Here is a 56,505-nt window from a genome sequence, read left to right as displayed (position 1 = left end):
ATAAAGGCAGCGACATTCGCAGGCGCTTCGTGTTTTGGAGCGCCGGTGCCATCCACGCCAGAAACTTCGTCTAGATCGGCCAGACCCTGGGTGACAGACTTGAGAGGTTTGCCCTCAAACTCGGATATGTTGCCTGGCCAGAAACTGTCAACCGGATCCGACAGCAACAGCACTTCAATTCCTTTGGCACGAAAGCCCTCCAGATGTGGCGAAGACCTCAGTTGGTCAATACTGGACCCGTTGATGTAATAGATCGATGACTGCCCATCCTTCATGTCCGCTACGTAGTCACCGATGGTACGCGTGGCGGCGTCGACGGCTGTTGTTTGGAACCGCGCCAGCTTGAGCAGTTGCTCACGACGGTCCCAGTCTTCGTAAATCCCTTCCTTTAAAATCGGTCCGAAGAGGTCCCAGAATTTGGCGAAAGTGTCGCTCTCGTTTTCAGCCAGTTTCTCCAAGGCGGCAATGACCCGGTTGGTAACCCCTTTGCGGATTGCCGACAGGACCGGACTTTCCTGGATTGTCTCGCGCGAAATATTAAGAGGCAGGTCAGACGTATCCACAATACCACGCACGAACCTGAGGTATCTTGGCAGCACTTCGGCATCGTCCGTGATAAAGACGCGCTTCACGTAGAGTTTCATTCGCCCCTTACGCTCCGGGTCGAACAGATCAAACGGCTGGGCTCCCGGGACGAACGCCAGAGTGGTATATTCGTGGCGGCCCTCGGCGTGGAAATGGACTGTTGTCAAAGGTGCATCATAGTCCCCGGAGATACCACGATAGAAATCGTCGTAATCCTGTTTGGCAATTTCGCTCCTGGAACGGGTCCAGAGCGCCACACCATCAGAGACTTGCGTCGGTTCAGCGCCATCCTTTTCAATCAGGCGTACGGGAATGGGTACATGCCCGGACTGGTCACGAATGATTTTCTCTACGGGCCACTTGCCGGTATACTTCTTCGCATCCTCCAGTAGGTGCAGGATGACTCGGGTGCCCCTTTCAGGCGCCTGATCAAGATCGACGGCAACCATGTCGTAACTGCCCTTCCCGTCGGACGACCACTTCCAGGCGGCGGCCTCGCCGGCGCGACGGGAAATGACATCGACCCTCTCGGCAACCATGAAGGAGGAATAGAAACCCACCCCAAACTGACCGATCAGTTGCGCCTTGTCCCCGGTTTTGGCGGCTTCGAGCCTTTCCATGAAGGCTTTGGTCCCCGAGCGGGCAATCGTACCGAGGGCATCGATCATTTCGTCGTGGCTCATGCCAATGCCGTTGTCCTCGACAACGACCGTAGAAGCTTGTTCATCGAGTTTAACGAGGATTTCTGGCTGCGTGCCCTCAGGATTGAGCTGCGGCTGCAATATTGATTCATAGCGAAGCTTTTCGCAGGCATCTGCGGCATTCGAAATCAGTTCGCGCAGGAAGACATCCCTGTCCGAGTAGACAGAATGGACCATCATATGCAGAAGGCGACTGACATCGGCTTCAAATGAATGTTTTTCGGGCAGAGCGTCCTGTCCTGTGGTCATTGGTAATCTCCATGTTGCAGAAAACGGCGATCAGATGGTTTTTCATGTTGTGAATTTCAAGCCATGAAATCTGTCTTTACCGAAGATATGAATTCACCTGAAACTTTGGCCGAAGCGCAAGACACCCTACTGCTGGAAGCCTCCTGTTGTCGTGCAAGACGACCTTGTTCCACCAGATCGCAACACTACCGTCGATAGCGTGTCAGTTTCCAGTTGGACCATCTCACAACGATAACCCGCACAAGTGCTGTCCAGCGATGGATCTGGGGTGTGAGGCGTCACTATGTAAGCCAGCGTACATTTGCGCCGGAAGAACAAAGGACGAGGAACTTTCCTGGCGAGGCGGTGTTGGTAGCGGCAGCAGCAATGGAGGATAATATGCCTGCCCTTTCCTGGAATACCCCGGTCGAAGTCAACATGCCCCATAGCGGAAGGCAGACCGTACACGGCCCGTTTGCGGCTTTAATTTTACTTTTGGACGAATGGCCCTCTATCAGTGGTCCAGCCTACGCCATGGCGCGCAGCAGATGTCGCGCCGCCCTTGATGGAAGAGCGACACCGGAAGAGGCTCGCGAGCTGTTTTTGACAGCTGCCGAAGAAGCCAGCGTTCTGCCAGGATCGCAACGTTACGTCGCCTGATTAGGAACACATCACAGCGCCACAGGACTTGTTAGAACCCGCCGAGCGCGTCGCTGTGTTTACTTGCCAGTAACGTGTATTGCACCGGCATTACCGAAGCTCTGCTGTACTGCCGGTATCTGGCTCGCCGCGATGTCGGCCGAAACCTCTATCTCGCCCTCATGCGGTGCGTCGAGCCGATCGACGTCGCCGCGTGAGGAATTTGTTCCATTTGTATTTTGATCGGAGGCCGACTGGATAAATATATCTGGGCGCGAAATGCCCACCTGCTGTACCAGATGCTCGACAGCCAGATCGGCCGCCTCACGTGTCCTGAACCGTGCCCGGATGGTAATGGTGTTTTCGTCTGTCACGATATTTCTCCTGTCTGAATAAAAATCAGTTTGACTAACGCTCGGGACCATCATGTGGAGAGCCGCGAGCGACTGCCGACACCGGTGAGATCGGTTTGACTGGTTCAAAGCCAGTTAATTGCAACAGCGGTAACCGGCGTCCGTCATCCATGTTGCGGTAGGCGCCTTCCCTCAGTCCAGACGCAGGGCTGAGCGCACGGGTATTGTCGCAATTACCACACCATCTATGCGTATCACCTCGAACCTTGCGCCATCGACGACCTCACCTTTCAGGATTTTCTCGGCGAGCATTTCTCTGGCGGCCTGCATGGCCTCGGCTCGGGCCCGGTCATCACTGGCAAGTTCCACACCTTCCTCATCAAGGGATAGCCCGTCGCAATCTCTGACATGGAAGAAATACCTGGGCATTATCATGCTCGCTAATCGTTCAGATTACTAAACCTGCTTAGCGGTAGTTGGTTCCGTAGCGTCGCATCGATGGCGATGCCCTTGCGCGGTCTGGGCGCAATCACATAGCCGACGATCGGCCGACTATGGAACAACATTCCCCAGTGAGTGTCGCGGCCATGCGGGTACAAAACTCGGCGTTGCTCAAATTAAGCGGGCAACGCCGTTCGCACGTTTAATGTTAAATCCACAACGGAAACACCGACCGACAGGAGGCAGATTCGCAGATCGATTATCCGGTACTGATAAATCGTCCCAGTTCCCATCCGTTTGCAACGCTGACGGCAAGATGAGACCGCTCGCAGGTAAAAGCGTCAGAGTTAGGCTTGGTCGCACCGACAGGCCCGCCACCCAGGCCTTAGCCAGAAATGGGGTTCACGACTATCAAGGGATAGAGAGAACTGCCCACACGTTCCGGACATGGGCAAAAAGTTGATACGGGCTTTCACCTCCCTGAAGCGGTAACCCGTTCACGCCGAAGTTCCGGCCCGGGCCGCTATCGTACGGTGACGTACTTTTTTATTGAGTTTGAAACCGTTCGAGCAGATGCGGGTTAAGCGAGTGGTAAATTCATTCCCTCTCAGTAAGGCAACATGTCCCCCTGCTTCGGTCCCATCATTGGCAAAGACAGTACTACATTTCAGCTATGGGCTCCATTTCATGACAGAATAGGTTTAAAGCTCGACAATCGCCACTTGTACGATATGCGCCGCGCTGATGACGGCTGGTTTACAGCTGTCGTCGAAGGTGCGGGGCCCGGCACCCTCTACCAGTTTATTTTGCCCGACGGGATCGCTGTACCCGACCCCGCTTCACGCCACCAGCCGAACGACGTTCATGGACCAAGCGAAGTCGTTGATCTTAGCGCCTATGCATGGAAGCGACAGAAGTGGACCGGTCGTCGGTGGGAAGAGATGGTTCTCTATGAGCTTCACGTTGGGACCTATACAAAAGAAGGAACGTTCAACGGGGTGATCGAACGGCTTGATCACCTCAAGCATCTTGGCGTGACCGCTCTCCAGATCATGCCCATCGCTGATTTTCCTGGCGGTTACAACTGGGGATACGACGGCGTTTTACCCTATGCCCCCGACAGCAGTTACGGACGGCCGCAGGATCTCATGGCGCTGGTTGATGCCGCCCATGAGCGAGGCATCTGTGTTTTCCTCGATGTCGTTTACAATCACTTCGGGCCTGACGGCAATTACATTCCACTTTATGCACCGTTGTTCTCGCAGCGTCACAAAACGACGTGGGGAAACGGCCTCAATTACGACGGGACCGACAGTGGAATGGTCAGGAAGTTCATCGTTGAAAATGCGTTGTACTGGATCAGAGAGTACAATGTCGACGGCCTGAGACTGGACGCGGTTCACGCGATAATCGACGACTCTCAAGAGCACCTTCTGGTGGAAATCGCAAGACGTGTTCGAGAAGCAGTGACCGATCGGCATGTGCATCTCATCGTTGAAAACGAAAACAACGACAGCGCGTTGTTGAAGCGCGACCATGACGGCCATGTTCTCCACTACACCGCCCAGTGGAACGACGACCTCCACCATGTCCTTCACGTCGCGGCCACTCATGAAACATTCGGATATTACGGGGACTACCCTGCTGGTCAAAATGGCCTTGGAAGAGCGCTCGCGGAAGGGTTTGTGTTCCAGGGAGAGATCATGCCCTATCGGGGTGAGGCGCGCGGCAAGCCAACTGCCGACCTTCCGCCCATCGCATTCGTCTCGTTCATCCAAAACCATGATCAGATCGGAAACCGCGCCTTTGGCGATCGGATGATCACCTATACCGATCCGCAGGCCCTCAAAGCCATCACGGCGATATACCTTCTTCTACCACAGATACCGATGTTATTCATGGGGGAAGAATGGGGAGCGTCCACCCCGTTTCCGTTCTTTTGCGATCTCGACGAAGACCTGAACGATATTGTACGCGAGGGCCGACGCAAGGAGCTTTCTTCTCTTCCCGGCTTCGAGGGCGAGGACATCCCAGATCCGACAGCGTTGTCGACATTTCTCTCGGGAAAACTGGATTGGGCAGCTCTTCGAGGTGGCCCTGCTGTCCAGTGGCTCGCATTTTATCAGTCCTTGCTGATGACCCGGCGACAGTGGATCGTTCCTCTTCTCGATCAGGGCATCGAGGGAGTTGGAACAACGCACCAGGACGGCACAACAGTGGTCGTTGAATGGAAGCTGGCGCGTGAAGCGAAGCTCCGTTTGATGGCAAACCTTTCACCAGCTCCCGGCGCGTTCGTCCCAAGGAGCGATAAGGCAGAGACGATTTTCTCCCTTGGTGGCGTTGCAAATGAGCAGCTGCCGCCATGGGGTATTCTATGGAGGATAGAGCATCCATGACACCAATGGTTCCAACAGCAACCTATCGCCTGCAGTTTCGCAATGGCATGACGTTCGCGCGAGCAAGCGCCCTTGTTCCGTATTTAAAGCAGATGGGTATCAGCCATCTATACGCGTCTCCCGTCTTCACGGCTGTACCAGGCTCCACCCACGGCTACGACATCACCGATCCCAACGAAATTGATCCGTCTCTGGGTGGACGCAAGGGATTTGACGGTATGGTCGACGTGCTCAAAAAGCACGATATCGGGCTGATCCTGGATATCGTTCCCAATCACATGGCTGCGTCAATGGAAAATGAGTGGTGGCGTGACGTGGTCCAATTTGGTCGGGAGAGCACATATGCGCAATTTTTCGACGTTGACTGGTCCCGGCCGATCACGCTTCCGTTTCTGTCCGATACGTTTGAAAAAGTCCTCGAAAGTGGTGACCTTACTGTCAAACTGCATCCTGAGACGGCACAGCCCTCGATAGAATATCTCGGTACGTTTTACCCTCTCAATCCTTCGTCCTATGCAGGCGACGACATCTGTATCTCTCCCGACAAGAACCGGCTGCGTCAACTGCATGAGCAACAGCCGTATCGATTGACGTCATGGCGCGATGCGTCGAGCATCCTGTCATATCGGCGATTTTTTGAGGTAACCGGCTTGATCGGAATGCGGGTTGAGGACGAAGCGGTCTTCGAGACAACCCATCGGCTGATCCTGGAGCTCGTGGAAAATAGCGCCGTAGATGGCTTGCGCGTAGATCATGTCGACGGGCTATCGGATCCGTCGGGTTATCTTGAACGACTTCGGGAAAAAACTGGGCCGGACTGCTACATCATTATTGAGAAAATTCTGGCAACGGGTGAGCAGATCCCGCAGACGTGGCCCGTGTCCGGCACGACCGGCTACGAGTTCATCGAAGCCATTTCCAATGTCTTTGTGCCTTCTGATAAAGCTGACTTGATGTCCTCATCCTGTGATGAGGTTGCAGGACATGTATCGGATGCGACCAATGAGCTCGAACTGGCTCGATTACAAATGATTGACGTCAACTTCGAGGGCGAGACAGGCACTCTTTGCGATCTCGCGCAAAACATCAGTATCCGTCAGTCTCGCGGGTTTTCGTCGGAAACGATTAAGGATGCGATAAGGGCCGTTCTTCTCCACTTTCCGGTGTACCGGACATACGGCACTGATCAGGGCTTTGCCTCTCAGGACCTCGAAATACTCGACCTCGTATTGGCCCGTGCCAGATCCATGCCAAACGCGCCGACATCGGATGCTTTGACATTCATCGAGCAGATCCTTTTGACAAAGCTTGGCACGCCCCCGGACCCGGACGTGTCTGAATTCCGCAGACGCTTCCAGCAGCTGACCGGCCCCCTGATGGCCAAGGCGGTTGAAGACACATTGTTTTACCGGCGCAATGCCATTCTTGCCCTCAATGAGGTGGGCGGCGAGCCGCTAGCGAGACCCTACTCGCTACACCGCTTTCATGCCGACATGCAAAAGCGCCTTGTGCGACAACCGGATGGCCTTTCTGGTACATCAACCCATGACACGAAACGCGGCGAGGATGCCCGAGCCAGGCTATACTCCCTTCTTGAGGCACCCGAGACCTGGAAAAGCGCCGTTCAAAGATGGCAGGTGATCAATCAGGAGCATGTCTGGTTCCTGCCAGACGGGCCTGCCCCTGAACCGGCCGTAGAATGGATGTTGTATCAGGCACTCGCCGGTGCATGGCCAGCGGATTTGCAGCCAGAGGATGAAGTTGGGCTTCAAGCTCTTCACGAGCGGTTTTCCGGTTATGTGGAAAAGGCCCTGAGAGAAGCAAAGTTACGGACGAATTGGGGCCAGGTAAACAAGCCCTACGAGGACGCTGTCTTGTCCTATGTGAAAAATCTGCTGTCCGTCGACAACCAGCCGTTTTTGGGGGATTTCGTGGCAACAGTTACACCCTTTGTCCGGGCGGGTCTCGTCAATTCATCGACGCAGGTCGCGATCAAGCTGACCGCGCCTGGAATTCCCGACATCTATCAGGGATGCGAAAGTCTCGACTTCAGCCTGGTTGATCCGGATAACCGACGTCAGCCCGACTTTGAAGCGCTCCAGCACGCGCTATTGTCCGGTCAGCGCATTGATGTCAGTGACGACCAGAACTGGAACAGCGGCCTGGTCAAGCAGTTTGTGACCCGCACCTTACTCGCACTAAGAAAGCGTGCGCCCGGACTTTTCAGAGCCGGGCAATATATCCCGCTGCAGATAACCGGTGAGAATCGGGACGACTATGTCGCCTTTGCTCGCGCGGACAACACCAACATAATCATTATCATAGCGCCCCGGCTGGTGCTTGAAAAAGTCGGCCGCGGACCGTTCGCGAACTCATTCTGTAAAAAAGGCACCTGCACCGTCAGATTGCCGGAAAAACTGTCAAACAGGCATTATCGAAATATCTGGAGCGGCAACCCGGTCGAAGTCGATCAGCGTCTCGACATCGTGTGTATCGATGGCATGCCTTTGATTGCTCTTTGGGCGGGAAGCGACTTGCCTCAGCAGGCCAATAAGATTGGCGAACGAGGGTGAAGCCTGCTTAATTCGTTTCTCCATTCGGATTGACAGCCATCACCGCCAGACGCCGCCCGCGCCAAATGCCGCCTTATGGGCCATCTATGGGGTCCAGGGCGGTCTTATCAGCAATTTGCCCGCATCAAGCGGCTCTGTTGAACCGCTCTGCGGAATGCAGGAGGCGGCGAACGATCCGGCGGGCTTTTTCAAAAACTAAAGCGGAACAGGCCTGATCTCGATAGAGCCCGCGAGCTCAATACGCAGCCACCAGCCAGACTGATGTCGAATTAGCAGGCTCAACCGTTGTCGGTCAGCTTTCACTGAAGGTTTCCCGCTTATGCCACGGTCGTGCGCTCTCGCCATCGTCGCAGCCAGCATTAACCCAGCTTAACCCGGGAGGATTCACCGTCTTCCAGAAACAAAGCCCAGCGGCCTCATCCTCTTCACGCTTTGGTATCGGTCAGGGCAGCACTTTGCTAGAGCTTTCCGGTGGACAGGTCTCGCCCTGAAATGTCGGCCGGAACTCTGACCTCCTGCACTTCATCCTTTAACGGCAACGATACGTTGTCTGGGACAGACACGACCGGTTGGTCGCTCGGCGGGGTACGTGCGGACCTGCCAGTTTTCGGAACTGCGCGGTCTTTAGCAGTCTTTTCTGGCGTGTCCTTGTCGGATCTTTCCGCTATGAACTTTTCTGCCAGGAGCTCGCTTGGATAGACACCTTTGATCAAGCCGCCCTGCATGACAGCCCATCCGTTTTCGTGCGGTCTGATACTATAGCCGACATTGCTCATGACCACGCTCCTCCCTTTTAAGCATCCCTAACCTTGAATACTGGAAACGGTTCCATCGAACGGCCCATTTGCAAGGGTCCGTTCAGGATGACGGAGGGGATGAACCGTTAAACAGTGGCTCTGCACACTACAAAAAGTGATGCAGTGGATTGTCTCTGCGGAACACTCTGAGCTTGTCGCAGTTAGGACTTTTTTGGAGGAATGGCGTGATGATGGTTATCGACACCACTTTTAAACCGGTCTGGCCGGTTCCAGTTCGTATTAAAACAGCAACGGGTTCCAGCGCGCAAGTGAGAGGACCGGAAGATGCGCTACAGTGTTTGGCCCACAGTTGGCCTGCCAAACAGGGAACCGAGTTTGAGTCAGCGTGGCTGAGTTGCATGAGGATGTTGAAAAGACAGGCACGTTGCGATGACGCACGCGAAGCGTTTGTCACCGCCGCGCTCAAAGCAAACGTACTCGTGCTGTGATAGCACCGGACGTAGCTTACGCCGAACCGAAGCTGAGCAATGGTTGTAATTTATTTTGAGATTTCGCCTGGCCTGCTGACTGTCAAGGGCAGTGGAGCACTCCAACATCGAACTAACCACGTCGACGCGAGACCAGCGCCGACATTGGATACACGACGCAACTGCCTTTGTGTAAGGCGAAACGAAAATCGCCGCACAGACCAGACGCGCAAGCCGTGCAAACACGTGTCACCAATCCACATGGTCAACGATCCCGGCCCAAACGGATCCCGGCCCGTGTCGTTCCATCTTGTCTCAATGGACTGCATTCCGGTCGTTGAAATCCGCATCCTGGCCATCAGCCGACGAAACGCTTGGACTTTTCATGCGCACAATGAAACAGGTTTTGAAAATGGGGCACGCCCGGCTGCTTATCAACCGGGCACCCGTCTGGTAACACGGCTTTAAATTTCAGCCCGCACGACCGGCTGGACTGCCTCCTTGCTGACCAGCGAGTCTTTTAGCTTTCGGCCACCCGTTACCCCTTTGGACACGTTTTTCGACTTCGCGCGCATCAGTTTCACGTCAGCACCATCAACCGATGCGCGGGTTCTGGCACGGCGCTCGTATTCCGCCGCGGCCTGTTCCCAGTGCTGGACATCCTTGCCGTGTGCTTGCCCATCTAGTTCCCAAAGAGCATAGGCTCGGGCGCTAATCCAGTCATTTTTGGCGTCAGTCATTGTGTTCAACCTATTCGGATAAAGAGAAAACCGGTGATGCGATTTGGACTGCTGTTTCAGAACAGCGTACCTAACCACCCGTCCCGGAAAATGTTCCCGGTCCCGACGCATTATTTTCGATATTCGTTAGCGATAGCGTGATTTGTGAACTGAGACGTATAAACCCGCATACAGAAGATCCTTTTCCGTCCTCGGGGTCTTGCTGTTGCCCTTGGATCTTTCAGGGTTGGTAAAGTCCCGCATACTGGGGCAAGCAACTGAATATCCCATCAAAACAGGCCGTTTTGACATGATATACGATTGCTGAAACCGCGTCTTGCCATGGCCGACTTGCGGAAAACGCGACAAGAGTCCCCTTTTGCGGCCTACGGGAGAGCCTGTTTTCGTGGGCACAGACAGAGCTCGTTAAAACCAGCCATGACATCAGTCAGCCACACTTAAAATTCATTTTAGTCGAGCAGCTATCGTCACCGGTATTAATTTAGATATTTCTAATATTCTGGCGAACGATACGCGAACTAGGCACGAACATGCCGTAACAGGTTGCTGATGTACCTGTTTCGGCATACCGCCTTTTTACCAGATGATAGGCTAGTGATTTATCACTTTCGACTAAACTCAGATGATCGCGCGTACTGTCCCAGCGAGCGGAACACTTAAAGCCAGTTTTACGGCTAGGAATTTGTGCTGCGACGCGAGTATTTCCAACGCGGTCAGCGACGTCACCAACTCACAAAGTTCCGGTTCAACCACCAAAACGGCAGCTTCCGATGGCCTGAACCAGGCTTTCCTGCGTTGACCGGTTTCATGACATTGCACCGACCCTTTCGTTATGCCCCACAGCGGTACAACCCAAGCCCGTGCCTTGATAACGCGACCTTCCATTTTAACGCATCGACAATTTCCGATATCTCCATTGTACGAAGGGCATTTTGATAAATGATCATCCGTGCCAATGATGCAACATCTTCAGAAATGAGAGCCATGACATGAGATGGCTGCTTATGAAGCTCACTCGGGGTGTCGCGCCGCCAAATGGATCCCAGCGAGAGTACACCGCACTGAACCACCGGCCATTTCAATGGTCGGGATATCGAGCGCAACGATGGGTGTCCGTTCTTCGATTGCCTGGCGCTGGATGGGATCGAGAGACGCCAAAGCCGTTGTCGACATGGCGAGAATCCGTCCCGATTTGCTCTGGAGCTCAAGAGCGTTGCCCGCAAATTTACCGATCTGGTCGTGTCGCAGTTCAATGATATGTCGGCCTGAGCGTTGCAGGCGCGCTGCTATTTCGTTGCATCGCTCGACGTCAGGAATAAGGTCCGTGCCAATCATGGCGATATCCGTGCCGATGCACATCAAAACGTTGGTATGATAGACAGGAACCCCATTGGCATCGAAGGCATCAAACACCATGGGCTCAAAGCCGAACTTCGTTGCAAAGCGTTCAAGGATGACGGGATCCGTGCGGTCTGACCTTACGGCATAGGCAACACGGTCGATATGATCGAGCACCATGGCGCCGGTGCCTTCGAGAAACAGTCCGTCCTGCTCAAGCCCTGAATAATCAATGACTTCCTGGACGCGGTAGGTGGATTTGAGCATCTCGATGATATCGAACCGGCGCTCCAGCCGACGGTTGTTTGCTTTCATCGGATAGATGGCAATATGCCCGCCGGCATGGGTGGAAAACCAGTTGTTGGGAAACACCGAATCTGGTGTCTCTGTCCCCTCGTCCTCAAACAGGTGAACCGTGACGCCGTGGCTGCGCAACGTCTGGGCGGCCATGGTGATTTCCTGCCAGGCTTTCTGGGCAAGGTGCTTTGTATCGGTGCATTGCGCCTGGAAGCTGTTGTCCTTTGCCGTCTGAGCGTTGACGGTAAAATGACGTGGTCGAACCATGACGACGGCTGCCGGTGCCTGTGGAGAATGAAACATCGCGTCACGCCTTCTCAGCGGTGGGATTGAATGGGTGTTGCCCATTGTCTGAGACAGAGGACAGTCCAGCCAGTTTGCAGATTGTCGTCGCGGTCTCATAGGACTTCACGAAGGCACTGATCGGCAGAAACTCGAAGCGGGAATGAAAATTGTGGGCGCCGGTGAAGAAGTTCGGTGTCGGAATGCCGCGTGCCGATAATGCGGCCCCATCGGTGCCGCCGCGCATGGGAATGACGTTGGGTTCAATTCCGACATGTTCGAAAGCTTGAAACAGCAGGGTGGCGGCGCGCGGGTCGCTGGCCAGATGATCCCCGATGTTGGCATAGGTGTCGGTGATGATGGTCTGGATGGTACCCGTGGGGTAATCGGCCTCGATCAGTTCGACAACCTCCGTGATACGGGCCTTGCGCTCTTCAAAGCGTTCCCGGTCGAAATCTCGGATCATCACCTTGAGGCGCGCTTTGCTGTCATTGGCATCGAGGTCCTTGAACCAGAAGTAGCCCTGCCTGCCCTCGGTATGTTCTGGCGTGTCGGCCGGATCGAAATGCGACACGAAATCCATAGCCATCAGCAGCGGATTGACGAGAACACCCTTGGCGGACATCGGATGGGCAGTGACCCCGGTAAAGATGATCTCGGCCGTTGCAGCATTGAAGTTCTCGATGACAACTTCGCCCTGCTCACAGCAATCAATGGTATAGGCGAAGTCGCAAGGGAAGCGGTTGAGGTCGAGTGCCTTGGCACCCCGCAGTCCGATTTCCTCATCGGGAACGAAGGCAATGGCGATATCGCCAAGTGTCTGTTCAGTATCCAGGCGTGCCAGCAAGGTCATGATGGTGGCAATGGCCGCCTTGTTGTCGGCGCCGAGCACACTGGTACCGTCGCTGAAAATGATGTCCTCGCCCGCCCAGCGTTTGATCTCCGGGTGATCACTGACCCTCAACCAGATATCCTGCTCGGGGTTGAGGCAGAGATCGAGACCTTCGAAGCGTTTGATCTGCGGGTGGATGTCGGGAGACAGGCCGACATCGACTGTATCGAGATGGGCGATAAAGCCGATGCAGGGCGCGTCAGGATTGTTGCCACGCCTGACTGCCGTGACGATTGCACTGTTATCAACCACCACATCGCAAAGGCCAAGTTGACGCAGTTCGTCGGCCAGTAGCCGGGCGAGGTCAAGTTGTTCCGGCGTTGATGGCAGGGTGGCTGCCGCCGCATCACTCTGGCTCTCGATGCCGACATAGCGAAAGAACCGCTCAACGAGTTCGTCACGAATGTCCGTTGCAGCCTGTGTTTCTGGTGTCATGTTATCATCCGCATTCTGAGGCATTGCTGTTGACTGTCTACCGCTCAATATCTGCTTGAGGCTGTAGGCCAGGTGCACTTTTTGAGCATCCGCCAATGACGAGAAGGGGCGAAGCGCTGTCGACAATGGCCTTTGATCCCTTTCCCCGCTTCAGTCGTCCGCTGGTTTGCACCATCATGATGTGCGCTGCCTGGTATACCCGGCGTTGATATGCTCTTTTGCGGCGACCACGTCGATATCCCTGGTGTCCAACCGTAGAGAACCTATACCGTCTGACACATCAATCTCTGTTCCCAGCCGGTGCGACTGCTCCTGAAACCTTGTGAGAATACGTGTCGCCCGTTCCCCGGTGGCCAGATAGGGCGCACGGCGCAACGACAGATCCGGGTCCGACATGGTGTCTTCTCCACCAATCACCACCGGATGAAACACGATATCCGTGAGTGTATTGTCATGATCGAAAGCGCAGGACGCAATCACGCTCTCCCACACCTCCGGCGCCTGCCAGTTTGCTGTTGCCGGTACGTGGAAGATGAAGTTGCCCAAGCTGTAGAAGATCGGACGGCCGCGATAAATCTCCAGCGGCTGCAGAACCGGTGCACCATGGCTGAGGAACATCGCGGCACCAGCGTCGATGCATTGACGGGCAACGGATGCCACCCAGTCCGGCACCTGGTACCAGTTGGACGCCCAATGATGATGATGCAGATAGGCAACCACAAGTGCCCCGTCTTCGGCAGCAGCGGTGATGGCCTGCAGGTTTCGTTCGAAATCGGCGATATCGATGCGGACGTTGCGGCCAAAACGACCGGCTCGTTTGAATATTGTCCGGCCGATTGCCAGTTCATCGTGAGGGTCGACGTAAGGCGGGTCATTGGGCTGGCTGTCATTGGCAAGATCCGTCGATGTATAACCGACCCTGTCGCGAATTGCCCTCAGCTGAGCAAAGGCAGTATCATCGACCTCAAGAAGCTGGGTGAGTTTAAGGCGATTGATGCCGGGACGGTCTGGCCGCAACAGTCCGCCATCGGCTGCATACATGATATCCGGTCCAGGCCCGCCATCCATGGCAACCATGGCAACTCGCCGGTTGCCGACGATCCCCTGCCCGGCCCGCGCCGCCTCGGCGTGATTGCGACCGGCGCCTGCATGCAGGAAACCGCGCCGGTCTGCTTCTTGCAGTGTCGACAGCACACCGGACGGTCCAAGATCAAAGGCATGATTGTTGGACAGTGCCAGCGCACCGATGCCGAGATCATTTAGGGCATCGAGCACCGCCGGTTCACTGCACCCGAAATATGACCCTTTGAGCGGCCAGCCACCATGGCTGCCGAGGATGGTGCTTTCGAAGTTGGTGAATGACAGATCGGCCTGCCGCAGGAGTTGTTTGACGGCCTCGAAGCCGGGGCTCTTGATATCACGGATATCGTGTTTGATGAGGGACTGGCCGGTGACAGCCACTGTAAATCGATTGGTCATGGGTTATTACCTGTTGTTGCCAACGAGATGGCATTGGATTGGCTGTGACTATGCCCGAAGATTGACGGGCATCGAGCGACGAGGAGCGCAACGACTGGCGCCGGAAAGACGATGGCAAGCAACGGCGTAAGCCGCCCGCTCTTGACCCGTTACCAATTCCCTTTACCGGTTCCTTGCCCCACTCCCCGGCGTCCCGGGCCTCGGAGTGCAGAGTTGCCGAGCAGGCATGTCGCTCAAGGTTTGTCGTTCAACGCGAAAACCGCCTTGGCCGGGCGTCGATCAAGCTGCGGGTGTAGGGGTTCTGTGAGCTGGAAAACACCGCGTCACAGCTTCCCCTGTCTTCGATCCTGCCGTCTTTAAAAATCATCACCGACTGGCAAAGCTGTTGCACGACGGCCAGATCATGGGAGATGAACAGCATCGAAAGATCACGGGCTTTGACGGTGTCGCGCAAAAGCGTGATGATCTGCGCCTGAACAGAGACGTCGAGTGCCGAGGTCGGCTCGTCGGCGATGATGATACGCGGTTGGGCCAAGAGCGCTCTTGCAATACACACGCGCTGCTTCTGTCCGCCTGAAAGCTGATGCGGAAAACGGCTGAGCAACGAGACGGATAGTCCCAGCCGTTCCATCATCGCTTCGATCTCGTGATGCGCATCCCGGTTTCTGAGACCTGCCCCGAAGCGGATGGCTTCGCGCAAAGTCTCTGCAATGCGCCTGCGTGGATTGAGCGAGACCGCCGGGTCCTGAAAAATCATCTGCACCTGACCGATGAGGCCACTGCGATGGCCAGGCCTGGTTACATCATAGCGTTGCCCGTCCAGCGTGAGTGTGCCTGATGAAGCCGTCTCAAGACCGGCCAGAATACGGCCGATCGTTGACTTGCCACTACCGCTTTCGCCAACAATGCCGGTGATCTCGCCGCGTGGCAGAACGAAGGAGATGTCATCAAGGGCGGGCCGGGAACCGTCCCTGCCCCGTCCGTCAAATGCCAACACGTTGGTGGGCGCAAAGGTTTTGGTGATGCCGGAGACCAGAACAATCGGGTCTCTCATTGCACTGTCGTTTTTACCGATGTCGCTTTGCTCTCTGGCGATTTGATTGCGCAATGGCGGGTCATTGGGTGTCAGGTGCAGGCGTGGCACTGCCGCCAGCAGCTCGCGCGTATAGTCTTCTCTTGGATTGTCGAGGACCCTGTCGGTTCTGTCGAACTCGACCACCTTGCCGTTGCGCATGACCAGCACATGGTCAGTGACCTCGGACACCACACCCATATCGTGGGTGACGAGGATGACCGATACACCGGTCTGTTCGACGATGCTGCGCAGAAGATGCAGGATCTGCTTTTGGACCGTGGCATCGAGTGCAGAGGTCGGTTCATCGGCGATGATGATATCGGGTGAGCCAGCCAGCGCCATGGCGATCACCGCACGCTGTCTTTGTCCGCCCGAGAACTGATGCGGGAAATGCCGGTAACGACGATCAGGTTCGGGGATGCCAACCTGTTCCAGCAGGTCCAGCGACCGCTCATGTGCCTGTCGCGCAGACATCTGCGGATTATGGGCAATCACCGTCTCGAGCAGTTGCGCCCCGACCGACATCAGCGGATCCAGTGAGGCGGTATGATCCTGGAACACCGCCGAGATTTTCTGGCGCCTGCTGGCGTGATGTGAAGTCTCGATGGCATCGATCGCCGACCCGTCAAGCATGATGGTTCCGGAGACCTGCTGCATGCCCGGGGCCATCAGGCCGAGAACGGCATTGCCAATGGAGGATTTGCCAGCCCCGGATTCTCCAATAATGCCCAGGATCTCCCCTCGCCCAAGGGTAAAGCTGACCTCGCTGAGGATGGTGTGTGTTCCACCCGGCGATCGGTGGCGCAGACCAAGGTTTTTGACCTCGAGCAGCGGTGCTGATTGCGTTGTTCGTGCATGCGTTGCAGGCATATGATTGGACAGGGCTGGTGTCATCGCAGATTACTCCCGGGATCAAGGCGAAGACGGACGTGTTCACCGGTAAAATTGATGGTGGCGATCAGGCAAAACAGTGCAAGTCCCGGAAACAGGCTGATCCAGTACTGGCCAGTCAGAAGATACTGGAAGCCGTTGGCAACTGCCGAACCAAGCGACGGTTTGTCCAGCGGCACACCCAGACCGAGGAATGACAGCGTGGCTTCAAGGGCCACGGCATGCCCGACTTCAATGGGGATGAGGCTGATGGCCGGTGCAATGCTGTTGGGCAAAAGGTGGCGGAAGATCACCCGGCGGGTTGGCAGCCGCATCAGCCGGGCGGCGTCCATATAGGGCTTTTGTGTCTCGCTGAGTGCCACACCGCGCACCAGCCGTGCATAGGCGGCCCATTGGGCAATCACCAGCGCAAGGATGATACGGTCAACACCCGGTCCGAGCGCCACGATGGCAATCAGTGCCACCAGAATGGTCGGCAGGCTGAGCTGCAGGTCAACAATGCGCATGATGACGACATCGATCCACCCCTTGAAGTACGCAGCTGTCACACCGGCCGTCAGCCCGATGATGGCGGCAAGGGCCGCACTGGTGAACGACACGACCAGGCTGATCTGCAGCGGGTCATAGGGGTTTTGCGGCGAGATCAGTGGTGCGGCAATGGCCGCCACGATAAACAGGCCAAGCAGCACAGTGGATAGGTGCAGATAGGCTGACAGCCAGGTTGGCAACAGCGGGCCATGCCCTGAGGTGCTGCGCATGCCAAGTGCCCGCAGAAGAAGCGGTTTCATATCATCCTCCCTTATGATGATGTTCGCACGCGTGGATCGATCACGACGTAGTAGAGATCGACCAGTGCGTTGAGCAGGACGAAGGCGACGGCGGTAAAGGTCAGTGTTGCCATCACCACCGGCCGGTCGAGCAGCTGGATGGAATCGATCAGCAGCTTGCCGATGCCCGGCCATGCGAAGATGGTTTCGACGACAACCGCAAATGCCAGCATGCCGCCGAACTGAAGCCCGATGATCGTCACCAGTGGCACGCTGATATTGGGCAGCGTATGGGCAAACAGGATACGGCGTGGTGACAGACCACGGGCACGACTGAAGCGCGTGAACTCCTGTCTTTCGATCTCGATCGTGCCTGATCGTGTCAGGCGGGCAATCAGTGCAATATTGGGAATGGCCAGCGCCAGCATTGGCAGCACCATGTGCCTGAGGCCTTCACCGGTAAACAGGCTCCAGTCAGTTCCCATCACGGTGGTGGTTGGTCCCCTGCCCCCCGACGGAAACCATCCCGTCAGGATGGCACCGGTCAGGATCAGCATCATGCTGAGCCAGAAGGAGGGAATGCTGAGGGCAAAGACGCTGCCACGCAGCACGATCCGGTCGAGAGTTGAGCCTTTGCGACGTCCGGCAACGAGGCCAAGCCCCACCCCGGCGGTTGCTGCAACCAGCATGGCAAGCGAAGCAAGCTCGAGCGTGGCTGGCAGTTTGCTCATCACCAGATCAAACGCCGGCTGGTGGTAGATGTAGGAGGTGCCGAACTGACCGCTCAGCACATTTTTGAGGAACAGCCCGTATTGCTGCCAGATCGGCAGATCAAGACCAAGCGCGATCGTGGCACGCCTGATGTCCTCAGGCGTGGCGGTTTCGATATTGACGACGTTGAACACCGGATTGCCGACGCTGTGAATGCCGATGAAGCCGATCAGCGACATGGCCAGCAGCAACAGCAGAGCCTGGGTCAGTCGTCCCGAGACGGCAGAGAAAATGGCCATCCGCTTACTCCGTCGCTGCCTTGGTCTGCATCGCTGTGGTCCAGCCGCGCGGATGCATCACATAGGAGCCAACCTTGGGACCAAAGCCGACAATGTGGTGGAAGTGGTAGAGCGGGATGATCGGCTGGTCCTGCATGACAAGCTCGGTCGCGTCTGCCAGTGCCTGATTGCGAGCCTCACCCGCTTCAATGCCTTGCGCCTTGGTGAGCAGCGCATCAAACTCGGGATTGCTGTAGCGGCCGAAGTTCAGCGCACCGGTACCGCGCTCCTTGTCCTGTGTCGCGACCAGCGCATGCAGGATGATGTCGACCGCCTCCCCTGAGGTGCCGCCATACCAGACGGCATAGTCACCGGCAGCACGTTTGGTGTTGAACACCGAGAATGGTGACGCTTGTGGCCGGACCGAAACGCCAATACGTGCCCAGCTCTGTGCCACCGCCTGCAGACTGTCGCCATCACCGGGATAACGCCCGGCAGGACCGGCAAGAATGACATTGAAACCATCGGGATAACCGGCCTTGGTCAGAAGCTCCTTTGCGGCATCATAATCCGGTGCTTCCGCCTTCAGCTTTGCCGAGGTGCCGGGCAGCCCCTCCGGAAACACCTGCGAGGCGGCCGTGCCATGCCCCGACAGGATTTTTTCCACGATCACGTCGCGATCGGTTGCCATGGCAAGAGCGCGTCTGACCTGTACATCCCGGAACGGGTTTTTAATGGCCGCCCCTGCCTTGTCGGTAACGCCTGCAACCGCTTCTTTCTCGACATCGAATTGCAGGAAGTTGATCCGGGCCGCACTGATACTGGCGACATCGGCGCCGCGCTGTTTGAGCGAACCGACATCGCGGGCCGGAATAGCATCGGCAATATCGACATCACCGGTCGACAGGGCTGCCACACGGGCAGCCGGGCTTTCCATCACCCGGAAGCTCACCGACGGCCATACAGGGCGATCACCCCAGTAGCCGTCATAACGTGTCAGTTGCAGGGTCTCGCCGGAACTCCAGCGTTCGAACCTGTAAGGCCCGGTCCCGTTGGAGGCACGACCAGAGTTGAGCTCTTCCGTGGTCTGAAAACCCTCGTCCGGCTTGTGCATGATAAACACAGACGACATCAACAATGGCAGGTTGGGTATCGGGCCATTCGTCTCGATGACCACAGTCAGCGGGTCAGTTGCCGTGACTGTCTTGATGCCGGTGACATAGGAGCGGTAACCGCCGCTCGGCGATTGCAGAAAATCCCTGATCCGCTCGATGGAATAAACGACATCATCGGCGGTAAACTCCGATCCATCCTGGAACGTCACACCGTCCCGCAGTTTGAACTGCCACTGCGTCTCCGACACCATAGACCACGACACGGCAAGGCCGGGTTTAAGGGCAAGCTGCTCATCCTGGTACACCAGCCGCTCATAGATATGCGACAGCAGCGAGGTGTTCTCGTTGAGGTTCGCGTAATGCGGATCAAGCGTCATCAGCTTGTAGGACGTGGCGATCCGCAACTCTGCCTGTGCACCGGTTTGGGCAAAGGCAACAGGACTGCTGAACACCGCCACTGAGAGAAGGGCCGCAGTAATGGCGACGGGTCGGAATACATATGCAAAGTTCATGAGATAGTTCCCTCTTTGTTATTGGAATAAAGGCGACCGCACTCCGCGCTGTGGCTGGCCACAACGAGAGGTTTGCGGTTGCTATCCTGAAATTCTGGGGCCACAAAAGCCGAACGCGGGTCACATCCCTGTCCGGCTCAGGAAATGACGAGCACCGCTCTTGCCAGGTTACGCAGCTGCGCTAACTGGCCGGACAGGTCCGTTTTATTGGAAAAATCGACGACGGAAGACGCGACCATGCGTTGCACCCTGCCCGCCAGGCAGTTGCAAAAAGTTGCACAAATGTGCTTGATATGAAATCAGGTATCGCGATTGCAGACAAAGTTCTGCTATTGTCGGAATCAGCCATGATCCGAGCTCCCAAACAGCTTGATTGTGGTCAGGTTGTGCGTGGTGTTACCGCACCGTGCACAACCGAATGAACATCAATTTGCCACGTGAACATAAAATGTTCAACCCAAAACTGTAGTTCTGCATGAATAAAATTACCGGAGCTCAGATTCGAGCTGCAAGAGCACTTAAGCGATGGACGCTACAAGACCTAGCAGAACGAGCATCTGTGGGCCTGTCAACCATTAGACGTGCAGAGGCTGAAGACGGCGTTCCATCAATCATGGCGGCCAACCTCAAAGTGATCCGGATGGCATTTGAAGACTCAGGCATCGAGTTCATCGACGCAAATGGCGGTGGCGTGGGCGTACGTTTCAGAAACTCGACTTGAGAGATGATGGATTAGTATCTTTTTGAGCGATCTCAACTCCGCACAGCGGGCGGACCCAAATATTCCGCCAGTCCTCCCATACGTAACCAGAAACTCTGAATTTTGGGCGGATATCTAGTTGTTTCGTCGCCAATTGTTACACAAACGTGCTACACGCTCGGCATTGGAGAATGATGAAAAGGCTTTCTGAGTAAATCCAGCGTCTAAGCGGTTTAAGTGTCGACAAATTGATGCGAAATGCCTCAACTGTTTTCGCGGAAAACTTACTTGGATGCGAGTTTGATAGGCACAGCACCAGGGGCAGCTATTTTCAACCCTCGTCATTCATGATTTTTTTCATCTTACCCCAAGTCTCTTCTGGAAATAGTTTCATAAATTTCAGAAGCTTTTCGTCCCCACTCTGAATAATAGCCTTCCTTACCGACGAAGCAAGTTGTTCCCCTTCCTGAACATCAGCCTCGTCTACATCCATTCCTCGAACGATTGCGCCCGTCCGCAGCGCCTCATCTAAGGTCAACGTGAAATGGGTTCCGAAACCTGCGCCACAATGCTGACAGGTTTTTGCAGCCATAGTATTAAGCCCGCCACACGAGCCGCAGGGCTTAAATCGCGGCGGAATTTGCGGAAATTCATGGCCGCAAGCCTCGCATTCTTTTGCATTTATCGACGCTTCTGTTGCGCAGATTGGGCACTTCTTTGTCTTGGCGGGACCATTATCTACGCGAGTAGTTGGCGACATTTCGTCTTCTACCCGGCGCGCATAGGCTTCCAGTATGTCAAAAGACGGCATGATAACATACGCGCGAGTATCATCGTTAGGACCGGAGGTTCGAACAACTCGACCAATGCCTTGTCTAAAAGCAAGCTCTGTTAATGCATTAGGGAGATAGACGAGTACTCGAAGCCGTGCGATGTCAACTCCCTCGGAAATCATTGCTACCGATACCAGCCATCTCCTGTCTGTGTGACGGAAGCTCTCTATTTTTGCTTCCACATTAGTCGTTTGACTGTGGACCACTACTGGTGCTTCACCTTCCATCAACTCAATGAGCTTCGCTATGTACTCAGCCACCTCGATACTTGGTGCAATGACCAGACCACCGCCATTAGGCATGCGGTACCTGAGATCAGTTAGCTTTGAGATCGCCCATCCAATCATCGTTGCTTGGTAGCCGTCGAGTTTTGGTGTTTTCCCGTCAACCTCGTATTGGGGGGTGCACGCTAATCGGTAAAAATTGAGAGCGCGCTGCAATCCAGGTATACGTTTAAGGGTGGGCGTTAGGTCCGCAGGGCTCTCACCGGAGACAGATACCACTTCCCCGTCTTCCAAGTCGACGGTGAAACGGCCCTCGTGTCGGTGAAAAGTTGCGGGCCTGCAATACTCCAGTTCGACTGCCTCACCGTAACTAAGCGTATATGATCCCTCCTCCGGATGGTCGATATGTCCCTCATCATCGTAGGCCATCCATACCGACTGCTTACGATCAGAACGAATTGGAGTACCGGTAAGGATCAAGACAAACTTCGCATCTACAAAAGCGTTCTCGGCTCCATCTCCCCATGCCGCCCTAACGGCAGCATGGTGATGCTCATCACAAATCACAAGAACGTTGTCTTTTCGACACACGGCTTGAAATGCGCCTAGTAGACCCTGGACGGCTGCCCATGTGGCGCACACATCGATATCGATTTTATCATGGGAGCCCACTAAGCGCCCCATGAAGCGGCCGGTGACCCGTTTAAAGTCTTCCGCCCATTGCTTGACGACTTCAACGCGAGGTGCAATCACGATGACGCGATCCACTTCTCCAATATCGATCAAGTTTTTTGCAATGGTGCAGGCGGCGATAGTTTTGCCCGCGCCGGGAGCCGCGTTGATAAGGAAGTGTTTGTCCGACTTTGTTTCCACAAGCCATTTCAACGCTTTTGTGTTCGCTTCAACCTGCCAAGGTCTCAATTGCATAGTGGAAGTCCCTTTTCGGAGATTGCGGGGGTGGCATAGAGCAATGAAAGCTAAAGATGAGTTCCCCAACGGCTACACCTGCCCCCGCTCACCGGGGAAAGGATGAATTTCTTCCTGATTGAGAAAAGCCGTTTCACTTTGAGAGCCAGTATTCCGTGAGCATGATCTCTCTTATCGGCAAATTTGGTGGAGGCTTAAGGACGGCGTGCTTATTGATGCGAACCATCGCCGCTGCGTAGGGAACCTTTCGTGTGTGAACAACGAACCCTTGTGCCCTCAACTCGTAAACAAGCTCAGGAAGGTTCGAAAGTCCAAACAAGACGAGCGCATCAAGCCGTGTCAGGGGTTCACCGGAAAACAGGTGCTCTCGAGCAGCTAGAGCTGCCCCATTAGTGTAGGATGTCGCCATTCTGGTCCAAAAAACTTTTCTACTTTTGAGCGCAAGAGGGTAATGTCATCAATTGATGAATCCCCGTAAGATGAAATCGACTTCTGCTCGAACGCGAGCACCTTCCATCCTCCATCTCTCATGGCAACATCTACAGCGGAGTGTAGAAAGCCGTGCCATTCCTTTTCCGGAGCCTCCGGCTCCAGGATGCTGACCGGATCAGTGTAGGCTCGAACAATATGCTGGGCGAGCTTCAGCAAATCAATGGCGGAGGCCTCTGTCCCGGCACTACCGGCACGAAGTTCTGCATAGATTGCCTTAACTAAGTCACGCTTAAGCATAACGCCCTCCGGTTGCTAATCTGCCCGTATTCGCGTGCACTCGTCAATCAAGAAATGCTTATCTAGTTAAGTGTCGTCGGAATTCGACGAAGCCCATGGCTGTCGAGCAGCACAAGCGTAAAATTGTGCCTCATTTACTTTTGCCCTAGCGAGACATCTCCCATCCATTTCACTGTTGTCTCAATAGAGGTAGCTCTGGCTTTTGTGCGACGTGTTGTATTATCTTCAGTGATTTATTGAGACGAAGGGGTAAAAAAATGCTTCTTGGCTTTGCGTAAGGCTGAAATCGATCCAACAGGCCCACGCGCTCGCGTCTTAAGAGCTGCGAAACACACCACTCGGCTGCGCCACCCCTGAGTCAAAGAGCACCACGCCAAGACCTACCGATTTTCTCACGCGTCCCGTGGCAATCTTTCCAATTAATTATGTGGTGGCCTTCGAGACAAACGGGCACACATTGCAAACGACATTAGCTTCACCAAACGCGGCGTCAGTCGTGAATAAAGCGCGACCTCGTTCGGTGGCTGGCAACGTTAGACATTGGCTCAACGTTGGATCTTGCTCTTTTCCGTTCTATGAGTATTATTGCAAAAATTGAATCACGTTAATTATGGGTGCGTCGTGCGAGCAATTGATCTCTATGCCGGAATTGGTGGTTGGAGCACCGGACTAAAACTTGCTGGCATAGAAGTCGTCGCGTCGTACGAACGTTGGAAGCCGGCTATTGACACCCATAACGAGAACTTCTCTGGTAGTCTTTCTCCAACTGACATCCGGGCGTTGTCACTCGACGACCTACCTCGCGACATCGACTTAGTCGTTGGAAGCCCACCCTGCACAGAGTTTTCATACGCCAATCGTGGTGGCAGAGGAAATATTGCTGAGGGTCTTAAAGACGTATTCAAGTTTCTGGAAATTGTAGAATTCCTGCGGCCTCGCTTTTGGGCATTCGAAAACGTTCCTAGAGTTGCGGAGGTTCTACGGTATGCCTTTAATGATGAGACACACGTTTTGTATCGCTTCCGGCACTTAGAACCCACAATTAAGGTTTTAGATTTCTCAGAGTTCGGTGCCCCACAGGCTAGGAAGCGTTGTATAGCAGGCAATATTCCGTTTGCTCTGCTCGAAAGTTATCAAACCCGGCTTAAAAAGCTAACGTTAGGGGATGTCATCGCTGGCCTAAACGCGGCGAACGGTGTGACAGACCCGGTTTGGGGTGTCGAATTGCCGAGGGAAAAACTTACGGAAATGCAGTTCGAACCCGTTCTAAACCGCGAAGAACTGCGCATGAACAGAGAGGCGAAAGAGTTTCATCCGGTTTATAATAATATGGCATTTCCTGACAGTCTGGATCAGCCATCCCGGACTGTCACTGCGACCTGCACCCGTGTATCCCGCGAAAGCATCGTCATTGCCAACCCGAACAACCCAAACTCTTTTCGTAGACTGACGATACGAGAGAGAGCTAGCTTGCAGGGCTTTCCTGTCACCCATCAATTTTTCGCGAAATCGTTTTCAGAGAAAGCAAAAATGGTGGGGAATGCCATACCGCCGACCTTCACCTACCTTATCGCGCACGCTGCCAGACTAACAGCACCCGAAAATTTGCCCTCATTTAAGGAAGCTGGCCGAACTTTATCTCTTCCAAGAAAGCTGTCGACAGTAACGCTTCCGGATGCGGAGGGGCGGTCATACCCTGCCAAGAGAAGTTTCAGAGCTGCGCTACCAAACCTTCGTTTTAAAAGTGGAATGAGATTCGATCTTTCAAACGGGTTTGAAAATGATCATGTCTTTTGGACGGTCGGCTTTTTCTTCGGCTCGTCGAAGGATATTCGGCAAGTTATTCCTGACGCTAAGGTCACACGACAACTTCGTCAGTTGAAAGGCATCTCTTCTACGGTAACCGACATATGCTCAGAGTTGTTACGCCTTGAGACAGAATTACACGAATCCAGCCCCGAAATCCTACAAGCGGCTTGGACGCGGCGCGGAAATGGATTTTCTCCTTACGACATCGTGGATACCCTCGGGCGGCTTGCTGACGGTATCTATAATCGATTGGACAAGAGAACGAGCGAGGCTGAGTTGTCCGACCTCTCAAACGCAGTTCTCAAGATTGCAGCTAGTGCCAGCCCAGATTCACCAATACTCGGAGAAAAAAAGCTCAAAAAGAACTCGCTGAGAATAGTCAGCGGCCTGTTCGTAGCAAGCTGGTTCAATACGCTTGATTGGCATGGTAAAGCGCGTATAGCAGCCTAGTCCTGCGCTTAACCAAAAAAAGCTAGTCTCACCATAGGTACGCCTCAACCTTCGCGCGTCAAATTGAAAAGCTCCGCTTTAAAATAAGCGGGGCCAGATGACATGTCTGTCTAAAAACGCTTCATCGGTAGAACCTCCATTCCTACATCGAACTTGTCGGCAACGTAGAATGCTAGTGCTCTACCAGCCAGCCTTAGGCGATGAAGCTGCATCTGCCGAACTCCAACCTCATCGGATACTCGTTCTTTCAGAAAGTCAGTCTGATTCGTGAATGAAATGAGGAAGACTATTTGTAGTTACGTCTTTTTTTGCTGGTTGGCGTGCAAATCAACTATCTTGCCGCTGTTCCTAGCATCCTCGTACACCCAGTAGTTTGTCTTAACAGAGTTCCATTCATGACTGGAAAATCCATTGTCGAATGTTTTGTTTAAGCCTTTCAGCAAATAACGAGACTAACGACCCAGGTCGTTTGTTGAGAAAGTTTCGTCCGGCAAGCCTCTGCGTCACCGCTCTTGACAACTTTACGAATTTTATCAAGCAACTGAGGCTTCCGCGCCTCAAAAAACTTCAGCCATTACCGTGGAAATGCTCGGCCGCGATCTGCATGTCTGTGAGACTAAATTCGAAAACTCAAATGCTGGATACTGGCCAACCTAGTCGGCTGACTTTAAGTTAATCTGACACTCGATTCGCGTCCAGATTGTCGCCCACCTACCAAGGAAGAAGTAATGTTTGAGAAATTGGTGCAACGGGGCTTCCAGATCGAGTTTATGTCCCATGCACAAGCAATATTAAGCGTAGATTTTGCTCAAGCAGTGGACGAATTAGAAGACGCGCTGATCAATGCCACAATACCCGTGGAGGAGATTATTGCAGGAGGGGGTGGTGAAGCTAAGGGAACTCAACGATTGAGAAAAGCCCTTAACGGAGTAGGTTGGCCAAAATTCGAATTCATTGTCGAACGCAGGATCAATGGAGTGCCACGAGAGAGCCAATCGCACGAGGTCGATCACGTGAGAACGTTCCCGGACGGCAGCAGGATTGCATTGGAGATCGAATGGAACAACAAGGATCCATTTTTCGATAGAGACCTCGAGAATTTTAAACGTCTTCATGCGGACGGCGCCATATCAGTTGGCATTATCGTAACTCGAGGAAAAAGTCTCCATGACAACATGCGAGCAATAGTTCGGCGGTTCTTACACGAGAGACAAGTTCAGGGTTTCGATGATATTCGTCGGTGGGGATACGACCCAACATCCCGTCAGCGGCGATTGATCCAAGATAAAATTGATAGGCTGTTGAACCCTCTCGATTTCAAAGAGGCTTTCATCGGGCAGTTCGTTTCCGATAAATTCGGAGAGGCAACAACACATTGGCGCAAGCTTGATGACCGGCTCCGACGCGGGGTCGGCAATCCATGCCCTCTTCTATTGATTGGTTTGCCAGTCGAAGCTGTTACGTTTCACGAGGGTGATTCAGCGCTGGCAGAAATTGAGGCAGATGATAGCACGACGTGATTATACTAATGTAGTTGGAAGATTCGCTTCGTTCTAATTACTGGTCGCAATCCAACACCGAAAGGCGCTTCACAGCTCCACTCTGCGATGATATGCGCTTTGCGTCGAAGGTGAGATTTTTCGCCGTATTGATGTTACTGCCATGAAGAGACCAGGTAATATGGCCGCGCTTTCCATCCGGGAAGCCAACATCAAGCCTGAATGGTATTATCTTTTTAAGCGAGTTTATGTAAGCTCTTCCGTTTCCAGTGATTGAGTTAAATCTTGTGACGTATCCGTCAAGATGTCCCCAATCTTCATCAACAACGCTACTTTGGAGATAAAGCTTAGTTTCAGGATCAAAGACTAGAATGGTTCCATTCCGCGGCCGATCAATTGAAATATGTGTGATGGAGTTACCAATCGCTCGGTGTCCCTCCTTCAGAGGGTCTTCAACGGCCTCTACTGTCAGGTCTAGGAGATCATCTTCCTTATCCGAATCGAGCCGCTGCACGTAGCTGGACCGTGGCGTGTATTTCTGTCCAGAGGCACGAGACAATATCGTCGAAAGAAAATCGAAGAAAGTGTCCCGATCTTTGGGAACGCCAACCGATCTCTTAAAGATATTGAGATCGAAATCGAAAAGAAGGCTACCAGGCTTGACACTAGACAGAAGAATCTCCCCATCATGAAGCGCCGTCGCCCTCGATACAGCCACCTGATTCAAATATGATTGTGTTACAATCTGAACGGCCCGCGTCATTCCAAGTATTGATCGACCACCCTCATATGCTTCGACACGATGACCATCAGCATCTTTCCCGGAAAAGCGAATCTTAAAAGGTATTGAGTATTCAGGATTTTCCATTCAGCATAGGTCCCGGGTGCGATTATGACTACATTACTAGAAGTTGTGAATGAGTCAATTCAGAGCGCGTGCTTCCATCTAAGAGGCGTCATTGTTTTCTCAGGCTGCCCCGCTCCTAATAGCAGCTGGCAGACGTTCTTAAATGTCTTGAAGGACTGGCAAACTTTGATTGCTGGTGTCGGCGCAATTATTCCCGCGTCAATTGCCGCGATCTTCGTATGGAAACAAGTTGACGAGCAGCGTGCCCAATTCCTTCAGCTTACCGAACGACAGGCTCAAAAAGCGCGGCTTCGCCTGGCTAGAAATTCATCACAAATATCGCAGATGTTAGACACCTTCTACGGTCGCCTGATTCAAGAATCCTTCGAGTTAAACGAACATACGCTCAGCGAAGCGATAATCGAGGACGTCTTAGATGCTGGTATAATGTCTGGACCAACGAATTTCGAATTCGTTAAGAATTACGTTATGCGCACCCAACGTTACGCCTCCCTTTGCAGGCTTTACGCACAATCTCGGCAAAGAGACCACCTAATAGAAATTTTCACTGAACTGGCAACGTTAGACGCAATGACAGACGCTCTCTATCCATTCGCTCGTTTCGAAAGCGATGTTATCGCGATGCCGGAAATTAATAGGACGACGATCGAAAGGCAGCTTACTGTAAACTTGAGAAGAGACATTGACATTTCGAAAAGTAATTTGTCAAAACTGCTTAAGGAAAAAGCTTTTGCCTAGGATTGGCACACCAGCGGTGCAGGTGCCGCAACACCCTGGTTACACTCGCAAGCAAGAGGTCTTCCCGACGTTAACGCGCGCATGCTCCTCAAAGCTTCATGCCCGTCAGCGATGTTGAGTGGTCGACTGCACCGCACTCGAAATAGGGCATGCGGATTCCCGTATCGTGGGTTCCCCGTCTCCCCCATGACAGTCTTCATTCTGTGGATACGGTCGACGACCATTCTCTCATCCTAGCGCAAATAATGTAGACGTACACGGACCGGTTTACCGTTGCGTTGGCCAAATCGCCATGCTATTTCGATGTTCTTACTATGTTCCAAAGGAGGCCTCCCTTTGTCTATCACCTCGCTTGAGATGTGTGCTGGTGCTGGTGGTCAGGCGCGAGGCCTTGAACTTGCAGGTTTCGATCACGCGGGCGTCGTGGAGATCGATCGTGACTGCTGTGCGACCCTGCGGCTGAACCGCAAGGAATGGACGGTCCACGAAGAGGACCTGACGCAGTTTGACGGTCATCCTTATAAAGGCATCGACCTGCTTGCCGGTGGACTGCCCTGCCCCCCGTTTTCCATTGCTGGAAAACAGCTGGGTGAAAAAGACGAACGTAATCTGTTTCCCACCGCAATCCGCCTGGTTGATGAGACGCGCCCCAAGGCGATCATGATCGAAAATGTGCGCGGCTTTCTGAGTGCCGTATTCGAAGATTACCGCGGTTTCATCAAGGGTGAACTGAAGAAGCTCGGTTATGATGCCCACTGGCGCCTGTTCAATGCATCCGATTACGGCGTTCCGCAGTTGCGTCCGCGCGTGATTATTGTGGCGCTTCGTGATGACATCAAGGATCACTTCGAGTGGCCAACCCCTTCACGTTTCGATGCACCGACCGTCGGAGATACGCTTGTCGATCTTATGTCGGCCAATGGCTGGAAGGGCGCAAAAGCCTGGGCAAAACGAGCCAATGATGTCGCCCCGACCCTGGTTGGCGGCTCCAAAAAGCACGGCGGACCGGATCTTGGGCCAACACGTGCAAAAGCGGCCTGGGCAACCCTTGGTGTAAATGGAAAATCCATTGCCGAAGAGGCGCCTGAGAAGGATTTTGTGGGAATGCCGCGACTGACCGTCCGCATGGCTGCTCGAATTCAGGGGTTCGATGATGAGTGGCAGTTCCACGGTAAAAAGACTGCCGCCTACCGCCAGGTCGGAAATGCCTTTCCGCCACCTGTTGCCATGGCCGTGGCCGCAAAGCTGCGCGAAGCCATGGAAACACGAGCAAGCCATCCGGTAACCGCGATCGCGGGTTGAGCCGTTAACGGGCGGATAACCCTGGGCGGCGATGATCGCTGTCATGTCACAGCTTCCGCTCGATTGGTCCCATCCCGACTATGATCTCGTGTCGCGCCTCGTCAGCGCGATCATTCGCCATGCCGGAGGCTTCGAAAAGCTTGCGGTCGATCTACCTGCCCTTCTTCGTCAGGCTTTTGACGAGGTCATCGATGCACCTCGAACAGGCCGCTTCACTCTCAGCGAGACGGAAAAGACCGAAAAGACCTATGTCGGCACCAAGGTTGAAATCCTGATACGCAACCACCTGCGTGTTTCCAAGGGAACAACCCTCGACATGCTCGTCGACGGAACTGAGATTGACATCAAGAACACGACGGCACGCGACTGGATGCTTCCCCGAGAGGTCATCGGGCGACCGGCGCTGCTGGTGAGATCGTCGGAAAAGACCGCACTCTGTGACATCGGTGTGGTTATTTGCAGACCCGAATATCTGCGCCTGAGCACAAATCAGGATGGTAAGGGCCAGTTGCTGGCCGCCCAGCACGTCAACATCTGGTGGATGCTTCGGCAACACCCGTATCCGCCAAACTTCTGGGAGGTCCTCTCCCTGGCGGACCGTCACGAGATTATGTCATCCAAGGGTGGCGCAAAACGGCTGGCGGCGCTGTTTGAGAAAATCCAGAACAAGCCTATCTCGCGTCAGCAGGTCAGTGCGCTGGCACAGCAACATGATTACATGAAGCGAATTCGTCGCAATGGCGGAGCAAGGGACATTCTGGGTCCGAAAGGCATAGCACTCTTATGGGGACAGGGCGACCGCGCTCTTATCGACCAGCTCGGTCTCGGTCCGGTTACGTCTGAAGAATTCGTTTCCTTCACACCAAGAACGATGGACGAAGCCGCTTTGTTACGGGCTGCCGGACATATTGATTGAGTGATACCTGAGCGCCCGCCACCGGGCGGTGCCTGCTCAGGAGATGTGAGAGGCACGCGCGGCGGTGGCGGCTTGGCGCCACCAACGAGCTCTGACACGACGATGCGTGTGGGCTGACCCTTTGGCGGCGATGGTGCCGTTGCTCGCAGCAATCAGATGCGATGGGCAACGGCAGGCATGCATGCGACCGTGCATGAGTTGATGAGCGTGCAACCCGGATCAATGTTGCAGGAGACAAATCTGAAGAACGCCGTCTTATGCGCGGTAAGATACGAACGAAAACAGTCGGCTCGGAAAACCTGCCGCAACTGCTCTTTGCACCTCCCTCACCGGATCTTAGCCAGCGCAACTGCATCTGCTCCGGCAGGAAAACGAAGCTGATTTTCAGTATCGTGAACGGCATGCCAAACGGCGTCTGCAACATCGATTTCCCTAGTGGTCATTGCCGGTTTTGAAAACGCCTCGAGAATGGGCCGGGCGAAGTCTGCATAGGAACCGGGAAGGAGCTCCGAGACAGGGACGATTGCGTTTGCCCCGAATTGGGTTGTTGGCGCATAACCGGGCTCGACGAGCTTCACATCCACCCCGAAGTAACCAAGCTCCTGTGCCAGCGAAGCCGAGAACCCCTCTATAGCCTGTTTGGTGGCAGTGTAGGCGGCCGCAAGCGGGAATTCTCCCAGTGCGACACTCGATGTCACGTTGATGATGGTGCCGGACCGACGCTCGCGCATCTGCGGGATAACGGCCTGGCACATCGCCATAACGCCGATCGTGTTGGTCTCGAAAAGTTGTCGGATGAAGGACAGCGGCATTGCTTCAAATGCACCAATGCCGCCAATCCCGGCATTGTTGACCAGCACATCAACCGGACCGGCAGCTTCAAAAAGGCTGGCGATGCTATCGGCGCTGGTGACATCAAGCGGCAGCACGCGTAGCCGGTCGGTCTCGGCAAAGAGCGATGGATCAGGATGCCGCATGGTTGCTAGAACATTCCATCCGCGAGCAAGGAAATGTTCAGCCGTAGTCTTGCCGTAGCCAGATGACGTACCGGTAATGAGAATAGTCTTGGTCATGTCAGTCTCCGTGGTTTCGATCCAACAGCTATAGCTATGCACATGAAGACGAGATATAATTCATCGTCCAATAATGATTACGGATCGTCCAAAATGGATCCCTTAAGTGATATCGTGACCCTCCTGCGGCCACGGGCCGCGATAGCAAAGCCAGTCTCCGGGCGTGGCCAGTGGGGCGTTCGTTACAAACCCCACGATGCCCCCGGGTTCACCGTTGTCCTCGCCGGACATGCGTGGGTCACTTTCGATGATCGGGAACCGCTTCGCATCGCCGAAGGCGACTTCGTCCTTTTGCCGACCACGCCAGCGTTTTCCTTGTGCAGCGAACCAGGCGTCCCCTGCCTTCCTGTTGAGCCCATGGCTTCGGCCGTGCGCCATGGCGACCAGGAAGGAGAGCCGGATTTCTCGGCACTGGGCGGAAGCTTTTCGATTGAGAGTGTCAACGCGCCGCTGCTCGTCGCGCTGTTGCCCGACGCGATTTATATTCCCGCTTCAGCGGGGCAAGGAACACGATTTGGTCGCTTGATCGATCTCCTGTCTGAGGAGTGCGTTGCTCATTATCCAGGCAAAGAACTGATTATTCAGCGCCTGCTGGAGACCCTGCTGGTAGAGGCGCTCAGGTGGGACATTCTCGCAAACAACGCGGTATCTACGGGCTTGTTGAACGGGCTTCGCGATCCAGCCATGGCACGTGTGCTGCGTGCAATCCACAAGGATGTCCGTACGAGGTGGACGGTAGCCGACCTTGCAGGAGTAGCTGGGATGTCGAGATCGGGTTTCGCCGCGCGGTTCAACGAATTCGTCGGGTGCGCACCAATTGAATATCTGGCTCGATGGCGCATTGCTATTGCCAAGCAGGCACTGTTGACCGGCACAAAATCGCTCGACCGAATTGCGGACGAAATAGGTTACGAATCCGCAAGCGCGTTCAGTACGGCGTTCAGCAAAAAGCTCGGCTGTTCCCCTGGGAGGTTTGCCAAAATGCACCTTGTTCATGCCGACTTTGATACGCCTGCGTCGACGTGAAGCTAATCCCTTGGCGCTGCACAACAGGCAGTTCCTGGCGGCGCTGAGTGAATGCCCCTGTGAAGTCATGATCCCGATGGCGTGATCAGGGACGCCGGAAACGCCGTGCCGCGATGTCACCGGTGCGCCGCCATTCGAACGTCACATAAGCGATGGGAAGCTGCTCGTAAAAGATCGTCGACATCGGGTGATGCCCAGCAGACTGGACCGCCTTGAGGACAGCGCTCGCGAGACCCACGGTTCGTCCCTGATCAGGGAATGTTCTAGCTGACAGCTTGACTTGGCCGACGGGAGTTCGACGGCATGTTATTTGCCCGTTATCCTTACCGATCAGGAAGATAGCCAGTGAAAGTCCCAAAATCATACCGATCGGGAAGTTTTGCGTCTGCGCCCCGCGCCTCTGCAACGGTAGGCACTGCAAAACTGCGTTTCTTGGTTTCATGTTCCTAATTTTTTAGGGCCGGTTTTATCGGGGATTGACTCCTCTCCTAATCATAGATATTTTATATCCACGATTAGGAGAGACATGATGAAATTAAGCGAAGGCGTCGAGCAGGCAATACACTGTACGGCATTTCTGGCGGGGCTGTCTGAGGACGGCGTGCTGTCGGCGGCCTCTCTTGCCGAGCTGCATGGTGTGTCCACAAGCTACCTCTTGAAGCACCTGCAGGCGCTCTCTGGCGCAGGCATCGTCGCAACCACGCCGGGCCCGAAAGGCGGCTACCGTCTTGCCAGGGCACCCAAGGACATCAGCCTCCTGGACATTGTGCTTGCCGTCGAAGGACCAGCGCCCGCCTTCCGCTGCGCCGAGATCCGCCAGCGCGGGCCGAACCCTCTGCCGCAACGCTATTTTACCAGGCCCTGCCAGATCAACGTCGCGATGCTGAAGGCCGAAAAGGCCTATCGCGCAGAACTCGCCAAAGTGTCCGTCGCGGACCTCCTGGCCGACCTTGGCGCCGACGACGACGGCGGCATCGCCGCCCGAGGATGCGCCTTCCTGGAACTCAACGAACGCAAGACGGGCAATCGCGCCTCGTCGTAGGAGAGAGCAGCATGAGCAAGTTGGAAAAGGTCGTCGTCATCGGCGGCACGGGCCTGATCGGCTCGAAGGTAGTGAAACTACTGGAGGACGCCAACCACGAAGTGGTCGTCGCAAGTACCCGCAAAGGCATCAACGCCTTTACCGGGGAAGGCTTGGCGCAAGCCGTCACCGGAGCCGACGCGGTGATTGACGTATCGAACATCATGTCCTTCGACAAGCAAGCACTTACCGAGTTCTTCGGGAACTCGAGCCGCAACCTGACGGGCGCCGAAAAGGCCGCAGGCGTACGCCATCATGTCGTCCTGTCGATCGTCAACGCCGACGGGCTCGCCGCCAATCCCTATATGGCTGGCAAGCTTGAGCAGGAAGAGACCGTCGCCGCATCTGGCCAGCCCTATACCATCGTGCGTGCGACACAGTTCCACGAGTTTCTCGAGACGCTGACCGACGCTTACTCCGCCGACGGCGCGGTAAAGGTGCCTGACATCGACTTCCAGCCGATCGCCGCCGACGACGTCGCCGCCACTCTGGTCGAGGTGGCATTAGGGGCGCCCAAGAACGGAACCATCGACCTTGCCGGACCTGAACGAGCATCGTTCGAGACTTTCATCCGGACGTATGTCGGCGCCAAGGGCGATGGCCGACCAGTGAGCGCAGACGCGGCTGTCAATTACTTCGGTGCCCCCGTCGTCACGCGTTCTCTCGTGCCAACCGGTAACTACATCAAAGGCGGCATCACGCTTGCTCAATGGCTTGAGACCTGAGCTGCGATAAAGGGACAAGATCATGAAGACCATCCTATATACTGCTGCCGCCCTCGTCGTTGCACTGAACGCGGCTTTCGCACACGATGTCGCCAAGCCCGGGCTCGCCTACGACACGAAGGATGCCAAGGTGACTCTGGTCTACGAGCATCCCCTGCCCGACGTTCCGGGCAAGAGCGTCAAAGGCGTCCTCGTTGAGTACGGGCCCGGCGGCTATAGCTCCGCCCATACGCATGCCAAATCCGCGCTGATCTACGCCACGGTGCTCGAGGGCGCAATCCAAAGCGCCGTCAACGGCGGCGAAACGAAGACCTTCACCGCCGGTCAGAACTTCACCGAGTTGCCGGGTGACCAGCACGACGTCAGCGCCAATGCCAGCAAGACGAAGTCGGCAAAGCTGCTCGCTGTATTCGTCGTCGACACTGACGACACCGTGCTGACGACACCGCGCAAGCCCTAAAAGCGCGGCACCCACCTCACCATCCTCAACCTTCATCCATGCAACGACGGCTTCTCCGGCGATCGGAGAACCGTGCCATTACGAAAGGAAAACGAACATGTCTCGCATGAATTGGTCCGAAGTCGCCCCCGAAGGCGCGAAAGCCCTGTATGGGGTCCACCATTATGTCACGAAGAAGACCAACCTACCGGAAGAGCTGATCCACCTCGTTTTCCTGCGCGTGTCGCAGATCAACGGCTGCGCCCACTGCATCGACATGCACAGTCGCGATCTCCGCAAGACGATGTCCGTCGACAAGATCACCCTTGTGCCGGTCTGGGACGAGGTGCCTCATCTGTTCAACGACCAGGAACGCGCCGCTCTCGCCTGGGCGGAGGAAGTGACGAACGTCAGCCAGACCCACGCATCCGACGAGGCTTATGCGGCCGCTGCAGCCGCCTTCGAACCAAAGGATCTGGTCGATCTGACGATTACGATCGCCGCGATGAACGCCTTTAACCGCCTGGGCTCACCGTTCCGGCTTCCGGTGGCAGCCAAAGCCTGACCAGCGCCACTTCGTCGCGCGGGCGACACCCTGCCGGTCCGTAGAGGTCCGACAGGGTGTTGCAAGTTACAGCGGCAGTCCCAGCATCCGTGCCGCCATCTTCCAGAGGCGCAAGGCGTTATCAGGATCAACCGCGTACCTTGCCACCCCCTTGAATGGTCCCGTCCCTCGCTCGTCGACGACCGGGGCCTCCTGGCAGTCGTCGAAGTACCTGCCCGAAATCCCCTCCACCAGAGGCGAGCCCGCAAGCAGGACCGTCGTCGACGCTCCCTGCTCTATCGACTTGCGAAGATGCTCGGGCGTTTGGAGGCCTCCGGTGTGCTTTTGAAGACCGGTCGCGATCGCTCCGGGATTGAGTGCGTTCGAGGTGATGCCATCGCTGGCCCAGTGGTTGGTGATGCCAACTGACATTAGGATGCAAGCCGTCTTCGACTGCCCGTAGGCAAGCAGCGGATCATAGGGAATAAAGCGAAAATCCGGGTCGTCCCAGAACACCGGTGCAAAGAGGTTTCCGCTCGAGGCAACGCACACGACGCGAGCGCTGTTTGCCTTTGCGAGTTGCGGGCGAAGGCCAAGGGTTAGCGCGAAGTGTCCAAGATAGTTGGTGGCGAACTGCATCTCCCGGCCTTCCGCAGTCCGCTGCAGTTGCGGAATGGCCATAACGCCCGCGTTGTTGACGAGGACGTGCAGCGGCTCGTCCCAGCTATCCACGAATCCCTGCACTGAAGAAAGATCGGCCAGGTCGAGCGGTCGAACCTGCAGTCGCGCCTTGGGCATCGCCGACTTCAACCTGGCGACAGCTCTTTCGGCTTCGTCTGGACGGCGGGCTGCAATCGTAACGCTCGCTCCCGCGGCAGCCAGCGCACGGCTTGTCGCCAGGCCGATGCCAGCTGCTCCTCCGGTCACAACGATGTTTTTGTCGGTGAGATCGACACCCTCCAGGACGTCAGTGGCAGTCGATGAAAATCCGAACTGTATAGGTGAAGTCATGATCATGCTCCTTCAGACATTAGACTTGTTCAGAAGATAAGCACGTGGCATTGATGAACTAGATGACCAACACAACACGCAATGATGAGATAATTCGTACAGTCGGTTCGCTTCCGCCCGGCGAGCTGGCAGCCTTTCTCGCAGTCGCCGAACACGGAGGATTTCGTGCAGCGTCGAGGTCACTCAACCAGACGGCATCTGCGTTGAGCCATGCGGTCGCCGGTCTCGAAAAGCGTCTCAAGATCAAGCTCTTCCATCGCTCGACAAGAAATGTCTCTTTGACGGAACCGGGTCGGCGGCTTTCCGAGCGGCTCATGCCTGCGCTCGCAGAGATCGGTCTGGCGGTGGAGGAACTGCACGAACAGGCGTCTTCACCTTCAGGACTCGTCCGGATCAACTGCGACGCCAACGCAGCCGAACAGGTCTTGATGCCGCTGCTCACCCGCTTCATGGCGCAGGTTCCGACCATGCGTTTCGAGATCAGATCCGAGGGGAAACTGGTCGACATCGCCGAGGGAGGATTCGACTGTGGCGTGCGAGCGGCTGAACTCGTCCCCGATGAGATGGTCGGGATCCCTATCGGTCCGGACCAGCAGCACATCGTCGTGGCTTCGCCTGCCTATCTTCAAAGCGCGCCAAACATCGACAGCCCCTCAGATCTCGGTCTGCACCAGTGCATTCAGCTTCGCATGGCAGGCGGATCGATCTATCGCTGGGAGTTTCAACGTCGAGGCGAGACTGTCGTGGTGGCAACGACCGGCAACCTCGTGGTCGACCAGTCCCGGCTTCTTCTGGCCGCGGCTCTGGACGGCTGCGGGCTTGCCTACGTGACAAGATGGATGGCGGCTGACGCGCTTGCCGACGGAAGCCTGCGGCAGGTATTGGATGACTGGACGCCGCCCTATCCGGGCCTGTGCCTTTACTACCCGCGGCATCGCCACCTTGGCGCGGGCATGCGATCCTTACTCGACTTTATGAAAGCCGAAGGATCGCGCTTTCATGAAGCACTACAGACGAATTCCTAGAGGGCCGGACGTTCAAACCTTGGAGAAGTCCCCGAGCTTGGTCTTGCAGGTATCGATGACAGACGCACGGGCATGTCGTGCCTGAGGCACAGGCTTTGGACGATTGCGAAACCCGCATACCTTGGAGAACCACCAGCGAACTCGTCCAAACGTCCGGTCGCTATCGCCCAGACCTGACACGTGGGCCCTTGATCACAACGTTCATGGGCGACGAGGTAAATAACGCCGCCCTTTTGCTGGATGCGGCCTTGCTAGCCATCATCGACGCCCCACAACAACGCCTGTTGCGGCAAGCTCCAATGTCTAACACGGTCATGTGACGTCACGCAGCGACGAGATCTTGCCTCATTTCCTTGCGGATTGCAGCGAGATGACATGTCCGAGCGAAGATGCAGAGCGTTCGAGTGCTGCACGGCTCTTTGCCCAGGCTTCCGGGTCAACGTCAAGCGCCGTCAAAAGCCAGGCAAGCGTCAAGCGTCTCGCCGCCTCCAGCACATCGGGCGCTTCCGTCTCGGTCTCTTTCGCGTCTAGACCCGCAATGCCGCCAAGTCCGTGACCGACACCATGCAGCGTCAGCATGTCGCGGTTTACTCCTGTAGCATCGTGGAACGCGTCGGCATGCCATTCAGGGCCGCGCGTCGTAAAATGCGGATTGTCTTCGTCACCACAAACGACAAGGTTTTGCGTTGAAATGGTTGAAAAATCGACATCGAAGAACGGAAATCTGGCAGCGCTTTCCTCCGTCATGTCGCTTCCTCCGCGTCCAGGCGTCGTAAGCAGCATGCCTGCACCGATCCGCGGATCGGAAAAGTCCTCGCCATTCAGTTGCGCTCCGATCAGCAGGCCGACGGTGTGTCCGCCGAAGGAATGACCCACCGCAGCGATACGATCCTTGTCCAGTCGGCCAGCGATACCGCCTGCCTGTTGTTCCACCTCGTCCAGACGATCAAGAATTGCTCGCAGCTCTTCAACGCGCTCCCGCCAGAAGAAGGGCGCGCCGACAGCGTCGGAAGGCAGTCCGCCAACACGCGAGCTGGCATGGGTCGGCTGGATCACCGCAAATCCTCGCTCCGCCCAGAACTGGACAAGCGGCGCATAACCGTCTTTGGAGGGGATATAGTTGGATGGTCCGAAGCCGTGGGAAAAAATCACCACGGGAAGCTTCTCGCCCTTGGCCGGCGCTGTCAGACGCAACTCCAGCGGCTGTCGTCCCTTCATCTGCAAACGGATCGGTGTATAGGCAACCGTCAGCGCCGCATCCGTCGTGGGTATATGTCGCGCCAGCTCAATCAGATTGTTCATGTCGAAATCCTATCTCCTAATGATGTGCTAGCGCGAAGATGGACTTACCCGCCCGGACATTCTATATCTGTTTGTCCAGTTTCATTTAGCGTAAGTCCGAATTTATGACCGACCCTGTTGCAGATGTCGTTTCGCTCTTAAAGCCCAGGCCCTCCATCGCCAAGCAGGTGACCGGCTCGCGGCAATGGCTCGTCGAGCGAACTGAGCTCGGTAGTCCGTTCTATTGTGCGCTGCTGGAAGGTGAATGCCTTTTGACTATCGCTCGTCGAAAGCCAATACGGCTTGAAGCTGGCGACTTCGTCCTTGTCCCTGAGGCTTTCTCCTTTACCATGAACAGCCTGCAGCCACCGCCGCGCGGGTCGCTCCCCCAACGTCTTGAGACAAGTCCTGGAGTATTCAGGCTTGGTGATCCCGATGCACCAGCCGAAATCAGGGCCATGGTCGGTCACTGCACCTTCGGATCAAACGACAAGGCGCTCCTTGCATCTCTGTTGCCCGATCTCGTTCATGTCCGCGGCGAGGAAAGGCTGATGCAACTTGTGCGGATGATCAATGATGAAACTGGTGACAGACGGACTGCACGCGAGATCGTTCTTTCACATCTGCTCGAGGTCCTCTTCATAGAGGCATTGAGATCGGTCGGAGGCAGCCATGCCACGCCGGGGCTTTTGCGCGCAATGGCCGATCCGCAACTGGCGCCGATACTTCGGCGCATACATGAGGATCCGGCCCACAGCATCAGCGCTGAAAGTCTTGCCCGGGAAGCCGCTATGTCGCGCTCCACCTTCTACGCCCGTTTTCAAAGCGAGGTCGGCGTGACACCGATGGAATATGTAACAGGCTGGCGCATGGCGCTGGCAAAGCAGCTCTTGCGGGAGAATATCGCACCGGCAGAAGTCTCAGAGCGCGTGGGATACGGTTCAGCCAGTGCCTTTAGCGTGGCCTTCAGCCGCCATGTCGGCATGTCACCCGGCGCCTATTCACGCACCGATGCTGCCGTGTGAGACCAAGGCGCATCACGCGTTTGGCCGACGTACATCAAAAGCAATCTTTCGATCGACAGAGGCAGGCCACCAAGACAAATTATCCGGTTGAAAACGTCCACCTATTTACGCTGGGCCGCCCATACCAGGATATGGCGATCAACACCTGCCAGTTTTCGAACGAAATCGCGCTGCTCAAGGCGTCTGAGCTTCAACCGCCCCATGACCGCCTGAGATCGCAGGTTTTCGCTTGAGGTATAGGCAAGAATTTCATCAAGCCGGAGACGTGAAAACCCGTCAGCAAGTGCCGCTTGTGCAGCCTCGGTCGCAATTCCGCGTCCCCACGCTTTGCGGACAAGGCGCCACCCAATCTCAACGTGCACACCTAAAGGATGCTCGCTGCCGGCGGACATGAGGCCCGCGCAGCCAAGAAAACTGGCTGTACTCCCACACTCGAGGGCCCATCGCGTGAACCCGTGCAATTCGAATGCCTGTTTGTAACGCTCCAGTCGGCGGTCGCTCTCGGCCCGCGAAACTGGCCCGCCCTGATCGTTCATGACCTCCGGATCAGCATTCATGCTGGCAAAATCCAACGCATCGGCATCGGCAAAGGGGCGCAAAATCAGCCGCGGTGTCGTAATGCGCATTCTCGTTGGCTCCCTTCCGTAGACGTCGTTTGCAAAGTCTGTCAAACCGGTACCTGCACCAGCAACCTTCTCAGCGGCGCCAACTATCGGTCGTGCCCACATGCGCGTGCAAGTGCGCTATCAATGAACCATCGCCATAGCTCTGGCAGTTCGCGACAATTAACCCTTTAAAGAAAGTCCAGTCGAGATCTGTCTGAATTCCACCCGAAAAAATTCGTCTTGTTTGCGATGATAGGGATATGGCTTTGATATTTCCGCGTCCCTGCCGGGCTGCCTATCCGTCAATTTCCAAAGCTCGAACATGACCTTCAACGCCACCGCTGTTGCCGCCACTGTCCAGCACCTTCACGCCTCGGATTACGCTGCTCGCACCGTGGGCGGGGCGCGCAAATATGCCACCGTCGCCCAGGTCCAAGAAGGTCTTAGCCGTTGCGGCTCCCCAAACACGCCCCGCCGCGAGCATTTTCTGCTCTCGCCAGAGTGGCCAACGCTTACCTGCTCGACCTGGCCATGCAGTGTCGCAACGGGGCGTGAAACGTGATTTCGCACGCAAAGCGAGTGCAGCAGGCAACCTTTCTTCAACCTATTTTATACAACCTGCAGTGCTTGCGGGGGTTGCGACATGAAATGGTTCTGGGTTGTAATTGTATTGTTGGTCGCTACTGGTTCGGCGCCCGCAGCCAATACGCCGTGTAGTGGTAAAAAAGGCGGCATCGAGCGGTGCCAGGGCGAAACGTTCATCTGCCGGGATGGCTCCGTCAGCGCCAGCAAAAAGTCATGCATCGCGACGATGGGAAGCCTCGGGATAATGGGAAGCCAGGCCACCGACATGGCTCCGACGTCCTCAAAAGCATGCTCTTGTCGTGGCGGAACCTACTGCACCGGTCCCCGTGGCGGTCAGTACTGCCTGAGAGATGACGGCAAAAAGAGCTATCTCAGGAAGTAATCTTTGAGTGGGGGCTACCAACCCTCAGTGCTCATCACTTGCCTGCCATCCATCGTCGGCCGGGACCAGGAGCAACCTCACTTATAGAGGCATCACCTCCTGCCGGGGACTGGGTGTAGTTGCGCTCGGGCCTGTGCAGTGAGCTTGGATTTACAAGCTCCCCAACAAATCGGGTGGTACCTGTTAATGTTTCGGTAACCATATTAGCCAAAGCTTAGGCCATTCAACAATGGAGGTTGGACATGGCTTACGACTGGGATGGATCCAGAAACAGAAGCAAGATGGATGAGTGGGCTGTAGGCTTGCTCTTCTTTGGATGGCTTTGCCTGATATTGGTGGCTGTTTTCCTCGTCACGAGACTGGCTGCGTAGTGACGTCATGACGGGGCTGATCGACGGATTTCCCGTCAGGGCTTGCGCCGTCTGCATGCTATAGGGCGTCGCGGTGGCGACGGCACACCAGATCATCACATCTCTGATCAGAAGTCGCCACCCGCATAATCTAGAGCTGTACGCCGCGGGTCAGTGCGCCATCAACGACCAGGTTGGTACCGTAGACGAAACTTGCAGCCGGGCTTGCCAGAAATACGGCAGCATTGGCTATTTCCTGGGGGGTGGCCATGCGGCCCGTGGGGTTTAATGCAAGCGAAGCTGCAAACAACTCCGGATTGTTCTTTTCGATATTTTCCCAGACGCCCCCGGCAAAGTAGGTATTGCCCGGCGAGACCGTGTTGGCACGGATGCCTTTAGGTGCCAGAGAGAAGGCTAGGCCTTGCGTGTAATGCGTCAGTGCAGCCTTGAAGGAGCCGTAGGGCCCGGCAGCAAAATCAATTTCGCGGCCGGACACCGAGGCAATGGTAACGATAGACGCGGACTGGCTTTTTTCCAGATACGGCATCGCTGCGTTGACAAGCCTGACCGTACCCAGCATGTCGACGTTGAAACCCTGCCTCCAGCTCTCTTCGTCATTGCCGATCGCCAGCGCACTGACATTGCCAACGACGATATCCAGACCTCCGAAAAGTGTCGCAGCCTCCTCTACCCACATCGAAATCGCTGCGCCATCGGCAACATCAACACCGCGACCTATAGTAGAAACGCCCTTTCTCGCCAGATCGGCCGCTACCGCCTTGGCATCATCGACATTTCGGCTGCAGATCGCAACGTCCACCCCTTCCCCAGCCAGTGTTTCGGCAATTTTAAAACCGATGCCCCGCGTTCCACCCGTGACCACCGCGCGCAAGCCTTTCAGACCCAGATCCATCTTCGTTCCCCTTTGTTCCGGCCGGTTCGCCGGCGCCTATACGCGCATAGGATCCCCTCCATTTTTGCACTGCGTCAAGGATCGAAACGAACTCAAATAATTTTGATTTTCCGCGCTTGACATATCGCCTGCAAACGGTCAGCTTAATTTCAAGGCGACGAGCAAAGATGCTCATTAAATCGCCAATACGGAAAAATCGTTTTCATTTTTGGCACCGTCGCCGCCGACAGTATCTGCTGTCAGGTCCAACATCGTGGCTGCCGAAACATGGTCAAGAAATATTCGATCGGAATATTATTCTCGGTTACGGGATCTTACGGAACGGTCGGCAAATCGATGCTGAACGGCGCGAAACTTGCCTGCGATCAAGTCAACGCAGACAAGGGCTTCGGCATTGAGCTACGTCCTGTCGAGCACAATCCCGGCGGCGACCTGAGCGCCTATGCGCCAGCGGTCGAAACAATGATTGCCGGTGGCGTCAACCACATCGTCGGATGCTACACCTCATCAAGCCGCAAGGAAGTCATTCCAGTCTTCGAAAAGCACGACGCGCTGCTGTGGTACCCCACTCACTACGAAGGCTTTGAAAGTTCGGCTAACGTGATCTACACTGGCGCCGCACCAAATCATCATATGTTGCCGCTAGTCGATTATTTTACACGCAACATCGGCAAGCGCGTTTTTTGTGTCGGTTCAAACTACATATGGGCATGGGAAAGCAACCGGGTTCTGCGGGAAGAACTCGCCCTGCGGCAAGGATCTGTCGTTGGAGAACGTTACCTGCCGGTCGGCGAGACAGATGTTGACTGCATTATCCAGTCCATCTTCGAGACCAATCCAGACATCGTTTTCAATTCACTGATCGGTGAATCCGCCTATGCGTTCTTTCGCGCCTTTCGGGCTGCCTGCACAGCGCGCGGCATCGACCAGGTGAAACGTTATCCCGTCGCCAGCTGCAATCTTTCCGAACCTGAGCTTTCCAGCATCGGACCGCTAGCCATCGATGGCCATTTGAGCTCCAGTGTCTATTTCGCGTCCATCGACACCCCCGCAAACCACGATTTCGTTAGAAAATACCAGGCCGCGTTTCCACAGGAGATTGTGCCATCGGCGGAAGCGGAAGCGGCCTATAGCGCTGTAATCCTGCTCGCAAAATCCCTGTATCAGGCGGGCAATGACGATATGCGGGCCGTAAAAACCTGCGCAGCCAACCAGCGGCTGAGTGCGCCGCAGGGCGAAGTCGTCATCGATCCAAGTACGTTTCATGCCCACCTGACACCGAGGATCGGGCGATCGCGCGGCGATGGACAGTTCGACATCCTTTTCGATGCTGGCAGACCCGTCGCGCCGGACCCCTACCTGATCAACTCTACCTCCACTCTTGAGGCACCGTCGCGTCGCCCAGCCCTGAGGATCGTGTCATGAGGTCGAACCGATACGTTCAGAATTTTCGCCAGCGGCGGGCGCTCGTGCTGAGCAATGATGTTCGCGCGACAGAGACAATCATGGCCATGGTGACACGCTTGGGAATGTCACCGGAGCATCTTTCGTCTCATGACGGTGAGTTGCGCAATCTGCTCGATGCCGCAAAACCACAGCAAGACGTGCTGTTCCTCGATGGCGATCTCAACCTCTTCCCTGAAATGACCCACAATGCGTTCAACGAGCAACCTCAAGTCCCGGTCGTGGGTCTTGTCGGAATAGAGGCGCCGAGCCGCCTGAGGATGCTGATGCAGCTTGGCGCCACGGCATTTCTTTCAAAGCCAGTCCATAGTGGCTCGATCTTTTCAGCCCTTTATCTGGCAATCAACACCTTCGAACAGAAGGCGGATTTGCAGCTCTCGATCCTGGAGCTGGAAAAACGCCGCAGATATCGCCGTCACGTCATAAAGGCTGTGACGGTGGTGATGAAGTCCCATTCCCTCGATGATGAGGGAGCGTTCGCCCTGCTCCGCAAGGAAAGTATGCGCGCACGCCTTAGCCTTGAAGCCTATTGTGAATGTGTCGTTCAACGAAGCACGGCGCGCACCATCGACGACATGGAACCTGACGAGAAGCAGGCCATCGCCGAGTAGTTAAACCACCTCCATGGAGAACAAAATGATGAAGACGCTTAACGGCGCCATGACGGCGCTCGGCCTAATTTTGCTTTGCTCCGGGGCGGCCAACGCCCAGGAACCCATCAAACTTGGCGTGCTTGAAGACCAGTCTGGCGATTTTGCCGCCGCGACAATCGGCAAGGTTCACGGCATCCAGCTTGCAGCCGAAGAAATCAATGCCGCCGGAGGCATCGCAGGTCGCCCCCTCGAACTGGTGGTCTACGACACCCAGTCCGACAACACGCGCTATCAGGAATTCATGCGTCGCGTACTTCAGCGTGACAAGGTGGATGCCGTTTTCGCCGGTTTTTCCTCCGCGTCGCGTGAAGCTTACCGGCCAATCGTCAACCAGTTCGACGGTTTCGCCTTTTACAACAACCAGTACGAAGGTGGTGTCTGCGACGCCAACATGGTTGTCACTGGCGCTGTTCCTGAACAACAGTTTTCGACGCTTCTTCCCTACATGATGGAGACCTACGGCAAGAAGGTCTACACGATCGCTGCTGACTACAATTTCGGCCAGATCTCCGCCGAATGGGTGCGCAATATCGTCAAGGAAGGCGGCGGCGAGATGGTGGGCGAGGAGTTCATTCCGCTCGGCGTCTCACAGTTCTCTCAGACCATCCAGAACATCCAGGCAGCCAAGCCCGATTTCATCGTGACTTTGCTTGTTGGCACGGCTCAGGCTTCATACTACGAGCAGGCAGCTGCGGCCAACGTCAACCTTCCGATGGGCTCTTCGGTCAATGTAGGCCAGGGTTATGAGCACAAGCGCTTCAAACCACCAAGCCTCGCCAACATGTATGCGACCGTCAACTGGATCGAGGAAGTGGACAATCCACAGTCCAAGGCCTTCGTCGAGAAATGGCACAAGAAGTTTCCCGATGAGCCTTACATCAATCAGGAAGCAGAAAACTCCTACCTCGCCGTGTATCTCTACAAGCAGATGGTCGAGCGCGCCGGCGGTTCGACCAAAAAGGACGAACTGCGCAAAATCATTGCCCAGGGCGATGTCTGCTTCGATGCGCCAGAAGGCAAGGTCTGCCTCGACCCTAAGAGCCAGCACATGTCACACACGATCTACTTGGCTAAAGTCAATGATGATCACTCGATCAGCTTTCCCAAAGTCTGGAACGACATCAAGCCTTACTGGCTGGGCCAAGCAGGCTGCGATCTGACCAAGAACGATCCGAGCGCACAATACACGCCATCCAGCCCCCCACCGGCTGCCAACTAACCCCAAAAGCGGCCGGGGCTCTCTGCTCCGGTCGTTCCCCGATGCGTGCCCGCAAGGAAGTCTACTGCGATGACTTTAGTCTACACCCTGTTCAGTTTCCTCTATCAGACGGGCGACGCCTTCGCCTTTCTCGTTCTTTCAGCCTGTGGTCTGGCAATTATTTTCGGCATGATGGGCGTGATAAATCTTGCGCATGGCGAGTTTATTCTATGCGGAGCCTATGTGTGTTCAGCCAGTGCGCGGGCCGGACTACCGCTACCGCTTGCCATCCTCGCTGGTGCCGTTGCTGCAGGTCTTGTCGGCATGGTCATCGAACGCATCATCATTCGTCCGCTCTATGACCGCCCACTCGATACGATCGTGGCCACATGGGGTGTCTCCATGATTGTCACGCAAACTACGCTTATTATTCTGGGCTCCACAATGCCCGGCACCGGAACGCCGTTCGGCAGCTTTGCGGTCGGCCCCTATTCCTATTCGGTCTACCGCGTGGTCCTCATGGCGGCAGCGGTGGCAACACTTGGCGTCCTCTGGCTGGGGTTCACCAAAACCCGCTTCGGCATCCTGGCCCGGGCCACCATACAGGTGCCCCACATCGCTCAGGCGCTCGGCGTCAATACCGGCCTCATCTACAGCCTGACTTTCGGTCTGGGTGCAGCCCTGGCTGGTCTCGCTGGCGGTCTCTACGCGCCGACGATGACCCTTGTGCCGACGATGGGCAGTGCCTTCGTCGTTGAAGCCTTTGTGACCGTCGTAGTCGGCGGAGCTGACATCTTCCTTGGCACGGCACCGGCTGCACTCGTCCTCGGTGCTGCCAAGGCGGCGCTTACCTCTTGGCAAGGACAACTTGCAGGCCAGATCGGCCTTCTCGTCGCAGTCATCATCGTCATCCGAATCCTGCCGCGGGGCATATCCGGCTGGATCCTTCGAGAAAGAGCCTGACCCTATGTTGAGATCCAATCCCCTATCACGAGCCATTGCCTTGCTGGAAGGCCCTCAAACGCAGGGGCGTGGCACACCGTTCTGGGCAAGCTTTGCCGTCGTTGTCGCCATTGCCTGCGCCTATCCCCTCTTCGCGGACGGTTACGACGTCGGCAACAATGTTTACTTCTTCAACTGGACCTTTATGGCACTGGGCCTCAGCCTTATCTGGGGCTATGGCGGAACACTGAGCTTCGGACAGACTGCCTTCTTCGGTGTCGCTGGCTACAGCTACGGCGTGATCTCCATCAATCTTGGTGATGCCTATGGGTTGACGCTGTTTGCATTATTCGCGTCTGTCGCGGCGGCGGCATTATTTGCAGCCTTGCTTGGGTACTTCCTGTTTTTTGGTCGTATCAGCGGAGTTTTTCTGGGGATCGTCACCCTGTCGGTCACGCTTGTTCTGGAGCGTTTCATGGCACAGACCGCTGGTCCGGAATGGCGAGTGGGCCTGGCAAGACTTAACGGTTACAACGGCATGGGCAGCATGCCCTCACTTACAGTTCCGTGGTTTGGCGGCGACATCGTTCTCTTTCCCGATGTGCAGCTGTACTACTTTACACTCGCACTGTTGGTTGTCAGTTATCTCGGCCTTCGTATCCTTGTGAATTCCCGCTTTGGAAATGTGCTCGTCGCCATTCGTGAAAACCCACAAAGGGCAGAGATGCTTGGCTACGACATCCGCGTCTATCAGCTCGTGGCTTTTGTCATCGGTTCAGCCTTTGCAGGTCTATCAGGCGTTCTTTACACCTCCTGGGGCAACTATATCACGCCCGCATCGATGAACATGACCGCAGCAGCTCTGCCAATCGTATGGGTGGCCGTTGGCGGTCGCAACGACCTGACCACCACATTGATCGGGACGCTGGTCGTGCTCGCCGGGTTTCAGGCTTTGACCATTCACGGGAGCCAGTATGCACTCGTCGTCATGGGTGTCCTGCTCGTACTGACTGTTCTTATAGCACCGCGCGGGCTCATCTTCGGCCTTGGTACATTTCTGGCAAAATGTTTCCACCACAAGACCACGGCCGGGAGGGAGTGACGCATGGCTATCCTCGAAACACGTGAACTCAACAAATGGTTCGGAGGCCTGCATGTCACATCAGGCGTGAATTTCTCTCTGAAACAGGGCGAAATCCACTGCCTCATCGGCCCAAATGGCGCCGGCAAAAGTACGCTCTTCCGCCTTATCCTGGGAGAGCATCTGCCGACCAGTGGTCAGATCGTCTACGAGGGAGTGGACATCACGAGAGCAAAATCGTTCGAGCGCATCCGCAAGGGTATCAGTGTTAAGTTCCAGGTCCCCGGGATATTCAAGGCGCTAAGCGTCCGCCAGAACCTGCAGATCGCGCTTCAGCATCACCGGCGCCCGGAGGATCTGGACGAGGAAATCGACAGGCTCCTGGAATTTCTCAAGTTGACGGAGGCGCGCGCTCAACTCGCAGGCAACCTCAGCCACGGCCAGAAACAATGGCTGGAGATCGGCATGGCAGTTGGCCTCAGGCCACGTCTTCTGCTCCTGGACGAACCGACCGCCGGGATGACACCGGACGAGACTGCTGCCACCGGCGAGATGGTGCAAGCGCTCAACCGGGACGGAGTGACCGTTCTGGCGGTCGAACATGACATGGCCTTCGTCCGCCAGATTGCCCACAAGGTCACTGTTCTTCACTTCGGCAAAATCTTCGCCCAGGGCACTATCGACGAGATCGTTGCCGATGAGCGCGTGGCTGCCATCTATTTGGGAGACGCCCATGCGTAAGGAGATCCTCCTCAACACCCTTGGTCTATGGTCGGGTTATGGTGGCAAGCCGGTCCTGCAGGGCATCGACATCCAGGTCCGCGAAGGCGAGATTGTCGCCGTTATCGGTCGCAACGGCGTGGGAAAGTCCACCCTTATGAAAAGCCTGATCGGTCTTCTTCCCGGCGACAAAGGATCAGTGGTTTTTCGCGGAGCTGCGATCGATACCATACCGGCTTTCAAGCGGGCTCGGCTCGGGATCGGTTACGTCCCGCAAGGACGCGACGTCTTTCCTCGGCTCAGCGTAATCGAAAACCTGCTGGTCGGCGAATCCATCAGTGGCAAACGCGCCACGGCCGACCAGATCGAAGCCGTGTTCAGTTATTTTCCTATCCTGAAGGAACGCCGGAACCAGCAGGCCGGAACCATGTCTGGCGGACAACAGCAGCAGCTTGCGATCGGCCGCGTTTTGATGGGCAGGCCCTCGCTGATCCTGCTCGACGAGCCGTCAGAGGGCATCCAGCCCAACATCGTTCAGGATATTGCCCGGATCATGGTGGAGCTCAATAAAACAACCGGCGTCACGGTGGTGTTCGTGGAGCAGAACATCGACATGATCCGCGCGATGGCGCAGCGCTGCTACGTCATAGACAAAGGGCGGATCACCAATGAGATCATGCCGGAAACGCTGGAGGACCGCGATGCCGTCCGGCGTTATCTGGCTGTCTGAAACCTCAAAATCCCTCACATGAAAAGGATAAAACACATGAGCTGGCTCGACGAAACAATCATGGCCCGAAAAGGCGTTGCCAAAGGCAAAGTCGGAGAGACTTACGCCATCACCGAGGAAAGCCAGGGTAAATATCATTATGTCTACGGTGCTTATGTCGATCCGATCTTGAAAGTTGATCCGGGCGCCGTCGTCTCGGCGGAAACCCATGATGCATTCGAGGGAGCAATCAAAAGCGAGACAGATGTTCCATCCAAGGTTCTCAATTTCCCCTACCTCAACCCGCAGAATGGACCGATCTACGTCAACGGTGCAGAAAAGGGTGACTGCCTGGCCGTCTACATCAAGACCATTGTGCCGCGCGGGCCGCAGCCCAGGGGCACGACAGTCATCATGCCGGAGTTCGGCGGCCTGGTGCCAACAGCCGACACGGCGCTATTGACCGCGCCTTTGCCCGAACGCGTACGGAAAATACATGTCGATGCCGAGACCGGTGTCCAGTGGAACGACAGGATCACGCTTCCCTACGAGCCCTTCATCGGAACAATCGGCACCGCACCGGAAATTGAGGCCATATCGTCGCTCGTTCCGGACTATTACGGCGGCAACATGGACCTGCCTGATGTTTGCCCAGACACCGTGATCTATCTGCCAGTCAATACCGAAGGTGCATATCTCTATCTCGGCGATTGCCATGCAGCGCAAGGCGACGGCGAGCTTTGCGGCGTCGCACTCGAGCATCCCACCGTCACGACGGTTCAGATCGACCTCATCAAGGGCTGGACAATCAAGACGCCGCGGCTGGAAAATGACCGGTTCTACATGACAATCGGGTCGGCAAGGCCGATGGAGGATGCGGCCCGCGGCGCTTACCGCGAATTGATCCGCTGGATGGTTGCAGATTTCGGCTTCGAAGAACTCGACGCCTACATGTTGCTCACCCAATGCGGTCGCGTCCGTCTCGGCAACATGGTCGACCCGAAATATACGGTCGGTGCCTCCGTTTTGAAATCCATCATCGGCATAGCCGCCTGAATAGACCAACCGAGCAGGGTCGCCCGTCTTGGGCGGCTCCCTATCTTCCCGATGGAGCAAGACATGACCGTCCCTTTCAAAGGCGCAGCAATCCAGTTTGAACCCGATTTTGGTAACAAGGACCGCAACGTTTCAGCGCTGCTGGCACTGGTCGAGGAAGCGGCAACCAATGGTGCGAGGCTGATCACCACGCCGGAAATGTGCACAACAGGTTATTGTTGGTACGACCGCCAGGAAGTTTCCGGTCTTGTGGAAACGATCCCCGGGCCGACCACAGATCGTTTTGCGGAACTTGCGTACAAACATGACTGCTTCATTGTACTGGGCCTGCCCGAAGTCGATGCGGAAACCAACCTCTACTACAATTCTGCGGCACTCATCGGGCCGGAAGGTTTGGTAGGCGTTCATCGAAAAACGCACCCCTATATTTCAGAGCCGAAATGGGCTGCATCCGGCAATCTTGGTCATCAGGTTTTCGAAACAAAGATTGGCCGCATAGCGATGCTCATCTGCATGGACATCCACTTTGTGGAGACGGCGCGATTGGTGGCACTCGGTGGTGCGGACGTGATCTGCCATATCTCGAACTGGCTGGCCGAACGGACCCCTGCTCCCTATTGGATAAGCCGCGCTTATGAGAACGGCTGTTACCTGATGGAGAGCAATCGCTGGGGACTTGAACGAGGTGTTCAGTTCTCAGGTGGCAGCTGCGTCATTAGCCCTGAAACCGAAATCCTTGACGTGGTTGATGACGGTGACGGCATTGCTTACGGCTTGATTGATCCGGCACGGTCGCGCATGAGGCAGGTTGCAGGCGAGCCCGTTATGCTGCAGCGTCGTCCCGAGCTTTACAGCGAGCTGATGACGAACACCTATACGTGGAATCCGGGAGAATTCTTCCGTCTCTACGGACACCAACCGATTGAAAAAGGGCGTCGCAGCCGCATTGCCGTCGGCGAGTTCACTCCGACATCTGATCACGACGCCAATCTCTCCATGATGTCGGCTCTGGCGGAACAAGCCAAGGCTCAAGGGTCAGAGCTCATCGTCTTTCCGGCTTTTGCCTTGACCGGGCTCGACAACCCTGCGCAAACGGCAATCCCGCTCTCTCATCCTGCGGCGCAGACGATCGGCAAACTCTCGCAGCAGCTCGGCATCTCCATCATCGCCGGCTTTGCCGAGGCGCAGGAGAACGAGCGCTTCAGTAGTGTCATGATCGCCAGACCTGATGTTCCTGCCATCGCTTACCGCCAAGTCCACCTTACTCAGGATGAGCACGCCTGGGCAACACCGGGCGACGAATTCTGCGTCTTCGATCTTCCACTGGGAAGAGTAGGCGTCATGGTCGGACACGATGCGGCTTTCCCCGAGACTGGCCGTCTCCTTGCGCTCAGGGGGTGCGACCTAATCTGCTGCCCCTCGAGTATCAGTGATGGATTCCATCTTGGCCACCCGGGCAGTAAGGTCAGGCAACCAGAGCCGATCCCCTATGGCGCAGACCAATTGCACTGGCACCACTACCGGGTGCGCGCAGGGGAAAACAACTGTTACGTAGCATTTTCCAATACCAGGACGGTGGCAAACAAGGCAGCAGGCCTCAGCGGCATATTTGGCCCCGACACCTTTGCGTTCCCACGCAAGGAGGCGCTCGTGCAGGACGGAGGCCTTGTGGTCGCGGAAATTGATACCTCAAGCACAAGCCCGACATATCCGACAAACGTCGTGCGCAGGAAAGACCTCGTCCTCATGCGTCAGCCGCATCACTATTTGCGACTGGTGATGTCATCCGTGGCTATTTAATCGTACAAAGGTTGCCGACGCCAAAACCCTGTTGCGAAGGCAAAACCTCAGTGACAGTCTGAAATTCCAGAAGCGTGGACGCATCGCGCGACGATGAAAGCGACAGGGAGAAACCGGTTAAAAGCTCGCTGTAATGAAAAACCAAACAGGAATATTGCAACGGCACTGTTGGCCCCCAACGCTCTGCAACAGTTCTATGGCGAAGTGACACCCGGATTACCCTCTTGCGAGGCGGGAGCACCCGTTGTCTCACATCACATGTTTCTCCTTCGTGTCGCCGTGCAGCTGGCGGCCAACGGCTCACTCAACTCGGCACGTCACGCCGCTTGAAGTGCCCCGCGGCAAACGACAGCCTCAAGGACATAAAACTGGAACAAGCTTCCACGAGCCCTTGGAGAGCAGATCGTTTCCGATTTTTGTCGCGCAACAGAACGATGATAGAAAAAGGCCGCTAAGCGGGATTTCCTATTGCTGCCAAAGCGGAACGCCATGATCCGGGCGTAGTCGGTCCCGCCCTCCGCTGCGCGGCCACTATGTTGGGCTCCTGCGGCGACGCTTTCCCGGTCCTGGCGTGTCGAGAATTCCCGAAATCCCGCCTGAAGGCGGCCGCTTCTCTAATCGGCGGGGTAAAGTCAAGAACTCCTTTGCCTATCCGCTATCTCGTGGCGGCCCAGTGACGTCTCCAATTGCACCGAAGCCGACAGACCGACGTGTGCGAACGAGCAATACAACGGCATAGGCGTCTTTCCAATTTGCTGCAGTATCATCCGTGTACCTTCTTTTCTTCATGGTGCCGCCTCGCCAAATAGCGGCGATACAGAGTTTTTGAAGGATAGAAATCGATGAAACAGACAGTTTCCAACGTGAAGTCACGAAATATTCTCGTGCTTGGGGCCGGGGAACTCGGCATGCCCGTTCTTAGAAATCTTGCCCGTCGTGCCAAGGGCATTGAGGACGCGAAAATAAGCGTTTTGCTGCGCGGTAGTGCCGTTGATTCCGACGCCCCGGCCAAGCAGCGTGACGTTGCTGAAATACGCGACTTGGGTATCGATATCGTCGTCGGCGATCTGGTGAAGAGTTCGGTTGACGAGTTGGCATCCTTGTTCTCTCACTATGACACCGTGATCGGCTGCACGGGTTATGCAGCGGGGATCAACACTCCGATGAAACTGGCCAAGGCAGCGCTGCAGTCCGGGATTCCCCGCTACTTTCCTTGGCAGTTCGGCGTCGATTTCGAGGCAATCGGTCGAGGCGGGCCACAGGACATCTTCGACGCGCAACTTGATGTGCGTGAACTCCTGCGGTCTCAGAACAAAACCGAGTGGGTCATCATTTCTACCGGCATGTTCATGAGCTATCTCTTCGAGCCGGAATTCGGTGTAGTTGATTTGGAAAAAAGCGCCGTCAGAGCCCTTGGCAGTTACGATACGGCGGTTACGCTGACGACGCCTGAAGACATCGGCGTGCTCACTGCTGAGATTGTATTCTACGAGCCGACTATCAGCAATGAAATCGTCTTCTTGGCTGGCGATACAGTTACCTACGGCGAACTTGCTGACAAACTTGAAGCAGGTTTGAACAGGCCCTTCAGTCGCGACGAGTGGACTGTTCCGGTTCTCATGGAAGAACTGGCTGTCGACCCTCAGAACATGATGCGCAAATATCGTGCAGCCTTTGGTATCGGACGAGGCATGTCGTGGGACAAGGCAGGCACGTTCAACGAGCGCGAGGGCATAAAGGTGACGGATGTGTCCGATTGGATCGACGCCAACCTGAGCGCAAGGTAACGCGGCTTTCTGGCGCACAAACCGGCGGAAGAAAATTAGACAGGGGGGAGCGCGCAATGCCGGTGCTCTCCCAGTTCGCCAGCAGTTCCCCACTACCATCCATTCAAGGTCGTGATGACAACAGCGGAGTGGCGGCGGTTTGAGACTGTTAAAATGTCTGCCAGGAAGGCTTTTCCGGTGGTCGGGAATCAAATTCGTCGCGGGACTTTTGAAACTGCTCAGAATTCTCAACGACCCATGTCCACAACGGGATCATACGCATGAGAAGACCCATTCCCAGTTCTGTCAGTTCGTATTCCACCCGAGGCGGCACCTCAACGAGATCGTAACGGGTGACGAGACCATCTCTTTCGAGCTGGCGTAGCGTGCGCGTTAGCATGCGCTGTGTTACGCCGTGCATGCGTCTGCCGATATCTGCGTGCCGAAGTCGGCCATAAACGCCAAGGGTATGTATGACGCCGAGCGACCACCTATTCCCTGCGTGGGTGAGAACCTCGCGTCTAACCCCGTCTTCGTCGTCGCGAAGGCCATCACAAACCGCTTGAGAATAGCTCAGCATTTCTTCTCTGGTCATTACCCTTGCTCCGGTATTCCTGCCTTTGTGTCTTACCAGCCTTCGGAGGGCATTTCACCTGCCTCTCGTGGGTATTGAAACGTGGATAAAATTTGGGGGAAACATACGCATTGGTAGCACTGATGCCCATCGGCGCAAGGCGGCCGTAGTGGATGCTCGACAAGTGTCGGCTTAGTGGTCATTTGGTGCAGCGTTTGTCTTTCGCGGCCCGCGCTTCTCTCCGGGATCGGCTCTTAGCCCTCCCATGATGGGGTTTCGTAGATGAGGTGGTTCAATCTATGCTGCATCCTGAGAACGGATCATCGGAATAACGGCCGCCCCGAACTCACCTCACCATCGTCCGCGAAGGACGTCTCCCGCCGTTACGCGGAATCTTTAAGTATGCTCATCAACCTTACACCGTTCCTCTGGCGACCTCACCCTCCTTCGTCCAGCGAAACACTGAGCCATCAACCCACATGCGATGCATGACCACAGCAAGTCTTCGAGCCAAAGCGACTTTGGCCTTCTTACTGCCATGCCGCTTCGCAATGTTCATTGCCCAAGCCTTGAGCCAACACCACTTCACCACTCGCGTCATCATCGATTGGGCCGCCTCGTAGAGCAGCGTTCGCATCATCGCGTCCCCGCGAAGAGAAACATGTCCCACGCGACTGACTTCGCCCGATTGGTTGATCACGGGGGTGAGGCCAAGCACAGCACCCACCGATCGCGAGTGGCGGAATCGGCTGGGAATATCTACCGTCGATACATAAGCGAGCGACACGATCGGTCCGACACCTGGTATCGTCATCAGCCGCCTACAGACCGTGCCATGTTTTGCTTCGTTACGAACCCTCTTTTCGAGCCGGGCAAGCCCCTCTCGCAACTCGCGCCGACCGGCAAGTAGTGGATCCATGATCTCGGCAAGCTCATCGTCGTCCTCAACGAGTTCACGTATTCTCCTCTGGAACGTGCCACCTGCGGTCTGGCCGACCTTTAGTCCAAAGTTGCGCAAGAGGCCGCGCATCTCGTTTTCCAGATCTGTTGCTTTTTCCTGCAACAGCGATCGGGCCGTCAACAGCGCACGCCTTTTCTGGCTGGTGAGCGTTTTGACATGAACGGCCTTGAACAGCCCGACCCTCATCATCTGGGCAATACCGCGTGCATCATTCCGATCACTCTTATTTTGCTGTGACGCGTCCAGGAACGCTTTTGTGTGGCGCGTTTCGATGCAGCAGACTGGGAGACCAGCTTTCGCCAGCCCCTCGAACAGCCATTGGGACAGTGGTCCGGCCTCAAGCCCCACCCTATCCAAGTGGAAAGCGGGATCCCTCAGGGCGTCGACAAGATCGTCTGGGTGAGAGGCGACCTTTCTCTCTCGGCATGGTTTCCCGGATTCATCAATAATACAGACGCTCGTTTCTTTGATCGAGACATCGAGGCCGACATAGTGTTTCATAGTCATGCTCCTCTCTGATGATAAAATGTGGCTGCTTCATACTGACCGCATTTTATCATCAGCCACC

The 56,505-nt window shown here is 55.6% G+C and carries 53 protein-coding genes (1 of these 53 only partly in view); 27 read left to right on the top strand and 26 right to left on the bottom strand.

From position 1 onward, the window contains the following. Positions 1-1,535, bottom strand: partial view of a molecular chaperone HtpG gene (gene htpG / locus ACZ5FM_RS24065; protein ID WP_464041483.1) — the 5' portion only. Its footprint begins 358 nt before the window's first position; only the first 1,535 of its 1,893 coding nucleotides appear in the window; its start codon is at positions 1,533-1,535; the stop codon falls past the left edge of the window. Positions 1,536-1,913: 378 nt separating this feature from the next. Between htpG and ACZ5FM_RS24060 the strand changes: the two genes are divergently transcribed. Next, on the top strand, positions 1,914-2,174 hold the full coding sequence (locus ACZ5FM_RS24060) for a DUF982 domain-containing protein (RefSeq protein WP_464041482.1): 261 nt from the start codon (positions 1,914-1,916) through the stop codon (positions 2,172-2,174). Between the two features lie 59 nt (positions 2,175-2,233). Here the strand turns inward: ACZ5FM_RS24060 and ACZ5FM_RS24055 are convergent, their stop codons facing one another. Both ACZ5FM_RS24055 and ACZ5FM_RS24050 read right to left on the bottom strand, forming a co-directional pair. Then, complete coding sequence (locus ACZ5FM_RS24055; protein WP_464041481.1) at positions 2,234-2,527, bottom strand: hypothetical protein; 294 nt, start codon at positions 2,525-2,527, stop codon at positions 2,234-2,236. Between the two features lie 171 nt (positions 2,528-2,698). Then, complete coding sequence (locus tag ACZ5FM_RS24050; protein ID WP_409515593.1) at positions 2,699-2,941, bottom strand: DUF6894 family protein; 243 nt, start codon at positions 2,939-2,941, stop codon at positions 2,699-2,701. A gap of 626 nt (positions 2,942-3,567) precedes the next feature. Between ACZ5FM_RS24050 and treZ the strand changes: the two genes are divergently transcribed. Both treZ and treY read left to right on the top strand, forming a co-directional pair. Continuing rightward, positions 3,568-5,343, top strand: a complete 1,776-nt coding sequence (gene treZ / locus ACZ5FM_RS24045) for a malto-oligosyltrehalose trehalohydrolase (RefSeq protein WP_464041480.1) — start codon at positions 3,568-3,570, stop codon at positions 5,341-5,343. After that, on the top strand, positions 5,340-7,916 hold the full coding sequence (gene treY / locus ACZ5FM_RS24040) for a malto-oligosyltrehalose synthase (RefSeq protein WP_464041479.1): 2,577 nt from the start codon (positions 5,340-5,342) through the stop codon (positions 7,914-7,916). The genes treZ and treY overlap by 4 nt, the downstream gene beginning before the upstream one ends. Before the next feature lie 458 nt (positions 7,917-8,374). Here the strand turns inward: treY and ACZ5FM_RS24035 are convergent, their stop codons facing one another. Further along, positions 8,375-8,692, bottom strand: a complete 318-nt coding sequence (locus ACZ5FM_RS24035; RefSeq protein ID WP_464041478.1) for a hypothetical protein — start codon at positions 8,690-8,692, stop codon at positions 8,375-8,377. Between the two features lie 209 nt (positions 8,693-8,901). Here ACZ5FM_RS24035 and ACZ5FM_RS24030 point away from each other — a divergent pair, with 209 nt between their 5' ends. Continuing rightward, positions 8,902-9,162 (top strand): DUF982 domain-containing protein, encoded by a 261-nt coding sequence (locus ACZ5FM_RS24030; protein WP_250984728.1) that lies wholly within the window; start codon positions 8,902-8,904, stop codon positions 9,160-9,162. Positions 9,163-9,605: 443 nt separating this feature from the next. Here ACZ5FM_RS24030 and ACZ5FM_RS24025 read toward each other — a convergent pair whose 3' ends face one another. The 8 genes from ACZ5FM_RS24025 to ACZ5FM_RS23990 form a co-directional block, all read right to left on the bottom strand. Next, on the bottom strand, positions 9,606-9,881 hold the full coding sequence (locus tag ACZ5FM_RS24025; protein WP_464041477.1) for a DUF2934 domain-containing protein: 276 nt from the start codon (positions 9,879-9,881) through the stop codon (positions 9,606-9,608). A 1,011-nt stretch (positions 9,882-10,892) separates the two neighbouring features. Further along, positions 10,893-11,819 carry a citrulline utilization hydrolase CtlX gene (gene ctlX, locus ACZ5FM_RS24020; protein WP_464041476.1) on the bottom strand — a complete coding sequence of 309 codons (927 nt, stop codon included), beginning with the start codon at positions 11,817-11,819 and terminating at the stop codon, positions 10,893-10,895. A 4-nt stretch (positions 11,820-11,823) separates the two neighbouring features. Then, on the bottom strand, positions 11,824-13,125 hold the full coding sequence (pepT, locus tag ACZ5FM_RS24015; protein ID WP_464040607.1) for a peptidase T: 1,302 nt from the start codon (positions 13,123-13,125) through the stop codon (positions 11,824-11,826). Between the two features lie 174 nt (positions 13,126-13,299). Further along, positions 13,300-14,604: a CapA family protein gene (locus ACZ5FM_RS24010; protein WP_464041475.1), complete on the bottom strand. Its 1,305-nt coding sequence runs from the start codon at positions 14,602-14,604 to the stop codon at positions 13,300-13,302. Positions 14,605-14,851: 247 nt separating this feature from the next. Next, complete coding sequence (locus ACZ5FM_RS24005) at positions 14,852-16,573, bottom strand: dipeptide ABC transporter ATP-binding protein (RefSeq protein WP_464041474.1); 1,722 nt, start codon at positions 16,571-16,573, stop codon at positions 14,852-14,854. Then, complete coding sequence (locus tag ACZ5FM_RS24000; protein ID WP_464041473.1) at positions 16,570-17,358, bottom strand: ABC transporter permease; 789 nt, start codon at positions 17,356-17,358, stop codon at positions 16,570-16,572. The genes ACZ5FM_RS24005 and ACZ5FM_RS24000 overlap by 4 nt, the downstream gene beginning before the upstream one ends. An 11-nt stretch (positions 17,359-17,369) precedes the next feature. After that, on the bottom strand, positions 17,370-18,347 hold the full coding sequence (locus ACZ5FM_RS23995; protein ID WP_464041472.1) for an ABC transporter permease: 978 nt from the start codon (positions 18,345-18,347) through the stop codon (positions 17,370-17,372). Positions 18,348-18,351: 4 nt separating this feature from the next. Then, positions 18,352-19,953 (bottom strand): ABC transporter substrate-binding protein, encoded by a 1,602-nt coding sequence (locus tag ACZ5FM_RS23990; protein ID WP_464041471.1) that lies wholly within the window; start codon positions 19,951-19,953, stop codon positions 18,352-18,354. A 475-nt stretch (positions 19,954-20,428) separates the two neighbouring features. On the opposite strand from ACZ5FM_RS23990, the gene ACZ5FM_RS23985 reads away from it, so the two are divergent. Then, positions 20,429-20,674 (top strand): helix-turn-helix domain-containing protein, encoded by a 246-nt coding sequence (locus ACZ5FM_RS23985; protein WP_464041470.1) that lies wholly within the window; start codon positions 20,429-20,431, stop codon positions 20,672-20,674. A gap of 310 nt (positions 20,675-20,984) precedes the next feature. Here the strand turns inward: ACZ5FM_RS23985 and ACZ5FM_RS23980 are convergent, their stop codons facing one another. From ACZ5FM_RS23980 to ACZ5FM_RS23970, 3 genes are all read right to left on the bottom strand, one after another. Next, positions 20,985-22,637, bottom strand: coding sequence for a DEAD/DEAH box helicase (locus ACZ5FM_RS23980; RefSeq protein ID WP_464041469.1), 1,653 nt, complete (start codon positions 22,635-22,637; stop codon positions 20,985-20,987). Between the two features lie 133 nt (positions 22,638-22,770). After that, positions 22,771-23,046, bottom strand: a complete 276-nt coding sequence (locus ACZ5FM_RS23975; protein WP_464041468.1) for a helix-turn-helix domain-containing protein — start codon at positions 23,044-23,046, stop codon at positions 22,771-22,773. Continuing rightward, positions 23,013-23,366, bottom strand: a complete 354-nt coding sequence (locus tag ACZ5FM_RS23970; RefSeq protein WP_464041467.1) for a hypothetical protein — start codon at positions 23,364-23,366, stop codon at positions 23,013-23,015. The genes ACZ5FM_RS23975 and ACZ5FM_RS23970 overlap by 34 nt, the downstream gene beginning before the upstream one ends. Positions 23,367-23,987: 621 nt before the next feature. Here ACZ5FM_RS23970 and ACZ5FM_RS23965 point away from each other — a divergent pair. Continuing rightward, on the top strand, positions 23,988-25,625 hold the full coding sequence (locus tag ACZ5FM_RS23965; RefSeq protein ID WP_464041466.1) for a DNA cytosine methyltransferase: 1,638 nt from the start codon (positions 23,988-23,990) through the stop codon (positions 25,623-25,625). Positions 25,626-26,353: 728 nt separating this feature from the next. Beyond that, the gene (locus tag ACZ5FM_RS23960) at positions 26,354-27,145 is read left to right on the top strand and encodes a BglII/BstYI family type II restriction endonuclease (RefSeq protein ID WP_464041465.1); all 792 of its coding nucleotides are present in this window, start codon (positions 26,354-26,356) and stop codon (positions 27,143-27,145) included. Positions 27,146-27,182: 37 nt separating this feature from the next. On the opposite strand, the gene ACZ5FM_RS23955 is transcribed toward ACZ5FM_RS23960, so the two are convergent. Then, on the bottom strand, positions 27,183-27,992 hold the full coding sequence (locus ACZ5FM_RS23955; protein ID WP_464041463.1) for a DUF7946 domain-containing protein: 810 nt from the start codon (positions 27,990-27,992) through the stop codon (positions 27,183-27,185). 24 nt (positions 27,993-28,016) lie between these two features. On the opposite strand from ACZ5FM_RS23955, the gene ACZ5FM_RS23950 reads away from it, so the two are divergent. From ACZ5FM_RS23950 to ACZ5FM_RS23940, 3 genes are all read left to right on the top strand, one after another. Further along, positions 28,017-28,730 (top strand): hypothetical protein, encoded by a 714-nt coding sequence (locus ACZ5FM_RS23950; RefSeq protein WP_464041462.1) that lies wholly within the window; start codon positions 28,017-28,019, stop codon positions 28,728-28,730. Between the two features lie 336 nt (positions 28,731-29,066). Then, on the top strand, positions 29,067-30,032 hold the full coding sequence (locus tag ACZ5FM_RS23945) for a DNA cytosine methyltransferase (protein WP_312948428.1): 966 nt from the start codon (positions 29,067-29,069) through the stop codon (positions 30,030-30,032). Between the two features lie 43 nt (positions 30,033-30,075). Further along, complete coding sequence (locus tag ACZ5FM_RS23940) at positions 30,076-30,948, top strand: NaeI family type II restriction endonuclease (RefSeq protein ID WP_464041461.1); 873 nt, start codon at positions 30,076-30,078, stop codon at positions 30,946-30,948. A gap of 326 nt (positions 30,949-31,274) precedes the next feature. On the opposite strand, the gene ACZ5FM_RS23935 is transcribed toward ACZ5FM_RS23940, so the two are convergent. Further along, positions 31,275-32,021, bottom strand: a complete 747-nt coding sequence (locus tag ACZ5FM_RS23935) for an SDR family oxidoreductase (protein ID WP_464041460.1) — start codon at positions 32,019-32,021, stop codon at positions 31,275-31,277. 93 nt (positions 32,022-32,114) lie between these two features. Between ACZ5FM_RS23935 and ACZ5FM_RS23930 the strand changes: the two genes are divergently transcribed. Further along, complete coding sequence (locus ACZ5FM_RS23930; protein WP_464041545.1) at positions 32,115-33,047, top strand: AraC family transcriptional regulator; 933 nt, start codon at positions 32,115-32,117, stop codon at positions 33,045-33,047. 85 nt (positions 33,048-33,132) lie between these two features. Here ACZ5FM_RS23930 and ACZ5FM_RS23925 read toward each other — a convergent pair whose 3' ends face one another. Next, positions 33,133-33,285, bottom strand: coding sequence for a hypothetical protein (locus ACZ5FM_RS23925; protein WP_464041459.1), 153 nt, complete (start codon positions 33,283-33,285; stop codon positions 33,133-33,135). A 291-nt stretch (positions 33,286-33,576) separates the two neighbouring features. Between ACZ5FM_RS23925 and ACZ5FM_RS23920 the strand changes: the two genes are divergently transcribed. The 4 genes from ACZ5FM_RS23920 to ACZ5FM_RS23905 all read left to right on the top strand — a co-directional run bounded on the left by ACZ5FM_RS23920 (position 33,577) and on the right by ACZ5FM_RS23905 (position 35,857). Continuing rightward, on the top strand, positions 33,577-34,089 hold the full coding sequence (locus ACZ5FM_RS23920) for an RrF2 family transcriptional regulator (protein WP_312948555.1): 513 nt from the start codon (positions 33,577-33,579) through the stop codon (positions 34,087-34,089). An 11-nt stretch (positions 34,090-34,100) separates the two neighbouring features. After that, a complete protein-coding gene (locus tag ACZ5FM_RS23915) occupies positions 34,101-34,853 on the top strand; it encodes an SDR family oxidoreductase (RefSeq protein WP_464041458.1) in 753 nt (250 codons plus the stop codon). 22 nt (positions 34,854-34,875) lie between these two features. Further along, positions 34,876-35,313: a cupin domain-containing protein gene (locus ACZ5FM_RS23910; RefSeq protein WP_312948417.1), complete on the top strand. Its 438-nt coding sequence runs from the start codon at positions 34,876-34,878 to the stop codon at positions 35,311-35,313. A gap of 97 nt (positions 35,314-35,410) precedes the next feature. Further along, positions 35,411-35,857 (top strand): carboxymuconolactone decarboxylase family protein, encoded by a 447-nt coding sequence (locus ACZ5FM_RS23905; protein ID WP_464041457.1) that lies wholly within the window; start codon positions 35,411-35,413, stop codon positions 35,855-35,857. Positions 35,858-35,923: 66 nt separating this feature from the next. On the opposite strand, the gene ACZ5FM_RS23900 is transcribed toward ACZ5FM_RS23905, so the two are convergent. Continuing rightward, the gene (locus ACZ5FM_RS23900; RefSeq protein ID WP_464041456.1) at positions 35,924-36,847 is read right to left on the bottom strand and encodes an SDR family NAD(P)-dependent oxidoreductase; all 924 of its coding nucleotides are present in this window, start codon (positions 36,845-36,847) and stop codon (positions 35,924-35,926) included. 62 nt (positions 36,848-36,909) lie between these two features. On the opposite strand from ACZ5FM_RS23900, the gene ACZ5FM_RS23895 reads away from it, so the two are divergent. Then, positions 36,910-37,872 carry a LysR family transcriptional regulator gene (locus ACZ5FM_RS23895; protein ID WP_464041455.1) on the top strand — a complete coding sequence of 321 codons (963 nt, stop codon included), beginning with the start codon at positions 36,910-36,912 and terminating at the stop codon, positions 37,870-37,872. A gap of 345 nt (positions 37,873-38,217) precedes the next feature. Here ACZ5FM_RS23895 and ACZ5FM_RS23890 read toward each other — a convergent pair whose 3' ends face one another. Then, positions 38,218-39,174 (bottom strand): alpha/beta hydrolase family protein, encoded by a 957-nt coding sequence (locus tag ACZ5FM_RS23890; protein WP_464041454.1) that lies wholly within the window; start codon positions 39,172-39,174, stop codon positions 38,218-38,220. A 104-nt stretch (positions 39,175-39,278) separates the two neighbouring features. Here ACZ5FM_RS23890 and ACZ5FM_RS23885 point away from each other — a divergent pair, with 104 nt between their 5' ends. Continuing rightward, positions 39,279-40,178 carry an AraC family transcriptional regulator gene (locus ACZ5FM_RS23885; RefSeq protein ID WP_312948407.1) on the top strand — a complete coding sequence of 300 codons (900 nt, stop codon included), beginning with the start codon at positions 39,279-39,281 and terminating at the stop codon, positions 40,176-40,178. Between the two features lie 101 nt (positions 40,179-40,279). On the opposite strand, the gene ACZ5FM_RS23880 is transcribed toward ACZ5FM_RS23885, so the two are convergent. The 4 genes from ACZ5FM_RS23880 to ACZ5FM_RS23865 all read right to left on the bottom strand — a co-directional run bounded on the left by ACZ5FM_RS23880 (position 40,280) and on the right by ACZ5FM_RS23865 (position 43,013). Further along, complete coding sequence (locus tag ACZ5FM_RS23880) at positions 40,280-40,804, bottom strand: GNAT family N-acetyltransferase (RefSeq protein ID WP_312948405.1); 525 nt, start codon at positions 40,802-40,804, stop codon at positions 40,280-40,282. A 588-nt stretch (positions 40,805-41,392) separates the two neighbouring features. Continuing rightward, positions 41,393-41,635 carry a hypothetical protein gene (locus tag ACZ5FM_RS23875; RefSeq protein WP_312948403.1) on the bottom strand — a complete coding sequence of 81 codons (243 nt, stop codon included), beginning with the start codon at positions 41,633-41,635 and terminating at the stop codon, positions 41,393-41,395. Positions 41,636-41,953: 318 nt separating this feature from the next. Further along, complete coding sequence (locus ACZ5FM_RS23870) at positions 41,954-42,217, bottom strand: hypothetical protein (protein ID WP_312948401.1); 264 nt, start codon at positions 42,215-42,217, stop codon at positions 41,954-41,956. 34 nt (positions 42,218-42,251) lie between these two features. Further along, positions 42,252-43,013 carry an SDR family NAD(P)-dependent oxidoreductase gene (locus tag ACZ5FM_RS23865; protein ID WP_259149646.1) on the bottom strand — a complete coding sequence of 254 codons (762 nt, stop codon included), beginning with the start codon at positions 43,011-43,013 and terminating at the stop codon, positions 42,252-42,254. A gap of 267 nt (positions 43,014-43,280) precedes the next feature. Here ACZ5FM_RS23865 and ACZ5FM_RS23860 point away from each other — a divergent pair, with 267 nt between their 5' ends. From ACZ5FM_RS23860 to ACZ5FM_RS23815, 10 genes are all read left to right on the top strand, one after another. Further along, positions 43,281-44,438, top strand: a complete 1,158-nt coding sequence (locus ACZ5FM_RS23860; protein WP_312948397.1) for a transporter substrate-binding domain-containing protein — start codon at positions 43,281-43,283, stop codon at positions 44,436-44,438. Beyond that, a complete protein-coding gene (locus ACZ5FM_RS23855) occupies positions 44,435-45,088 on the top strand; it encodes an ANTAR domain-containing response regulator (RefSeq protein WP_312948395.1) in 654 nt (217 codons plus the stop codon). The genes ACZ5FM_RS23860 and ACZ5FM_RS23855 overlap by 4 nt, the downstream gene beginning before the upstream one ends. Positions 45,089-45,137: 49 nt before the next feature. Continuing rightward, positions 45,138-46,349 (top strand): urea ABC transporter substrate-binding protein, encoded by a 1,212-nt coding sequence (locus ACZ5FM_RS23850; protein ID WP_409515594.1) that lies wholly within the window; start codon positions 45,138-45,140, stop codon positions 46,347-46,349. A gap of 69 nt (positions 46,350-46,418) precedes the next feature. Then, a complete protein-coding gene (locus ACZ5FM_RS23845; RefSeq protein WP_312948391.1) occupies positions 46,419-47,291 on the top strand; it encodes an ABC transporter permease subunit in 873 nt (290 codons plus the stop codon). Positions 47,292-47,295: 4 nt separating this feature from the next. Continuing rightward, on the top strand, positions 47,296-48,372 hold the full coding sequence (locus tag ACZ5FM_RS23840; RefSeq protein WP_464041453.1) for a branched-chain amino acid ABC transporter permease: 1,077 nt from the start codon (positions 47,296-47,298) through the stop codon (positions 48,370-48,372). A 3-nt stretch (positions 48,373-48,375) separates the two neighbouring features. Then, on the top strand, positions 48,376-49,092 hold the full coding sequence (locus ACZ5FM_RS23835; protein ID WP_464041452.1) for an ABC transporter ATP-binding protein: 717 nt from the start codon (positions 48,376-48,378) through the stop codon (positions 49,090-49,092). Then, positions 49,085-49,801 (top strand): ABC transporter ATP-binding protein, encoded by a 717-nt coding sequence (locus ACZ5FM_RS23830; RefSeq protein WP_259149639.1) that lies wholly within the window; start codon positions 49,085-49,087, stop codon positions 49,799-49,801. The genes ACZ5FM_RS23835 and ACZ5FM_RS23830 overlap by 8 nt, the downstream gene beginning before the upstream one ends. A gap of 36 nt (positions 49,802-49,837) precedes the next feature. Beyond that, positions 49,838-50,836 (top strand): acetamidase/formamidase family protein, encoded by a 999-nt coding sequence (locus ACZ5FM_RS23825; RefSeq protein ID WP_464041451.1) that lies wholly within the window; start codon positions 49,838-49,840, stop codon positions 50,834-50,836. 63 nt (positions 50,837-50,899) lie between these two features. Beyond that, the gene (locus ACZ5FM_RS23820; protein ID WP_464041450.1) at positions 50,900-52,636 is read left to right on the top strand and encodes a nitrilase-related carbon-nitrogen hydrolase; all 1,737 of its coding nucleotides are present in this window, start codon (positions 50,900-50,902) and stop codon (positions 52,634-52,636) included. An 842-nt stretch (positions 52,637-53,478) separates the two neighbouring features. After that, positions 53,479-54,423, top strand: a complete 945-nt coding sequence (locus tag ACZ5FM_RS23815) for an aromatic alcohol reductase (RefSeq protein ID WP_464041449.1) — start codon at positions 53,479-53,481, stop codon at positions 54,421-54,423. Between the two features lie 148 nt (positions 54,424-54,571). Here ACZ5FM_RS23815 and ACZ5FM_RS23810 read toward each other — a convergent pair whose 3' ends face one another. Beyond that, positions 54,572-54,997 carry a winged helix-turn-helix transcriptional regulator gene (locus ACZ5FM_RS23810; protein ID WP_464041448.1) on the bottom strand — a complete coding sequence of 142 codons (426 nt, stop codon included), beginning with the start codon at positions 54,995-54,997 and terminating at the stop codon, positions 54,572-54,574. A gap of 394 nt (positions 54,998-55,391) precedes the next feature. After that, a complete protein-coding gene (locus ACZ5FM_RS23805; protein WP_464041447.1) occupies positions 55,392-56,438 on the bottom strand; it encodes an IS110 family RNA-guided transposase in 1,047 nt (348 codons plus the stop codon). Positions 56,439-56,505: the final 67 nt, after the last annotated feature.

The organism is Agrobacterium sp. 5Ca50 (assembly GCF_055381905.1).
This window is presented reverse-complemented; position numbering and strand designations above follow the sequence as displayed.

Excerpts from the sequence above, each read along its gene's own strand:
- ACZ5FM_RS24060 (WP_464041482.1), top strand. The coding sequence starts at position 1,914 with ATGCCTGCCCTTTCCTGGAATACCCCGGTCGAAGTCAACATGCCCCAT.
- ACZ5FM_RS24050 (WP_409515593.1), bottom strand. The coding sequence starts at position 2,941 with ATGATAATGCCCAGGTATTTCTTCCATGTCAGAGATTGCGACGGGCTA.
- treZ (WP_464041480.1), top strand. The coding sequence starts at position 3,568 with ATGTCCCCCTGCTTCGGTCCCATCATTGGCAAAGACAGTACTACATTT.
- treY (WP_464041479.1), top strand. The coding sequence starts at position 5,340 with ATGACACCAATGGTTCCAACAGCAACCTATCGCCTGCAGTTTCGCAAT.
- ACZ5FM_RS24035 (WP_464041478.1), bottom strand. The coding sequence starts at position 8,692 with ATGAGCAATGTCGGCTATAGTATCAGACCGCACGAAAACGGATGGGCT.
- ACZ5FM_RS24030 (WP_250984728.1), top strand. The coding sequence starts at position 8,902 with ATGATGGTTATCGACACCACTTTTAAACCGGTCTGGCCGGTTCCAGTT.
- ACZ5FM_RS24025 (WP_464041477.1), bottom strand. The coding sequence starts at position 9,881 with ATGACTGACGCCAAAAATGACTGGATTAGCGCCCGAGCCTATGCTCTT.
- ctlX (WP_464041476.1), bottom strand. The coding sequence starts at position 11,819 with ATGTTTCATTCTCCACAGGCACCGGCAGCCGTCGTCATGGTTCGACCA.
- pepT (WP_464040607.1), bottom strand. The coding sequence starts at position 13,125 with ATGACACCAGAAACACAGGCTGCAACGGACATTCGTGACGAACTCGTT.
- ACZ5FM_RS24010 (WP_464041475.1), bottom strand. The coding sequence starts at position 14,604 with ATGACCAATCGATTTACAGTGGCTGTCACCGGCCAGTCCCTCATCAAA.
- ACZ5FM_RS24005 (WP_464041474.1), bottom strand. The coding sequence starts at position 16,573 with ATGACACCAGCCCTGTCCAATCATATGCCTGCAACGCATGCACGAACA.
- ACZ5FM_RS24000 (WP_464041473.1), bottom strand. The coding sequence starts at position 17,358 with ATGAAACCGCTTCTTCTGCGGGCACTTGGCATGCGCAGCACCTCAGGG.
- ACZ5FM_RS23995 (WP_464041472.1), bottom strand. The coding sequence starts at position 18,347 with ATGGCCATTTTCTCTGCCGTCTCGGGACGACTGACCCAGGCTCTGCTG.
- ACZ5FM_RS23990 (WP_464041471.1), bottom strand. The coding sequence starts at position 19,953 with ATGAACTTTGCATATGTATTCCGACCCGTCGCCATTACTGCGGCCCTT.
- ACZ5FM_RS23985 (WP_464041470.1), top strand. The coding sequence starts at position 20,429 with ATGAATAAAATTACCGGAGCTCAGATTCGAGCTGCAAGAGCACTTAAG.
- ACZ5FM_RS23980 (WP_464041469.1), bottom strand. The coding sequence starts at position 22,637 with ATGCAATTGAGACCTTGGCAGGTTGAAGCGAACACAAAAGCGTTGAAA.
- ACZ5FM_RS23975 (WP_464041468.1), bottom strand. The coding sequence starts at position 23,046 with ATGGCGACATCCTACACTAATGGGGCAGCTCTAGCTGCTCGAGAGCAC.
- ACZ5FM_RS23970 (WP_464041467.1), bottom strand. The coding sequence starts at position 23,366 with ATGCTTAAGCGTGACTTAGTTAAGGCAATCTATGCAGAACTTCGTGCC.
- ACZ5FM_RS23960 (WP_464041465.1), top strand. The coding sequence starts at position 26,354 with ATGTTTGAGAAATTGGTGCAACGGGGCTTCCAGATCGAGTTTATGTCC.
- ACZ5FM_RS23955 (WP_464041463.1), bottom strand. The coding sequence starts at position 27,992 with ATGGAAAATCCTGAATACTCAATACCTTTTAAGATTCGCTTTTCCGGG.
- ACZ5FM_RS23950 (WP_464041462.1), top strand. The coding sequence starts at position 28,017 with ATGACTACATTACTAGAAGTTGTGAATGAGTCAATTCAGAGCGCGTGC.
- ACZ5FM_RS23940 (WP_464041461.1), top strand. The coding sequence starts at position 30,076 with ATGTCACAGCTTCCGCTCGATTGGTCCCATCCCGACTATGATCTCGTG.
- ACZ5FM_RS23935 (WP_464041460.1), bottom strand. The coding sequence starts at position 32,021 with ATGACCAAGACTATTCTCATTACCGGTACGTCATCTGGCTACGGCAAG.
- ACZ5FM_RS23930 (WP_464041545.1), top strand. The coding sequence starts at position 32,115 with ATGGATCCCTTAAGTGATATCGTGACCCTCCTGCGGCCACGGGCCGCG.
- ACZ5FM_RS23920 (WP_312948555.1), top strand. The coding sequence starts at position 33,577 with ATGAAATTAAGCGAAGGCGTCGAGCAGGCAATACACTGTACGGCATTT.
- ACZ5FM_RS23915 (WP_464041458.1), top strand. The coding sequence starts at position 34,101 with ATGAGCAAGTTGGAAAAGGTCGTCGTCATCGGCGGCACGGGCCTGATC.
- ACZ5FM_RS23910 (WP_312948417.1), top strand. The coding sequence starts at position 34,876 with ATGAAGACCATCCTATATACTGCTGCCGCCCTCGTCGTTGCACTGAAC.
- ACZ5FM_RS23905 (WP_464041457.1), top strand. The coding sequence starts at position 35,411 with ATGTCTCGCATGAATTGGTCCGAAGTCGCCCCCGAAGGCGCGAAAGCC.
- ACZ5FM_RS23900 (WP_464041456.1), bottom strand. The coding sequence starts at position 36,847 with ATGACTTCACCTATACAGTTCGGATTTTCATCGACTGCCACTGACGTC.
- ACZ5FM_RS23895 (WP_464041455.1), top strand. The coding sequence starts at position 36,910 with ATGACCAACACAACACGCAATGATGAGATAATTCGTACAGTCGGTTCG.
- ACZ5FM_RS23890 (WP_464041454.1), bottom strand. The coding sequence starts at position 39,174 with ATGAACAATCTGATTGAGCTGGCGCGACATATACCCACGACGGATGCG.
- ACZ5FM_RS23885 (WP_312948407.1), top strand. The coding sequence starts at position 39,279 with ATGACCGACCCTGTTGCAGATGTCGTTTCGCTCTTAAAGCCCAGGCCC.
- ACZ5FM_RS23880 (WP_312948405.1), bottom strand. The coding sequence starts at position 40,804 with ATGCGCATTACGACACCGCGGCTGATTTTGCGCCCCTTTGCCGATGCC.
- ACZ5FM_RS23875 (WP_312948403.1), bottom strand. The coding sequence starts at position 41,635 with ATGTCGGTGGCCTGGCTTCCCATTATCCCGAGGCTTCCCATCGTCGCG.
- ACZ5FM_RS23870 (WP_312948401.1), bottom strand. The coding sequence starts at position 42,217 with ATGATCTGGTGTGCCGTCGCCACCGCGACGCCCTATAGCATGCAGACG.
- ACZ5FM_RS23865 (WP_259149646.1), bottom strand. The coding sequence starts at position 43,013 with ATGGATCTGGGTCTGAAAGGCTTGCGCGCGGTGGTCACGGGTGGAACG.
- ACZ5FM_RS23860 (WP_312948397.1), top strand. The coding sequence starts at position 43,281 with ATGGTCAAGAAATATTCGATCGGAATATTATTCTCGGTTACGGGATCT.
- ACZ5FM_RS23855 (WP_312948395.1), top strand. The coding sequence starts at position 44,435 with ATGAGGTCGAACCGATACGTTCAGAATTTTCGCCAGCGGCGGGCGCTC.
- ACZ5FM_RS23850 (WP_409515594.1), top strand. The coding sequence starts at position 45,138 with ATGACGGCGCTCGGCCTAATTTTGCTTTGCTCCGGGGCGGCCAACGCC.
- ACZ5FM_RS23845 (WP_312948391.1), top strand. The coding sequence starts at position 46,419 with ATGACTTTAGTCTACACCCTGTTCAGTTTCCTCTATCAGACGGGCGAC.
- ACZ5FM_RS23840 (WP_464041453.1), top strand. The coding sequence starts at position 47,296 with ATGTTGAGATCCAATCCCCTATCACGAGCCATTGCCTTGCTGGAAGGC.
- ACZ5FM_RS23835 (WP_464041452.1), top strand. The coding sequence starts at position 48,376 with ATGGCTATCCTCGAAACACGTGAACTCAACAAATGGTTCGGAGGCCTG.
- ACZ5FM_RS23830 (WP_259149639.1), top strand. The coding sequence starts at position 49,085 with ATGCGTAAGGAGATCCTCCTCAACACCCTTGGTCTATGGTCGGGTTAT.
- ACZ5FM_RS23825 (WP_464041451.1), top strand. The coding sequence starts at position 49,838 with ATGAGCTGGCTCGACGAAACAATCATGGCCCGAAAAGGCGTTGCCAAA.
- ACZ5FM_RS23820 (WP_464041450.1), top strand. The coding sequence starts at position 50,900 with ATGACCGTCCCTTTCAAAGGCGCAGCAATCCAGTTTGAACCCGATTTT.
- ACZ5FM_RS23815 (WP_464041449.1), top strand. The coding sequence starts at position 53,479 with ATGAAACAGACAGTTTCCAACGTGAAGTCACGAAATATTCTCGTGCTT.
- ACZ5FM_RS23810 (WP_464041448.1), bottom strand. The coding sequence starts at position 54,997 with ATGACCAGAGAAGAAATGCTGAGCTATTCTCAAGCGGTTTGTGATGGC.
- ACZ5FM_RS23805 (WP_464041447.1), bottom strand. The coding sequence starts at position 56,438 with ATGAAACACTATGTCGGCCTCGATGTCTCGATCAAAGAAACGAGCGTC.